The 57,671-nt window shown below is 37.6% G+C and carries 53 protein-coding genes (2 of these 53 cut by a window edge); 12 read left to right on the top strand and 41 right to left on the bottom strand.

Annotated features, from left to right (window positions below; translation table 11 throughout):
* The 5 genes in view from sufC to sufU are tightly spaced (at most 13 nt apart) and all read left to right on the top strand, a layout consistent with a single transcriptional unit that may run on beyond the window.
* On the top strand, positions 1-751 hold the 3' portion of the coding sequence (gene sufC, locus NSA47_RS10165) for a Fe-S cluster assembly ATPase SufC (RefSeq protein ID WP_257531593.1). 2 nt of this gene lie to the left of the window's left edge; 751 of the gene's 753 nt are visible here — the last part of the coding sequence; the start codon is cut by the window's left edge — 1 of its three bases falls inside, at position 1; it ends in the stop codon at positions 749-751.
* A gap of 1 nt (position 752) precedes the next feature.
* On the top strand, positions 753-2,162 hold the full coding sequence (gene sufB, locus NSA47_RS10160; RefSeq protein WP_257531591.1) for a Fe-S cluster assembly protein SufB: 1,410 nt from the start codon (positions 753-755) through the stop codon (positions 2,160-2,162).
* A 13-nt stretch (positions 2,163-2,175) separates the two neighbouring features.
* Positions 2,176-3,336: a Fe-S cluster assembly protein SufD gene (gene sufD, locus NSA47_RS10155; RefSeq protein ID WP_257531589.1), complete on the top strand. Its 1,161-nt coding sequence runs from the start codon at positions 2,176-2,178 to the stop codon at positions 3,334-3,336.
* Entirely contained in the window at positions 3,333-4,568 is a 1,236-nt protein-coding gene (locus NSA47_RS10150; RefSeq protein WP_257531587.1) for a cysteine desulfurase, read from the top strand. Before sufD ends, NSA47_RS10150 begins: the two co-directional genes overlap by 4 nt.
* Positions 4,558-4,989, top strand: coding sequence for a Fe-S cluster assembly sulfur transfer protein SufU (gene sufU / locus NSA47_RS10145; RefSeq protein ID WP_257531585.1), 432 nt, complete (start codon positions 4,558-4,560; stop codon positions 4,987-4,989). The genes NSA47_RS10150 and sufU overlap by 11 nt, the downstream gene beginning before the upstream one ends.
* A 109-nt stretch (positions 4,990-5,098) precedes the next feature.
* On the opposite strand, the gene NSA47_RS10140 is transcribed toward sufU, so the two are convergent.
* The 15 genes from NSA47_RS10140 to NSA47_RS10070 all read right to left on the bottom strand — a co-directional run bounded on the left by NSA47_RS10140 (position 5,099) and on the right by NSA47_RS10070 (position 20,905).
* Positions 5,099-5,668 carry a nitroreductase family protein gene (locus NSA47_RS10140; protein WP_257531583.1) on the bottom strand — a complete coding sequence of 190 codons (570 nt, stop codon included), beginning with the start codon at positions 5,666-5,668 and terminating at the stop codon, positions 5,099-5,101.
* A gap of 17 nt (positions 5,669-5,685) precedes the next feature.
* Positions 5,686-6,900 carry a dipeptidase gene (locus NSA47_RS10135; RefSeq protein WP_257531580.1) on the bottom strand — a complete coding sequence of 405 codons (1,215 nt, stop codon included), beginning with the start codon at positions 6,898-6,900 and terminating at the stop codon, positions 5,686-5,688.
* Complete coding sequence (locus tag NSA47_RS10130; protein WP_257531578.1) at positions 6,900-7,652, bottom strand: aspartate/glutamate racemase family protein; 753 nt, start codon at positions 7,650-7,652, stop codon at positions 6,900-6,902. Before NSA47_RS10130 ends, NSA47_RS10135 begins: the two co-directional genes overlap by 1 nt.
* A gap of 18 nt (positions 7,653-7,670) precedes the next feature.
* The gene (locus NSA47_RS10125; RefSeq protein WP_257531576.1) at positions 7,671-8,879 is read right to left on the bottom strand and encodes a dipeptidase; all 1,209 of its coding nucleotides are present in this window, start codon (positions 8,877-8,879) and stop codon (positions 7,671-7,673) included.
* 69 nt (positions 8,880-8,948) lie between these two features.
* The gene (locus NSA47_RS10120; protein WP_257531573.1) at positions 8,949-10,568 is read right to left on the bottom strand and encodes an ABC transporter substrate-binding protein; all 1,620 of its coding nucleotides are present in this window, start codon (positions 10,566-10,568) and stop codon (positions 8,949-8,951) included.
* A gap of 17 nt (positions 10,569-10,585) precedes the next feature.
* A complete protein-coding gene (locus NSA47_RS10115) occupies positions 10,586-12,205 on the bottom strand; it encodes an N-acyl-D-amino-acid deacylase family protein (RefSeq protein WP_257531571.1) in 1,620 nt (539 codons plus the stop codon).
* A 15-nt stretch (positions 12,206-12,220) separates the two neighbouring features.
* Positions 12,221-13,372, bottom strand: a complete 1,152-nt coding sequence (locus tag NSA47_RS10110) for a M24 family metallopeptidase (RefSeq protein ID WP_257531569.1) — start codon at positions 13,370-13,372, stop codon at positions 12,221-12,223.
* An 11-nt stretch (positions 13,373-13,383) separates the two neighbouring features.
* Positions 13,384-14,280, bottom strand: coding sequence for an ABC transporter permease (locus NSA47_RS15455; protein WP_257531567.1), 897 nt, complete (start codon positions 14,278-14,280; stop codon positions 13,384-13,386).
* Positions 14,281-14,291: 11 nt separating this feature from the next.
* Positions 14,292-15,251, bottom strand: coding sequence for an ABC transporter permease (locus tag NSA47_RS10100; protein WP_257531565.1), 960 nt, complete (start codon positions 15,249-15,251; stop codon positions 14,292-14,294).
* The gene (locus NSA47_RS10095) at positions 15,251-16,231 is read right to left on the bottom strand and encodes an ABC transporter ATP-binding protein (RefSeq protein ID WP_257531563.1); all 981 of its coding nucleotides are present in this window, start codon (positions 16,229-16,231) and stop codon (positions 15,251-15,253) included. Before NSA47_RS10095 ends, NSA47_RS10100 begins: the two co-directional genes overlap by 1 nt.
* The gene (locus NSA47_RS10090; RefSeq protein WP_257531562.1) at positions 16,228-17,217 is read right to left on the bottom strand and encodes an ABC transporter ATP-binding protein; all 990 of its coding nucleotides are present in this window, start codon (positions 17,215-17,217) and stop codon (positions 16,228-16,230) included. The genes NSA47_RS10095 and NSA47_RS10090 overlap by 4 nt, the downstream gene beginning before the upstream one ends.
* A 36-nt stretch (positions 17,218-17,253) precedes the next feature.
* On the bottom strand, positions 17,254-17,496 hold the full coding sequence (locus tag NSA47_RS10085; protein ID WP_257531560.1) for a hypothetical protein: 243 nt from the start codon (positions 17,494-17,496) through the stop codon (positions 17,254-17,256).
* An 83-nt stretch (positions 17,497-17,579) separates the two neighbouring features.
* A complete protein-coding gene (locus NSA47_RS10080) occupies positions 17,580-19,628 on the bottom strand; it encodes a sigma-54 interaction domain-containing protein (protein ID WP_257531557.1) in 2,049 nt (682 codons plus the stop codon).
* Positions 19,629-19,713: 85 nt separating this feature from the next.
* Complete coding sequence (locus tag NSA47_RS10075) at positions 19,714-20,355, bottom strand: lactate utilization protein (protein WP_257531555.1); 642 nt, start codon at positions 20,353-20,355, stop codon at positions 19,714-19,716.
* Positions 20,356-20,518: 163 nt separating this feature from the next.
* Positions 20,519-20,905, bottom strand: a complete 387-nt coding sequence (locus tag NSA47_RS10070) for a helix-turn-helix domain-containing protein (RefSeq protein WP_257531553.1) — start codon at positions 20,903-20,905, stop codon at positions 20,519-20,521.
* Positions 20,906-21,083: 178 nt separating this feature from the next.
* Here NSA47_RS10070 and NSA47_RS10065 point away from each other — a divergent pair, with 178 nt between their 5' ends.
* Together NSA47_RS10065 and NSA47_RS10060 are read left to right on the top strand one after the other, a co-directional pair.
* Entirely contained in the window at positions 21,084-21,290 is a 207-nt protein-coding gene (locus NSA47_RS10065; RefSeq protein ID WP_257531551.1) for a helix-turn-helix domain-containing protein, read from the top strand.
* A gap of 101 nt (positions 21,291-21,391) precedes the next feature.
* Positions 21,392-21,562 carry a Spo0E family sporulation regulatory protein-aspartic acid phosphatase gene (locus NSA47_RS10060; protein ID WP_257531549.1) on the top strand — a complete coding sequence of 57 codons (171 nt, stop codon included), beginning with the start codon at positions 21,392-21,394 and terminating at the stop codon, positions 21,560-21,562.
* Between the two features lie 47 nt (positions 21,563-21,609).
* Here the strand turns inward: NSA47_RS10060 and NSA47_RS10055 are convergent, their stop codons facing one another.
* Entirely contained in the window at positions 21,610-21,912 is a 303-nt protein-coding gene (locus tag NSA47_RS10055) for an AzlD domain-containing protein (protein WP_257531546.1), read from the bottom strand.
* Positions 21,905-22,615 carry an AzlC family ABC transporter permease gene (locus NSA47_RS10050; protein ID WP_257531544.1) on the bottom strand — a complete coding sequence of 237 codons (711 nt, stop codon included), beginning with the start codon at positions 22,613-22,615 and terminating at the stop codon, positions 21,905-21,907. Before NSA47_RS10050 ends, NSA47_RS10055 begins: the two co-directional genes overlap by 8 nt.
* 306 nt (positions 22,616-22,921) lie before the next feature.
* Between NSA47_RS10050 and NSA47_RS10045 the strand changes: the two genes are divergently transcribed.
* Complete coding sequence (locus tag NSA47_RS10045) at positions 22,922-23,518, top strand: DUF4230 domain-containing protein (protein WP_257531541.1); 597 nt, start codon at positions 22,922-22,924, stop codon at positions 23,516-23,518.
* A gap of 129 nt (positions 23,519-23,647) precedes the next feature.
* On the opposite strand, the gene NSA47_RS10040 is transcribed toward NSA47_RS10045, so the two are convergent.
* The 3 genes from NSA47_RS10040 to NSA47_RS10030 form a co-directional block, all read right to left on the bottom strand.
* A complete protein-coding gene (locus NSA47_RS10040; protein ID WP_257531539.1) occupies positions 23,648-24,877 on the bottom strand; it encodes an aminopeptidase in 1,230 nt (409 codons plus the stop codon).
* Positions 24,878-24,966: 89 nt separating this feature from the next.
* Entirely contained in the window at positions 24,967-26,076 is a 1,110-nt protein-coding gene (locus NSA47_RS10035; protein WP_257531537.1) for a M20/M25/M40 family metallo-hydrolase, read from the bottom strand.
* 278 nt (positions 26,077-26,354) lie between these two features.
* Positions 26,355-27,902, bottom strand: coding sequence for an AbgT family transporter (locus NSA47_RS10030; RefSeq protein ID WP_257531535.1), 1,548 nt, complete (start codon positions 27,900-27,902; stop codon positions 26,355-26,357).
* 217 nt (positions 27,903-28,119) lie between these two features.
* On the opposite strand from NSA47_RS10030, the gene NSA47_RS10025 reads away from it, so the two are divergent.
* On the top strand, positions 28,120-28,503 hold the full coding sequence (locus tag NSA47_RS10025; protein ID WP_257531533.1) for a S1 RNA-binding domain-containing protein: 384 nt from the start codon (positions 28,120-28,122) through the stop codon (positions 28,501-28,503).
* Positions 28,504-28,786: 283 nt separating this feature from the next.
* On the opposite strand, the gene NSA47_RS10020 is transcribed toward NSA47_RS10025, so the two are convergent.
* The 11 genes from NSA47_RS10020 to NSA47_RS09970 all read right to left on the bottom strand — a co-directional run bounded on the left by NSA47_RS10020 (position 28,787) and on the right by NSA47_RS09970 (position 42,565).
* Complete coding sequence (locus NSA47_RS10020) at positions 28,787-29,362, bottom strand: TetR/AcrR family transcriptional regulator (protein WP_257531531.1); 576 nt, start codon at positions 29,360-29,362, stop codon at positions 28,787-28,789.
* 10 nt (positions 29,363-29,372) lie between these two features.
* Entirely contained in the window at positions 29,373-32,744 is a 3,372-nt protein-coding gene (locus NSA47_RS10015) for an FtsX-like permease family protein (RefSeq protein WP_257531529.1), read from the bottom strand.
* The gene (locus NSA47_RS10010) at positions 32,744-33,463 is read right to left on the bottom strand and encodes an ABC transporter ATP-binding protein (RefSeq protein ID WP_306811149.1); all 720 of its coding nucleotides are present in this window, start codon (positions 33,461-33,463) and stop codon (positions 32,744-32,746) included. Before NSA47_RS10010 ends, NSA47_RS10015 begins: the two co-directional genes overlap by 1 nt.
* 176 nt (positions 33,464-33,639) lie before the next feature.
* A complete protein-coding gene (locus NSA47_RS10005) occupies positions 33,640-34,290 on the bottom strand; it encodes an LPXTG cell wall anchor domain-containing protein (RefSeq protein ID WP_257531526.1) in 651 nt (216 codons plus the stop codon).
* A gap of 55 nt (positions 34,291-34,345) precedes the next feature.
* On the bottom strand, positions 34,346-34,894 hold the full coding sequence (locus NSA47_RS10000) for a TasA family protein (RefSeq protein ID WP_257531524.1): 549 nt from the start codon (positions 34,892-34,894) through the stop codon (positions 34,346-34,348).
* Between the two features lie 23 nt (positions 34,895-34,917).
* Complete coding sequence (locus tag NSA47_RS09995; RefSeq protein ID WP_257531522.1) at positions 34,918-35,457, bottom strand: signal peptidase I; 540 nt, start codon at positions 35,455-35,457, stop codon at positions 34,918-34,920.
* Between the two features lie 45 nt (positions 35,458-35,502).
* Complete coding sequence (locus tag NSA47_RS09990) at positions 35,503-36,126, bottom strand: SipW-dependent-type signal peptide-containing protein (protein WP_257531521.1); 624 nt, start codon at positions 36,124-36,126, stop codon at positions 35,503-35,505.
* Between the two features lie 41 nt (positions 36,127-36,167).
* Positions 36,168-36,776 (bottom strand): hypothetical protein, encoded by a 609-nt coding sequence (locus NSA47_RS09985; protein WP_257531518.1) that lies wholly within the window; start codon positions 36,774-36,776, stop codon positions 36,168-36,170.
* Positions 36,776-39,538, bottom strand: coding sequence for a VWA domain-containing protein (locus tag NSA47_RS09980; protein WP_257531516.1), 2,763 nt, complete (start codon positions 39,536-39,538; stop codon positions 36,776-36,778). Before NSA47_RS09980 ends, NSA47_RS09985 begins: the two co-directional genes overlap by 1 nt.
* 518 nt (positions 39,539-40,056) lie before the next feature.
* The gene (htpG, locus tag NSA47_RS09975; protein WP_257531514.1) at positions 40,057-41,940 is read right to left on the bottom strand and encodes a molecular chaperone HtpG; all 1,884 of its coding nucleotides are present in this window, start codon (positions 41,938-41,940) and stop codon (positions 40,057-40,059) included.
* Positions 41,941-42,295: 355 nt separating this feature from the next.
* Positions 42,296-42,565: a hypothetical protein gene (locus tag NSA47_RS09970; RefSeq protein ID WP_257531512.1), complete on the bottom strand. Its 270-nt coding sequence runs from the start codon at positions 42,563-42,565 to the stop codon at positions 42,296-42,298.
* Positions 42,566-42,919: 354 nt separating this feature from the next.
* Here NSA47_RS09970 and NSA47_RS09965 point away from each other — a divergent pair, with 354 nt between their 5' ends.
* Genes NSA47_RS09965 through cuyB form a run of 3 tightly spaced genes read left to right on the top strand, consistent with a single transcriptional unit; the run spans position 42,920 to position 46,411 of the window.
* Positions 42,920-44,110: a carboxylate--amine ligase gene (locus NSA47_RS09965; protein WP_257531509.1), complete on the top strand. Its 1,191-nt coding sequence runs from the start codon at positions 42,920-42,922 to the stop codon at positions 44,108-44,110.
* Between the two features lie 29 nt (positions 44,111-44,139).
* Positions 44,140-45,681, top strand: coding sequence for a Mur ligase family protein (locus tag NSA47_RS09960; protein WP_257531507.1), 1,542 nt, complete (start codon positions 44,140-44,142; stop codon positions 45,679-45,681).
* Between the two features lie 40 nt (positions 45,682-45,721).
* Positions 45,722-46,411 (top strand): cysteate racemase, encoded by a 690-nt coding sequence (gene cuyB / locus NSA47_RS09955; protein WP_257531505.1) that lies wholly within the window; start codon positions 45,722-45,724, stop codon positions 46,409-46,411.
* Between the two features lie 28 nt (positions 46,412-46,439).
* Here the strand turns inward: cuyB and rocF are convergent, their stop codons facing one another.
* The 10 genes from rocF to NSA47_RS09905 form a co-directional block, all read right to left on the bottom strand.
* Complete coding sequence (gene rocF, locus NSA47_RS09950) at positions 46,440-47,345, bottom strand: arginase (protein ID WP_257531502.1); 906 nt, start codon at positions 47,343-47,345, stop codon at positions 46,440-46,442.
* Positions 47,346-47,440: 95 nt separating this feature from the next.
* Entirely contained in the window at positions 47,441-48,259 is an 819-nt protein-coding gene (locus NSA47_RS09945; protein WP_257531500.1) for an undecaprenyl-diphosphate phosphatase, read from the bottom strand.
* Between the two features lie 211 nt (positions 48,260-48,470).
* On the bottom strand, positions 48,471-50,747 hold the full coding sequence (locus NSA47_RS09940) for an ATP-dependent Clp protease ATP-binding subunit (protein WP_257531497.1): 2,277 nt from the start codon (positions 50,745-50,747) through the stop codon (positions 48,471-48,473).
* Positions 50,748-50,893: 146 nt separating this feature from the next.
* Positions 50,894-51,352, bottom strand: a complete 459-nt coding sequence (rlmH, locus tag NSA47_RS09935; RefSeq protein ID WP_257531495.1) for a 23S rRNA (pseudouridine(1915)-N(3))-methyltransferase RlmH — start codon at positions 51,350-51,352, stop codon at positions 50,894-50,896.
* A gap of 99 nt (positions 51,353-51,451) precedes the next feature.
* Positions 51,452-52,597, bottom strand: a complete 1,146-nt coding sequence (locus NSA47_RS09930; RefSeq protein WP_257531493.1) for a S1C family serine protease — start codon at positions 52,595-52,597, stop codon at positions 51,452-51,454.
* 80 nt (positions 52,598-52,677) lie between these two features.
* A complete protein-coding gene (locus NSA47_RS09925; protein ID WP_373370320.1) occupies positions 52,678-53,466 on the bottom strand; it encodes an MBL fold metallo-hydrolase in 789 nt (262 codons plus the stop codon).
* A 97-nt stretch (positions 53,467-53,563) separates the two neighbouring features.
* Positions 53,564-54,820 carry a UDP-N-acetylglucosamine 1-carboxyvinyltransferase gene (gene murA, locus NSA47_RS09920; protein ID WP_257531491.1) on the bottom strand — a complete coding sequence of 419 codons (1,257 nt, stop codon included), beginning with the start codon at positions 54,818-54,820 and terminating at the stop codon, positions 53,564-53,566.
* A 360-nt stretch (positions 54,821-55,180) separates the two neighbouring features.
* A complete protein-coding gene (locus NSA47_RS09915; RefSeq protein WP_257531489.1) occupies positions 55,181-56,005 on the bottom strand; it encodes a peptidase MA family metallohydrolase in 825 nt (274 codons plus the stop codon).
* 225 nt (positions 56,006-56,230) lie between these two features.
* A complete protein-coding gene (locus NSA47_RS09910) occupies positions 56,231-57,037 on the bottom strand; it encodes a cyclase family protein (RefSeq protein ID WP_257531486.1) in 807 nt (268 codons plus the stop codon).
* A 70-nt stretch (positions 57,038-57,107) separates the two neighbouring features.
* On the bottom strand, positions 57,108-57,671 hold the 3' portion of the coding sequence (locus NSA47_RS09905; protein ID WP_257531484.1) for a CaiB/BaiF CoA transferase family protein. It continues 639 nt past the right edge of the window; only the last 564 of its 1,203 coding nucleotides appear in the window; its start codon lies beyond the right edge, outside the window; the stop codon is at positions 57,108-57,110.

The following is a 57,671-nucleotide window of genomic DNA, read 5'->3' as shown; positions in this document are numbered from 1 at the left end:
GAAAGACACTCTATTGAAAATCCAAAATATAAAGGCAAGTGTTGAAGATAAAGAAATCCTTAAAGGAATCAACCTTACTATAAATAAAGGAGAGGTCCATGTCATCATGGGGCCCAACGGCGCGGGTAAATCTACCCTGGCCAATGTTTTAATGAACCATCCCAATTATAAAGTCGGACAGGGGGAAATTTTCTTTAAGGGGGAGGACATCACCCATTTACAAACGGATGAAAGAGCTAGAAGGGGAATGTTTTTATCCTTTCAATATCCAGAAGAAGTGCCCGGTATCACCGTAGAGAATTTCTTGCGGACCGCTAAGGCCTCCATCTCCGGTAAGCCAGTAAGGCTACTGGCTTTTAAAAAAGCCCTACAAGAAAAAATGGAGCTTTTAGATATGAAACCAGAATATGCCCAAAGGTATCTCAATGAGGGGTTTTCCGGAGGGGAAAAAAAGAAAAATGAAATCCTCCAAATGACTATCTTAGAGCCTGATTTGGCTATTTTAGATGAGACAGACTCTGGTTTAGATGTGGACGCAGTAAAAGTAGTATCCCAAGGAATACAAATGTATTCTAAAGAGGATAATGCCGTTCTCATCATCACCCATCATAAAAAATTATTGGAACATATTAAACCAGATTTCGTCCATATCCTATTGGATGGAAAAATCTCCATGACCTCTGATTCTTCTCTTGTAGATAAAATTGAAGCCCAAGGCTACCAATGGGTTAGAGAAGGTCGAGGTGAGTAATATGGCAAAGGAAAACAAAACCTATGTCCACGATATTGATCGGGGAATTTATGATATAAAAAATGAAGTCCGCTACACTTACAAGAGTGAAAAGGGTCTTACCCCAGACATCATCAGAGAAATATCCAAAGAAAAAAATGAACCCCAATGGATGACAGACTTTCGATTGGCCTCCTTGGAAACCTATCATCAATCTGAGCTTCCTCCTTGGGGACCGGATATTTCAGAACTGAACATGGATGAAATTGTTACCTATATCAGGCCTGATACCCAAATGCATAGCTCTTGGGATCAAGTGCCTGAAGATATCAAGGAAACCTTTGACCGGTTGGGTATTCCCGAAGCTGAAAAGGAATCCTTGGCAGGGGTCGGTGCTCAATATGATTCTGAGGTGGTCTATCACAATATTAAGAAGGAATTAACTGATCAAGGAGTAATCTATACCGATATGGAAACCGCTGTAAAGGAATATGGGGACATTGTAAAACCTCATTTCATGAAGTTGGTTCCTCCCCAGGACCACAAATTTGCAGCCCTTCATGGCGCGGTATGGTCTGGAGGGTCCTTTGTATATGTTCCTAAAGGAGTTCATGTGGATATCCCTCTACAGTCCTATTTTCGTCTAAACTCTCCAGGTACAGGACAGTTTGAACATACCTTAATTATTGTGGAAAAAGGCGCCTATCTCCATTTTATTGAAGGTTGTTCTGCGCCCAAACATTCAGTTATCAATCTTCACGCTGGTTGTGTAGAACTTTTTGTAAAGGAAGAGGCTGGCCTTCGCTATAGTACCATAGAAAACTGGTCTCGAAACATGCTAAACCTCAATACCAAGCGAGCTGCAGTAGACAAAAATGGTAGCATTGAATGGGTTTCTGGTTCCTTTGGTTCCAAAGTTTCCATGCTTTATCCCATGAGCATCTTAAAAGGCCAAGGTGCTAAAGCAGAATTTACCGGTATTACCTTTGCCGCTAAGGGACAATGTCTGGATACGGGGACTAAAGTGGTGCACGCTGCCCCCTATACTTCTTCTACTATTAACTCCAAATCTATTTCTAAAGATGGTGGAGAAGCCATCTATAGGGGCTCTGTAAGTATTGCTCCCAATGCTCATCATTCTAAGTCCACAGTTTCCTGTGAGTCTTTAATGCTGGATAACCAGTCTAAATCTGACACCATTCCAGTCATTGATGTCAAAAATGATCAAGTAGATTTGGGACACGAAGCAAAGATTGGGAGAATTAGTGAGGAAGCTATCTTTTATCTCATGACTCGAGGCATAAATGAAGAGGATGCTAAGGCTATGATTGTTCGAGGTTTCGTGGAACCCATTACCAAAGAACTTCCCTTAGAATATGCCGTAGAGATGAACAATCTCATTAATCTAGAACTTGAAGGCAGTATAGGGTAAAGGAGGTAAGTAAATGAAAACGGATATTTTACAAGAAATTAATAGAAAAGAAACCCTTCATCTAAATAGATTACCTGCCATTACATGGAGATGGTTAAAGGTAAATGATTTCCCCCTAAAGGGATTAAAAATAGACAAAATTCAACCTTTTATTGAAAATGATATTCAATCCTCTGCCCAAGAAGGGGTGGAAATAAAATATATTTCAGAAAATGTTTATAATTACGAGGTAGAGAAATACTTTATGTCCCTAAAATCCCCAGGTATATCTGAGGAAATAACACAACTCGCCCATCAACAGTATAATACCGGATCTTTCATTAAGATTTTAGAAAACCAAAGGATAGCTTCTTCCCTTTGGCTATCCTATAAATCCAGCAAAGAAAGTCCTACCATCATAGATAAACATTTGATTATCGCCGAAGAAAATAGTGAATGTACCATTATCATGGATTATTCTTCTGAAGATCTTAGCCCTGCTTTTCACAACGGTCTGACTAGGATATATGCCAAAGATGGTTCTAAAATAAAACTTGTTAAAATACAGACTTTAAACGATAAATCCCTCAATATGGATGCCCATATCGCCTTTGTGGGCTATGGTGCCCAAGTGGATTACGTGTCCATTGAACTAGGAGCTGAGAAAAGCTTTACCAGTTATACCTCCAATTTAGAGAGAGAAACGGCCACCTCTCACTTAGATTCGCTATATTTAACGGACAAAAAAAGAGTACTGGATATGAACTACATCATGAATCATATTGGTCGAAGAACCCTCAGCGATATTCAGGTCCGGGGCGCTTTAAAGGATGAATCGAAAAAGACCTTTAAAGGGACCCTAGATTTTAAAAGAGGGGCCCGTCTTTCCCGTGGAGGGGAAGAAGAATATGCCATCTTACTGGATCCTAAAGTACACAATAACGCCATCCCTCTTTTACTCTGTGAGGAGGATGATGTCCAAGGTCAGCACGCCGCCAGTGCAGGGCGTATTGATGAAAACAAGCTCTTTTATTTAATGTCTAGAGGTTTTTCCCAAAAAGAGGCCAAGAAAATCATTATTGAATCCTCTTTCCGCCCCATTATTGATAAAGTCCCAGTGGAAGAATTGAAGAAAAAAATTCAAGACAATATTGAAAGTCGTTTGATGAAAGATGAAGGAGGGAAATCTCTATGAGCTTAAACATAAATGAAATAAGAAAGGATTTTCCCATTCTGGGAAAAAAGGTAGGAGAGAAAAATCTTATCTATTTGGACAATGCTGCCACCACCCAAAAACCAGCCCGAGTCATAGAAGCCCTTACCTCCTATTATCATCATGCCAATGCAAATCCCCATAGAGGGGCTCATTATTTAGGGGTTTCCGCTACCAAATTATATGATGATTCTAAAGATGTGGTCAAAGAGTTTATCCACGCCAAAAGTCATCGGGAGATCATATACACTAAAAATGCTTCAGAAGCCCTTAATCTGTTAGCCTACACCTATGGCATGACTTTTATTGAGGAGGGAGATGAAATCCTCATCTCTATTTTAGAACATCATAGTAACCTCATCCCCTGGCAACAGGTAGCCAAAGCCAAAGGAGCGATTTTAAAATATCTTTATGTCAATGAAGAAGGGATTATTCCTTCCTCCGAAATCAAGGAAAAGATTACCCAAAGGACCAAGTTGGTAAGCGTCACTCATGTTTCCAACGCTCTAGGCACCATTAATCCTGTAAAAGAGATTATTGATCAGGCCCATAAAATGGGGGCTAAAGTTATTCTAGATGGTTCCCAAAGTATTCCCCATATGGCAGTGGATGTACAGGAATTGGATGCGGATTTTGTGGTATTTTCCGGTCATAAAATGTTAGCTCCCATGGGCATTGGGGTCCTCTATGGAAAAGAAGAGTTATTAGAAAAACTCCCCCCCTTTTTATATGGGGGAGATATGATTGAATATGTCCATGAACAGGAAAGCACTTTCGCAGAGCTTCCCGAGCGTTTGGAGGCTGGCACTCAAAACGTTCCTGGGGCCTTGGGGCTTATGGAAGCTATTGGCTATCTTGAGAATATCGGTATGGATGAGATTGAAAAAGTAGAAAGGGAGCTTACTGCCTATGCTATGGATAAAATGGAGAAACTGGATTTTCTAGAAATCTATGGCCCTAGAGACATCAAAAAAAGAGCAGGAATCATCTCCTTTAATATTAAGGATGTTCACCCCCATGATGCAGCCACTATTTTGGATTCCTATGGAGTAGCTGTACGGGCCGGTCATCATTGTGCCCAACCCTTAATGCGATATATGGGGATCAATGCCACTACAAGGGCTAGTTTTTACTTCTATAATACCAAGGAAGAAATCGATGTCTTTGTGGAGAGTCTGAAAAATGTAAGGAAGTGGTTAGGATATGGATCTTAATTCTATTTATACAGAATTGATTATGGAACACAGCCAAAGTGGACACAACGAAAAAAAGTTAGGTCAATGTACCCATTGCAAAAGAGGACATAATCCTAGCTGTGGAGATGAGATCACTTTAGAGTTAATTATAGAGGAAGACATGATTAAGGATGCCGCCTTTCATGGAATGGGCTGCGCTATTTCCAAGGCTTCTACCTCCATGATGATTGATCTGATCAAAGGGAAAACTAAAGAGGAAGCTCTCTCTTTGGTAGACACCTTTATTGGTATGATTAAAAAGGATATTACCGATGATGAAGAATTAGAACAATTAGAAGATGCTATGGTATTAAAAAACATTTCCAATCTTCCTGCCAGGGTAAAATGTGCAGTATTGGCATGGCATACTTTAAAAGAATCCTTACAAGTAAGCAGCTAAGGTCGCTCTAATGAAATAACAGAGAAAAAGTCCAAAGAGGATAACCATAGGTTATCCTCTTTGTTATTGAAACAGAAGGGGGTGTAGGGGGCAAATACCCCCTATCCAATTATTCTGAAATTTTCTTCTTGGAAAACGTCTCAAAATGGATAATATTTTGAATATCAATTTTAGGACGCTTAAAACAGACTTCTCCTGTATATCCTATAGGCAAAATGGCTATTGGCTCATAATATTCTGGTAAATGGAGTACCTCGGAAAGTTCTTCTTTTTTAAACCCGCTAACATAACAGCTTGCCAATCCTAAATACACTGCTCCTAAAAGCATATTTTCAACACATGCAGAAGTATCAAGATAGATCAAAGATTCCAGGGAAGTTTCCCCATAACGTTTTTTTACCTTATCCCTATTTCCACAAACCACAATAAATACTGGGGCAGAAAACATCCATTCCTGGGGTTTTCCACTTATCTCATTATTCCCAATAAAGGTAGTATCCACAATCCTTCTTTTTTTTCCTTCATCTCTTATGACGATAAATTCCCATGGCTGAATGTTTCCGGCCGAGGGAGCTGAGTGTCCATAATCTAATATCTTATATATTAACTCTTCAGAAACTCTCTTAGGTAAATAGGTTCTAATGCTCCGTCTTTCACGAATAATCTCATCTAAATTCAACCTAAGTCCCCCTTTGTCTATGATCTCCATACTTTGTCTAATACGCTTAAGATATTTCCACCTAATACCTTTGTGATATCAGAGTCCCTATAATTTTTCTTCACCAGCCATCTCAGAATGTTTTTCGAAGCTTCGGTTGGGTTTTCTAGCCCTTTTACATATTCTACCTTTTCAAATTCTAAACTCCCCTGGGTCTTCTTTGTGGAGAGTTGACTAGCATATAAATTGTGTATGCCTACATGATCTCCATATAGAGCATCTGGTCCAAAGGCTACATGATCTATGCCTACCAAATCCACAATGTACTCAAAATGTTCCATATAAGAATCTATGGAATGTTTTAAATGATTTTTTGTAAGGGTTGTGTGGGGTGCGGCTTCAATACCGATTACCCCTCCCCTTTGGGCGCAAGCCTTTAAAACCTCATCAGGGGACAAGCGTTTACTATCCCATAGAGCTCTGGCTCCCACATGGGTAAGGAAAATAGGGTGCTCACTCTCATGGATGACATCCAATGTGGTTTTATATCCTGTATGGGAGCAATCAATAGCCATTCCTACTTTATTTAGTCTTCTAACAGCTTTCTTTCCAAAGGCCGTCAGACCACCGTCCTTGTCTTCTTTAATGCCTGAGCCAAGATTATTGGATTCACTATAAGTAATGCCCATCATTCTCACCCCAAAGCCATATAGGATATCAATTCTATCTAGCTCATTTTCTATGGGTGCTGCTCCTTCCACACTTGCCACCCAGGCAATTTTTCCTTCCCTATAGGCCTTATGAATATCCTCAACTTTTTTACAGTGAATGAGAAAATCCTGATGGGCCAAATCACAAAGTCTCATTCCCAAGTCATAGAGGATATCCTCCCATTTCCATCCATTGGCTGAAGTAATAGTGGTAGTACCATCTAACATATTATCAAAGACAGCATCGTAATAGGACTTTGAAAGTCCTTTATAGGCACAATGATCCCTGCCCACTCGGGTATATTCAAAAACTTCATCTAAACTCTCTGGAAGACGAGTAGGGTGATCATGGAGAGAAATAAAAATATTATCCCTAGCCAATCTTTCTACCCTCTCCTCCTCTTCCGGTTGAAGAGAAACTAAGTATTCTTCTACTCTTTCAAGTTCCTTAGCCATTTTAAAACGCTTAAAGTCCTTTTCATCTAAATAGCCATAGGCTTGGTATCCATCATATCTTTTATTTAAACCCATAACATCACCCATTACTTTCTTAGATATAAGTCATCTAGATTTTTTACTCTGCCACTACTGATTTTTGTCGGTGTAGCAAAGGCAGTTTTTGAATGCATTAATCCGCTACTTACCAATGCCTCAGCTATTTTAAGGGCTGCCTTGGAGGGATTTACTACAGGAACTCCAACAGCTTTTTCTATTTCTTCAGCTACATTTAAGAAGCCCATAGACATGCAACCAAGGGCCAAGGCATCTGCTCGGTCTTCCTTTACTGCCTTTTTCCCAGCAGCAATAATCTTTTGCATAGACTCTTCTCTATTGGTCATTAATTCCAGTACAGGAATATTTACCGCTACAACTGAAGCCAGTTTTTCTAGCACTCCAGCTTTAAAGGCTAATTCATGGCTGCTGGGAATTAAGGTTTCCTCTGGCGTAATTACTGAAAATTTATGCCCCAACATAGCCGATACAATCATACTGGTTTGCCCAGGACCTACAACCAGCATTTTGTCGGTTAATTCCCTTATGGCATCCAATCCAGGGTCGCCTGCACAGCCCAAAATGGCAGCATCATATCCCTCTTCTTGCATTGCATAAGTAAGTTTTGCCGCAGCGGGAATACTGAGATACTCTTCATACATACTTTCTATGGATGCTGGCCCTTCTGTTACACACACAAGGTCCACTTCTGTACCGGGAAATGCCCATTCTCTGAGCAGTGCTTCTCTTCTTTTTTGCTCCTGCTCCTCCATCAAACCAGGGACTACGTATACAATCTTCATCTTCTCACCTCTTTCATTTTAAACCCAAACTTCTTTTAAAAGCCTTAGGACATTGCCCCCCATTACTTTCTGAATATCTTCATCGGAATACCCGGCTTTTACCAGATAGCGAAGAATATTTTTAGAGCCCTCTGTTGGATTTTCTATGCCCTTTACATATTCCACTTCCTCAAATTCATTGGTATTTCCTTGGGTACTCTTTGTAGATAGATGAGCGGCAAAGGCATGGTGCAGACCTACATGGTCTCCATACAAGGTATCTGGTCCAAAGGCAACGTGGTCTATGCCCACTAAGTCCTTAACGTACTCAAAATGTTCCATATAGGAATAAATGGTATGGGTAGTATTGTCTTTGGTGATGGTTGTATGGGGAGCAGCTTCTATACCAATGACTCCACCCTTTTCTGCACAGGCCTTTAACACATCGTCAGGAGTAAGCCTTTTGCTATCCCATAATGCCTTAGCTCCTACATGGCTCATAAAGATTGGTTTCGTACTATGGGCAATAACATCCTTTGTGGTTTCTATTCCCACATGGGAGCAGTCAATAGCCATTCCTACCTTATTCATTCTCTCTACTGCTTTATGACCAAAGGCAGTAAGTCCACCATCTTTATCTTCCTTTAATCCAGAACCCAACTGATTGGATTCACTATAGGTAATCCCCAATACTCGAACTCCAAATCCATATAGAATATCAATTCTATCCAATTCATTTTCAATGGGTGCGGCTCCTTCTATTACAGGCACAAGGGCGATTTTCCCTTCCTTATGGGCTCTATAGATATCTTCAACCCTCTCACATCTGATGATAAAATCCTGTTGGGCCAAATCACATAGACGAATCCCTAAATCATGCAATACTTCGCTCCATTTCCAGCCAGCCTTAGAATGAATAGTACAGGTCCCATCCATTAGATTATCAAATACGCAGTCCCAGTAACTTCTTGATAGTTCCTCATAGGCACAGGATTGCCTTCCCTCTCTATTAAACTCAAAGACATCCCTCATAAGATTCTTAGGAAATAGGACTGGATGTTCATGTATAGAAATACAAATGGTATCCCTTGCCAGTCTGGCTAGCCTTTCTTCTTGTTCTTCTTTTAGGGGTATTAAATACTCTGGGAAAATTTTATCTCCATCGCAAAGTTCAAAACTTCTATAATCTACTCCTGCTTCTAAATATTCATAGGCTTTATATCCCTTATATTGTTTATTGGTTCCCATAATCTAAATCCTCCTTTTCATTTTCATACTGCTCCCCTTCTAGAAGGGGAGCAGTATGAATTTGCTTCATTATTTTACCTGATGCACCTGCTGTAATGATTGTGGATCCACTAAACCCTTTAAGTTAGAGGGCAATAATCTAAATCCATCAAAATTATTTCTATAGGCAAAGTTTAGTTTCTTTACAAATACAGGAATATCTGGAACTTCCTTTACAATTTCTTTTTGGAATACATCCATATCTTTCATAGTCTCTTCTTCTGATATGGAAGACTTCATATTCATCATGGCTTCATCAGCAACTGGGTTGCTCCATCCCATAAAGTTTAGAGCGGCAGTAGAGTGGAACAAAGTAGACAGGGATGACTCCATATCATCTAGGATTCCCCATGTGCCAAGGCTAAGTTCCCATTCATGAGTATTGTATAGTTTATCTGATTGAAGAGATTTATCCATTGGTTCTGGTATGATTTCTATTCCGATATCTTTCATTTGATCTACCAATATTCTCGCCATCTTCTCATGTTCAGTTACAGTGCTTGCAAACATTACTTTAAAACTTAATTTTTCACCACTGGGGGCATTGAGTACACCGTCATTATCGGTATCTTTATATCCCGCATCGGCTAGTACCTTCTTTGCCCCTTCTACATCGTAGTCTGGTAAATCATTTCCTATTTGAAACTTTTCATACACTGGAGATACATATCCAGTCATTTCTACGCCTTCGCCATCAAATGAAAAATCTATGACTTTTTTTCTATCTACAGCCATTGCCATTGCTGTTCTTAAAGCGTTATCCTGCAACAATTTATTACTGTGTAAATTTATTGCCATATGCTCATATCCTAAGGACATATTTTGTACTACAGTAAATTGATCATCCCCCTGTATTTCCTTTGCTGCTGCAGCAGGAATTTCCTTTGCTGTTAAATCAATGTCTCCTGATTTTAAAGCTAAAACCATGGTGTTTACATCTGGATAAGGCTTGAAGATCACTTTATCCAAGTAAGGTCTTCCCTCAGGGGACAATGGCCACTGCTCAACACTTTCTAATACATAGTACTGACCTCTTTCATAGTCGGTAAGCTTAAAAGGCCCAAGGCCAACAGGTTTGTCATTGGTAAAGTTTTTTACATCTTCAACTTCTGACCAAATATGGGCAGGTACAATTCTTTGCCAGAATCCAATCGTCGTAATAAAGGTTGGGAAGGGTGTAGATAAAGTAAATACAACCGTTTTGTCATCGGGTGCTTCCATAGTTACCCCTTCAAGAACCTCATATTGCCATTGAAGTTTTTCCTTTTCTAAAATCTCATAGGTATAGATAATGTCTGCAGAAGTAAGAGCTGTCCCATCTTGCCACTTTAATCCATCTTTAAGAGTAATGGTGACGGTTAAGCCATCCTCTGATATTTCTGGTTCCTCAATAATATAAGGTACCTTATTTCCCTCTTCATCCAACACCATTAGCGTTGGATAGATATTGTTTAAGATCCAGGAACCTGCCATATCATTTCCAACTAAAGGATTCAATGTATCTGGATCGGCAAAGGTTCCTATATTTAATGTCCCACCAAACTTATCCCCCTTCTCATCTGGTGCATCGCTTGATGATTTCTTGGCACAGCCAGCAAATATTCCCGCAAGGAACATTACGGTTAAAAGCAAAGCCATTATTTTCTTCATTTCAATTTCCCCCTTTTTTATTTTTGGTTTACTATCACTTCTCCGGCATAGGTTTTTAATACATTGCCTTCTTCTAAGGCTATCTTGCCATTTACTAAAACATATTCTACTCCCTCTGCATTCACTTCGGGATTGGTATAATCTATCTCGGTAGGTGAAGGATAATGATATTTATCTAAATGAATAATTGCTATATCTGCTTTCATCCCTTCCTGGAGTATACCTCGATCTTTGATTCTAAACTGCTGGGCTGCCAGGGAAGTATTTCTCCTTACAATTTCTTCTACAGCCACACCTCCTTCTCGATACATATTCATGAATATTGGAAAACCACCTCGTCTTTGCAACTCATACCAAGAACCTACATCCCAAGGCTCCCCAAATATAATATCTGTTCCTACCATAACAAGAGGGTTATCTTGAATGTTCTTAGGATGGGGTCCAATGGGGAAATCCTTTCTGCTGGGTCCACCTAGCCAGAAGGTATACTGATCATTGTCATCCGCCAATAAATCTAACAATACCTGTTGGGGATCTTCAATCCCCTGCTCATTGGCAATCTCTTGGATAGATTTATATTCAATCTCCGCATTGCCAGTATTGATAACAAAAACCTGATTCATATCGTTCCCGAAAATATAGGCATCTTCCAATACCAGTTTTCGACCTTCTGGTGTTCTTAAAGCCGCTTTTACTCCCTCTACTCCTTGATCAAAAAGCTCAGAGGAAACCGCCATAATAAACTGAATTAATCTATCCTTACGTGTACAATGACCAGTACTTCTGGGAATGGTATCAATAACAATTTCCAGACCTTTCTTGCTGGCTTCCAATACTGCATCAAAGGATTCAGGAGAAGTAGCCGTCAGATGGGATACCTGTACCCTAGCCCCTGATTTTTCCCCAATCTCAATGGCCTCTAAAGTGGATTCTAAATAGCCCTCATAATATCTTGCATGGGTGGCATATACCCCCTCATGCTTTGCCACTACCTTAGCGCATTTAATAATCTCTTCTGTATTGGCGTATCGGCTAGGGATATAGGATAGACCGGTGGAAATACCCAAAGCCCCTTGCTCCATACCTTCCTCAATATATCTTAAAATATCCTGTTCCTCCTCAGGTGTTGGAGGCCTATCCTTTGATCCGCCCATAGCCGTCCATCGAATGGTGCCATGGCCTAGTAAAAGCCCTAGATTAATATTGATTCCTTTTTCCCTGATAATGTTGCAATACCCCTCAAAAGTATTCCAACTAGGCTGTTCTTTTTTATATTTTTCCTTAGCCTCTTCTGTAATCAAACCATTTAAATAGTAATACTCATAAACATTTGCAGAATCCAAGGGTGTCACTGAATGCCCACAATTTCCATTAATGGTTGTCGTAACCCCTTGTTTTAGAAAAACTTCAAAACTACCATCATGTAGTGCAGTGGTTTCAAAGTGTACATGGGGATCAATAAATCCTGGGGATACCATTTCCCCCTGGGCATTAATAACCTTTTCTGCCTCTCCCTGAATTTCCGGGGATATCTTTACAATTTTATCTTCCTTTATCCCAATATCCCCAATAAATCCGGGTTTGCCTGTACCATCTACAATAAATCCCTTTTTAATCAGTACATCATATTTTCCCATTCTTTTTACTCCCTTCTATAACCTAATGATCATGCTATCTAAATCCTTTGGATATTGGGTTAGAACTTCACATCCATCCTCTGTAATCACAATGGTATCTGAATGTCTAAATCCTGAAAATCCTTCCATATAAATCCCTGGCTCACTGGAAAACACCATCCCGGGCCTCATTATGGTACCATCTCCCGCTGCCACATAGGGGGGTTCATGTTCTTCTAAGCCCTTTCCATGACCTGTTCTATGCCTAATATACTCTCCATAGCCCCCATCGGTAATGAACTTAATGACTTTTCTTTCTACTTCTTCACAAATTGCACCGGGCTTCATCAATTGAATGCCTAATTCTTGAGCTTCTTTCATTACCTGGAAGGCCTTTATTTTTTTATTATCTGGCTCTCCCGCAAAAAAGGTTCTCTCACATTCTGTTCGATATCCCCATACATTGGTGCCGCAGGATAAAATCATAGTATCTCCCCCCTCCACCATCTTTCCACTGGGTAGAGCATGGGGCATTGCGGTTCTGATTCCACTAGGGACTAGAGCCCCAGCAGGGCCACCGGGGACATAGATGACCTCTCCCAACTCTTCAATCATCTTATCTACCGTTTTGGTAATCATACGGTTAAGGAGGCCCAACTCGGTTACTCCAGGTTTTAACATTTCTTTTCCTACTTGCACAATATAATCAGAATAAAGGGCAGATTTTCTTAACATGTCAACCTCTTCTTGGGACTTTATCTGCCTTATGGTCATCATTTGATCTCTAATAACCACATAATCAAATATTTCCTCCAACCTCTGATACCCGTGAATATCTACCTCATCCACTGCAATTCTTTTTTTATTTGAAAGCTTTGTCTGAATATTTTTATTGATAAAATCATATAAATCGGCTTTAGCATGAAAATCATCGTCATAGGCAAATACCTGGGTAAATTGTTTTAACTTTTTCGCCCCATGATATTCCATTTTTGGAGTGAAGGCGTAAACTTCACCTGTTTTATGGATATAAATCACTACCGGTCTTTTGCCTGGATAGTAATAAAGTCCTAAATAAAAGATATTATAAGGATTAAAGCTTAGATAGCCATCTAGTCCTTCTTCATGAATAAATTTTACGACTTCATTGATTCTTCTTTGGTATTCCTCTAAGGTAAATCCACTCAATACTCTTCCTCCTATTCTCTACTTATTCTTGGATTAAGGGCATCCCGCACCCCCATACTTAGGAAGTTAAAGGAAATTACGAAAAACATAATGGCCATACTTGGGAAAAGGGAATACCACCATGCTGTTCCAAAGGCCCCGCTTAAATGGGCATTATTTAGTATCTTTCCCCAGCTATAGGCTAAGGGATCTCCTAAACCTAAAAAACTAATAGAAGATTCTGTAATGATAGATGTTGCCATAACAATGGTTAGATTGACAAAAATAGGTGTACTGGCATTGACAAAAACATGTTTATATATAATGCTCCTTGTACTAATCCCAAGGCTTTTCGCGGCCTCAATATATTGCATCCCACATACCTTTAAGGTAGAAGCTCTAGTAATCCTTGCTATACTGGGCCAGGAAAAAACACCGATAATAAAGGCCACCGTATTAATGCTTGTGGTTTCCAAAACCGCTGCCGTGATAATCATTAAGGGAAGCATGGGAATGGTCAGAAATACCTCTGTCAGTCCCATACCCAAGGTATCAAAAATTCCTCCATAGTATCCCGAAAGAAGTCCTATAGGAACACCGATAATCATGGCCACCAGTACAGCAATAACTCCTACTTTGATAGAAGACCGTGTACCCCACACCACCTGAGAAAACAAATCTAACCCCATATCATCCGTTCCAAATAGGTGGGTAGCTGAGGGAGCAAGTAATTTATCTTCATAAACTCCATATCCACTAACCGGTTCTGCAATTAGAGGGGCCAATAGAGCTACAAGAATAATAAGGGCCACACCTACTAATCCAATCATCCCTAATTTATGTTTTAGAAAAATCTTTATTTCCTTTTCCCATCTCTTTTCCTTGGCTGTTAGCTTACTGGGTTTTTTTATGACTGCTTCGCTGCTCACATTTTTCACCTCTAATCTAATTTAATTCTTGGGTCAAGATAGGCACAAAGTAAATCTGTAATAATATTCATAAGGATTACACTTAAAGCCAATATAATAAAAGAACCCTGGAGTACAGGAAAGTCCTGTTGGCTTACTGCCTGATAAACCATTCTTCCCACTCCTGGGTAGGCAAAAACCGTCTCAGTCAAAACGGCTCCCCCTACCATGGCCCCAAGCATTAAACCTGCTGAGGTTACGGTAGGAATCATGGCATTTTTGGTGGCATGCTTCCAAATTACTTTGCTCTCTTTCATTCCCTTGGATCTGGCTGTTCGAATATAGTCCTCAGATAAAACATCAATTACGCTGCCCCTGGTGTATAAAACATAGTTGGCCAGATAGATGAAAATTAGAGTGATCACCGGCAAAATCAAATGTTTGGCTACATCAATAACAAAGGCTATTCCTGAATCTACTCCCGGAGTATAGGCTCCTCCAATGGGTAAGACCCCCATTTTATAGCCAAAGAAATAGAGAAGGGTAAATCCTAACCAGGGAACAAAAATAGATATTCCAAAAATGGAAACCCCATTAATACAATGATCTAGAGCACTTCCTCTTTTATACCCTGAATATATACCTAGAGGAATGCCTAAAAATAAGGTAATCACCTGAGTAACAGTCATTAACAATAATGTCCAGGGCAGCCTCTCTAAGATCATCTCCATGACTGGCCTTTTCTGCATAAAGGATAAACCTAAATCCCCCTGTAATAGATTTTTAATATAGGAGAAATATTGAAAGATCAAGGATTTATCTAATCCAAAGTCCGCCAACATCTGATTTTTTTGTGCTTCTGTCATCCTAGCGTCCATTAACATGGTGGTCGGATCTGCGGGCATAAGCCTTACAATGAGAAATGTTAGGGTAATGGTAATAAAAAAAGTAATTAGGCCTTTAACCATTCTTTTCTGAAGATATTTTCCCACTAGTTTCCCTCCTTTTCTGTATATAGGTGGCATCTTATCCCATGGCCCCCTACCTCTATCATTTCAGGATGCACCTTGGTGCATATATCCATTCTTTTAAAACAGCGATTGCTGAATTTACATCCCTTTGGCGGGTCAGATGGGCTAGGAATATCTCCCTGCAAAATTATTCTTTTCTCCTTCTTCCTTGGATTAGGCTCTGGTATAGCAGAAATCAATGCCTGGGTATAAGGGTGTAGAGGTCTTTCAAATAACTTTTCCTTATCACAGATTTCTACAATTTCCCCTAGATACATCACCGCGATTCGAGTACTTAAATACTTCACCACACTTAAATCATGGGCAATAAAAAGATAGGTGAAACCAAATTCCTCCTGTAAATCCTTAAATAGGTTGATGATCTGGGCCTGCACCGAAACATCCAGGGCAGATACGGGTTCATCAGCAACAATCACTTTAGGGTTTAAGGCTAATGCTCTAGCGATACCGATTCTTTGCCTCTGGCCTCCACTAAACTGATGGGGAAAGCGATGATAATAATCCGGATTTAGTCCAACCCGTTCAAGAAGCTCCATAGTTGTTTCCACCGCATTCTTTTTCGACATCAAACCATGGGAAAGTATAGGCTCTACAATAGCCTCTCCCACCGTCATCCTTGGGTTTAAAGAAGCATAGGGATCTTGAAAAATCATTTGGGCATTTTTTCGAAAGCTCCTAAGGTCTTTTCTTTTCATCTTGCTAATGCTCTTCCCCTCATAAGTGATTTCCCCTTGAGTAGGCTCCAATAGTCTTAGAATGGTTCTTCCTGTTGTGGATTTTCCGGAACCACTTTCTCCAACTAATCCCAGGGTTTCTCCCTTATACAAATCAAAGCTTACATCTTCCACAGCCCTTATTTGCACTTTGCTTTTTTGCAGAACACCTCCCTTTAGGGGGAAATATTTTTTTAAATTTTTTACTTCTAATACCTTTTCCATCATTCAACACCTCCTTGACTCTCGGCACTAAAGCAGCTGACAAGATGTCCCTCCCCTATTTGTACCAGATTAGGATTTTCATGATAACACCGATCTTTGGCCTTTTCACATCTTGGAGCAAATCGACAACCCTCTGGGAAGTCCTTTGGAGGAGGGACAGTTCCCCTGATGGTGTGCAAACGGCTCCTCATATCATTTAAAGCCGGCAGGGATTGTAATAAGCCTACAGTATAGGGATGTTGGGGATTGTCATATAAGCTATAGACATCTGCCTTTTCCACAACACGACCTGCGTACATCACAATCACGCGATCACACATCTCAGCCACCACCCCTAAATCATGGGTAATCAAAAGGATAGAGGCATCGCTTTTATCCCTTAGTTCTTTGATTAAATCAAGAATCTGAGCCTGAATGGTCACATCCAAGGCGGTGGTAGGTTCATCAGCAATCAAAAGCTTTGGGTTGCAGGCCATGGCCATAGCAATCATTACCCTCTGTCTCATCCCTCCAGAAAGCTCATGGGGATATTGCTTAATCACTTTCTCTGGGGAAGGGATAGAAACCAGTTTTAATTTTTCTATAGTAGCTTCCATAGCTTCTTTTTTCGTCCTATTGCTATGCAAAAGCAGCATTTCAGAAATCTGGTCACCAATGGTAAAAACAGGATTAAGGGAGGTCATGGGTTCTTGAAAAATCATGCCAATTTCGCTACCCCGTATCTTAGCCATTGTTCCTTCAGGAATTTTTAACAAATCCTCATCCTTAAATAAAATCTCTCCCTCTGATACCACAGCAGTTTTAGGCAATAATCCCATTACTGAAAGGGACGTGATACTTTTTCCACAGCCTGATTCCCCTACTAGCCCCACAATCTCACCTTTATTTATAGAAAAGCTGATATGATCAATGACATTCACCAATTCATTTTCAACCTTAAAGTTTAATGCAAAATTCTTTACCTGTAGTAATTGATTTTCTTCCTTCACTCTTTAACACCTCTCTTATAAATTAATTAAAACCCTCTATCCAAGAGCCAAAGGAAAATTAGCGATCAGATAAATATGCATTTTCCCTATTGGGGCTTTTAATGAGCAATTCCCGTGCCAAGATGTCCAAAATCTTATTTTTTTGCCTAATAAAAATAAAATTCCAAATAAAAAAAACACCAAACTCCTTATTTTAAAAGGGTTTAGGTGTTTATAATCTTTTATATTTATTTTTTCTTTAGAAATGATGAAAACGAAATGCATTTTTTGAATTTTCATTTATTTATATTTATTCAATAAGTTTTATTTTTATTAGGTTCTTTTTAGTTGTTTATCCAATCAAATATCGTCCAATTAACAACCTAATTCTTGTTGTCCCAATCCGTTAAAAAATGTCTCCCCTTTTCAGTAATCATGCTTCCTTGTTTCGTACTTCTTACTTTCACAAAGCCTATTTTTTCTAAATCCTTTAATCTAAGCCTTACCTGCTGAGGGGATAAATCTATTCTAATGCTTTTTAAAATCTCGGATATTTTATTCCTTCCTAATTTCATTCCCAATTCTTTGGTATTATCCAACACCTTTAACACGGCTATATAGTCTTTCATATCCTCTAAGGGCAATAAATTAAAATCAATTTCTCCTGGGGGAGAGCCCTCTCCCTTGCTGTATTGATCAATCCCATCGATAAAATCTCCGGGGAGATCCTCCTTACTTACCCATTCACTTTCCACAATATTGTCAATAAAATAAATTAGATTTTCCAATTCCCGAATATTTCCCGGCCATGAATATTTCAAAAATATTTCTTCTACTTCTTTCGTTAACTTTTTATTGCTTCCCAAATTTTTAAAAAAGTATTTTGCCAATAGGGAAATATCCTCTTTTCTTTCCTGAAGGGTGGGGACATTTAGATACAGGACCTTTAATCTATAATATAAATCCTTTCTGAATTTTTGCTGTTCTACAAGTTCTAATAGATTTTTATTTGTAGCAGCAATTACCCTGACATCTATGGGGATAATCTTAGAACCTCCTACCCTCATAATTTCTTTTTCCTGTAACACACGCAAAAGTCGTATTTGTATCTGCGGTGAAGTATCTCCTATTTCATCAATAAAAATTGTCCCCTTGTCAGCCTGTTCAAATAAACCTGCTCTTCCTCCCTTAGAGGCTCCCGTAAAAGCTCCTTCTTCATAGCCAAATAATTGGCTCTCCAGTAAGCTCTCTGAAATAGCTGCAAAGTTTACAGCTACAAAGGGTTCATTTTTCCTCATAGAATTTTTATGAATAGCCTGGGCAAAAATTTCTTTACCCGTACCATCCTGTCCTTGAATGAGTACCGTCAGGTCGCTTTTAGCCACTTTTTTAGCAATATTAATTTGTTCAATTAATTTTTTACTTACTCCTACTAGATCATTGAAATTATATTTTGCCACAAAACCTTTTTTAAATAGCTTCTGTCTTACCTCTTTTTCAAGATTTTGAATATGCACAATCTCTTGAAGACCTAGGACATATCCCTTTAGGATACTTCCCTGATACAATAGGGTCTTATTTAACATAAACTTCTTGTTATTTATATCAACAATCTCATGATCTATATATTCTAAACTCAATATACTATCGATTATCTTTTTGTTTGAAATAATTTCTACAATATTTCTTGAAAGCATTTTTGTTTGTTCATACCCTAAAAGCTTGGCAAATTTTTCATTCACAAAGAAGAGATTTCCACTTACATCTAAGGCCGCTATCCCATCATTGGTTACCTCAAAGGTTGCCTTCAATATTTTATTAGTTTCAATATTATACCGATTTGCCTGGACCATTTCCTTAGAATACCTCTCGGATAATATCTGAATATCCTTCAAGGGTAGATTTAATTGAAGGAATATTTCGATAATTGAAGATATATCAATAATTCTTACTCCGATATCAATAATTCTCTTTACTCCAGGGGGAACTAGGTGAGTGCCTCCTGGAGTAACTGCTATATCTACGATTTCTGCGTCGCATCCTGGATAGTAGGGGATAAAATTGATATGATCAATGCCTACTTTTTTCAATTCATGGATGGTTTCCTTGGCAGTAAAAAGTTGATTGTTGACTAAGAATACCCTTTGTCCTGTATTGATGCTAATGACCTCAGTAATGTTCTTTAGATTAATAGTTCTCCTGACAGGAATAATAGGAATTGTCTTGGTGATTTTTTCTTTAATGGTTTGTACGAGGTGTCTACTTGTGCAAACCATAAGGTCTAATCCTTCGGTGGGAATGACTTCCTTTTCATCTAAAAGAATAGGAACAACTTCCACTTCTTTTTGGAAAACTTCATTTAATTGCTCTGTTAAAGCGATATTTACACTATAATCCATAGAAATCATGGCAATTTTTTTCCTATTCTCCATCATTCTCCCCCCTCTTTATTAACTTATATTTTTGTATATCCTTATAATACAACATCTCTTTTCCCATGGATTTGCTTTATTTTCATCAATATCCCAGTTCTTGATTGACAAGAATGACATGAATTCTATCGGCTTCCAATTGTCTTTTAATCAATACATATTCATTACAAATCCGATCTGCACTATGACAATCTCCACAATAGCCAGTCTTGGTACAAGGGGTGGTTTTATTTAGTCTCTTGTTGTTGGCGGGACCAGAAATAGATTTATTTCTTTCAACAGCTTCCTCTACATTCTTTACAATTTTATTTATCCCCGCTACTACAATGACCTTATCTGGACCGTAGATCATAGCAGCTACCCTATTGCCTCTTCCATCTACATTATAAAGTTCTCCTTGTTCTGTAATGGCATTACTGCTGGTGAGATAGGCATCGGCAAAAAAGCTTTTGCGATAGATGTCTTTGATCTCCTTAGGGGTTAACTCTGGTGCATATCTATCTAGATATTCATACTCTCCCTTTTTTAGGATATCCAGGGCACCTATTTCAGATAAAGTAGCAGAGCCCCCTACCGAAACGACATCCCCTTCCTTTAAAAGAGATCTTATTTTTTCTAAGGCCTCCTTCTCATCCTGTACGTAGTACCCCTTCATATTATTTTTTTCAAGGTTTTTTAGGGTTCTTTCCACTTTTTTACTTCTAACAAATTGCAAATTGCTATCCATGTACAATCCCTCCTAATCAATCTCACTCTATTCATAGATCTATTATAATATATAAAAAGAAAAATAGTAGGTGGGTCTTTGATCTCCCGATGTTTTTTCTTTATTTAATTCCCATCAAATGATTAAAATTTAATCATTTTAAGCTAAAAATAAAACCTGAATCTTATTTATTGTTGTTTTCTTGAGGACAAAGTTTTTGTTGGGTAGCTACATTGATATAGCCTTGTATATCTCGTCTCTTTTCCCTATCTAATATTCTATAAGCCTGGAGAAGATATTCCTCTTCATTATTAAATAGCAATGGTGGAGAGGTTTCTTTAACCACCTCATCCATATATGTTGTTATAGGTGGTTCACCAGTAAGAAGCCAGTCAATAGATACATTAAACAATTTTTTAAAGGCAATAAGAGAATGGGCAGATGGTGCAAATTTATCATTTTCCAATTCACTTAAATTTCCTGTAGATATTCCGGTTTTTTCTTTTACATTCATTAAAGACAATTTATTCATTTTTCTAGCATAGCGAATCCTTTTCCCTATGGTATCCAAAATGTTCACCTCCGAATTCTCTGAAAAAAGAGATCTTGTCAAGAATAGGTTGACTTTCTCTGATATCCGATATAATATAGTGGTACAGATTAATTATTAAGCATTTATTAATGTTGATATTGTACCATAAATTTCGGATAAAAGAGAATAAATATTTATCAAAGGTGGATGAATGGGGATGAGAAAAAGAAAACTTACTCCTTTTGGATTACGAGTAAAAAATAGGCTAGCGGACTTAAACATGTCTCAGAAAGTACTGGCAGAAAAATTAGGTACTTCTGATGTTTACCTAAGTATGATTTTATATGGAGAGCGATCAGGGGATATGTATATTGAAAATATTAAGCTTTTTTTAAATATTGAAGACGATTGTTTTAAAGCCTAAGCACAATAAATAAAGTCTTCTTTTCGCTCTAATGATATTCTGGACTATTCTAGAGATATAATAGCTAGTCCACTCTACTATTTTTTAGGAGGCTAGTATGAATGAATAACGCTAAAGCAATAACCTTAAAACATCAATTAGATACAATCCGCTGTAAATTAGAAAATATTCTCTGTGAAGGAGAAATAAGCTCAGAAGAAGTTTGCAATATGAGTAGAACTCTTGATCAATTTATTGTAATTTATCAAAGACTAATGCTTGAAAAGAAATAAGTGCTATTATTGAGGATAAAAGCTCCCTGATGGGAGCTTTTTCTATATCAAAGAGACAGTAGGATAAAGGCTACCAATATAGAACCCAACACCGATACGATTATTCCCCCCTTATACCAACCATAGATAAAGGCAAAGGCTATTCCTCCTAGGGAAGCCATAGGTATTTTGGGGGTGGCTGTAAAAACTCCTGGGATAATGAGCGCCCCCAAAGCCGTACAGGGGATATATTTTAAAAACTCATGTAATCTAGGAGGCAACTCCCTTTTGGATATCATGGCAAGGGGCAAGTATCTAGGTATATAGGTAACTAAGGCCATAGCTAAAATAAGAAATAAATAATTACTCATAGGATGCCTCCTTTCTTTCAAATAAATATACTCCTATAAGGGAAACCAATAGAATAGATAAAACAATATTCCATCCTTGAGGTAAGATTTCCAAATAGGAAAGCAAGGTATTTACCATACCTGAAAGAATAGCTAAAAAAGCAATCTTTTTAGACTTTTTCGCTTCAGGGATTAAAATAGCTACAAACATGGCATATAAGCCCACTCCCATACTAGCTTGAATGGTCTCCGGCAATACTGCTCCAAGAAGATACCCCAATACCGTTCCCCCTACCCATGATAGATAAGAGATCATCTGCAGAGTGAGTATATATTCTCGACTAAGTTCTCCCTCTTTAAAGGAAATCACTGAAAAGGCTTCATCGGTTATCCCAAAGGCCAATAAGGGGAGCCATTTTTTCCCACACTTTGGTATTCTCCCCGCTAGAGAAGCACTCATGAGAAAATGTCTAAAATTAACCAATAGAGTGGTTAAGATAATTTCTCCTAAGCCCACTCCTGCATTTAATAAATTCAGTGCCATGAACTGACTGGCTCCCGCAAAAACCATGACTGAAAATAAAAAGCTATCCAAAAACCCTATACCGGACGTCTTAGATAATATGCCAAAGGCCATAGCTATAGGGATATAACCAATAACGATAGGCAATCCATCCACCAATCCTTTTTTTATTTCTTCCTTTTGTGCTAATTTCCTTGCCATAATCTGTCTCTCCATTCTTTCTTGTGTATACTGTATCTTGCTCTTGAATATTAGTAGCTATTATAGTGCTTCAGTCTTTGATTGTCAATATAGTATAAATATTCTGTCACCTTTCTTTATTGGAAAGATACAAAAAACCCCCTTAATCAATAAAAGCTTTTGTAATTATTTCTAATCCAACGAAATAATCTTTATTATATGATCTTTTATTCTAAAATAAGAAAATTGGTCTTGCTGGCAAAAGATCAAGCTTTCCCATTTTGCTGAAGCAGCTTTGCTGCTATTCTCGTGTGAAGGAGATTTAAAATGTTTAAAATAAAATATAGAAAAGAGAGAATCATTCTTCTCTCTCTATTGTTCCTTATAGGTTTATTTATCTTTTTCAGTCTTAAAAGTCCTCCCCAGGAGATCGTAGATTCCCAAATCCTAGAAAAGAAAATATTATCCCTAGGTGAACTAACCACTTTAAAATATCAGTATAAAAATATTATCTCCTATGAAGATTCTAAACAATTAAAGGGATTAGAACTCCCCTTTACCACAAAATCTTTTTTGATTGTTTATGAGGGATATATTAAGGCAGGGGTGGATCTAAAAAATATAGATATTCGCATATCCCAGGAAAATCAGATTGTCTTGACACTCCCCAGCGCCCAATTTACTGATAATGTCATCAACGAAGAAGATGTCGTGGTCTATGATGAAAAGTCAGGATTATTCAATAAGATAAAAATTCAAGAGGTCTTTGAAAGACTCGAAAAAGAAAAGAAAAAAATGGAGGAGGAATTACAGGAAAAAGGATTTTTATTGGAAGCCAATGCACAAGCCGAAAAACTTCTCCTAGCCCTGCTAAAAGAAATGGGATTTAATGATATTGATATGAAATTTAAACCTTCTCATTAAAATCCCAAGAGACTACTGATCAAAATCATCAGTAGTCTCTTGGGATATAGAAAATCTCTTATGGAAAAGAATAAGCACTCATAGTTCTTCTTTTACCGCTCATCATTCATTTAGCCTTTATTCCATCCTCTAAAAAGCAAAATTTCCATTTTTAAAGACTTGTATTTCTTTCCCCTCCTGGGTCACGCCTATAATTTCAAGGTCCTTAGTCCCCACCATAAAGTCTTCATGGGTTAGGGAGTCATTGACCCCCGCTTTTTCCAATTCCTCTGGAGTCATATTTTCCCCATTTTTTACACATACGGGATAGGCTTTTCCAATGGCTAAATGACAAGAAGCATTCTCGTCAAATAGGGTATTATAAAATAAGATGTTAGAATTAGAAATAGGAGAATCATAGGGTACTAGGGCGACTTCCCCAAGATAATGGGAGCCTTGGTCGGTTTCTATTAGGGTCTTTAAGGTTTCATAGCCCTCTTGGGCATCAAATTCTACGATTTTTCCATCTTTAAAAGTTAAGGTAAAGTTCTCGATTAAATTTCCATTATAATTTAGAGGCTTGGAACTAACTACCTTTCCATTTACGCCTGTCTTTTTAGGCAATGTAAATACTTCCTCGGTAGGCATGTTGGCGATAAATTCTACTCCCTTGGGCGTAAATTCTGACCCTCCTAACCATAAATGATTTTCAGGTAGTTCAATGGTCAAATCTGTACCTAAAGAGTTTTTGTAATGAAGAGTCTTAAAGTTGTGCTTATTTAAAATCTCCATATGTCTTTTTAGGCTAGCAAGATGTTCTTCCCAAGCGGCTACTGGATCTTCTTTGTCCACTCGTACAGTTTTAAATATGGTGTCCCATAGTTTTTCTATCGCTTCTTCTCCCTTTAATTCTGGGAAAACTTTTTCTGCCCAAGACTTAGTGGGGATAGAGGCTACACACCAAGTGTTTTTATTGGCCATGAGATTTTCCTGATGCTCTTTTAAAGCTATACTAGCTGTTTTACTTGCTGTGGCCATTCTTTGGGGATCTACATCCTTCATTAGCTCTGGATCAGAGGCGGCAATGCTTAAAAAAGCGGCACCCTGTCTAGAATAGTCCAAGAACATATCCTTTCTCCATTGGGGAAATTCTTCAAATACCTTTTCAGGAGCATGTAAATATTTTACCTTAGAAAACTTTTCATCATTCCAATTGATTACGACATCGTGGGCGCCCTCTTTATAGGCAATCTCTGCTACTACTCTTGTAAAATCAGCACATTCTACTGGGGAGCCAATAACAAGAATTTGATCCTTTTGGAGATTTAGCCCCTTTTTCACTAGCAAGCGGGCATATTTTTTTAATAATTCTTCTTTCAATTTGTTCACTCCTATCTTTGATATTTATTGCCTTATATTATGTATTTTGGGATAAGAGATCTCATCCCTCCTATCCCTTATCCCAGTTTTTAAGCTTCCTTGATAATCTCCAACACCAACTTAGAGATATTCACTAAATCCTCTATACTGATATATTCCTCTAGGGTATGGGGTTTTCTTTCCCCTGTACCTAGATTTACAGCCTTTATTCCCTTGGTATTAATCACATTGGTGTCACTGCCACCCCCTGTTTTTGCAGTGTGGGGTTTGATCTTTAAATTCTCACAGGCTTTCTTTACAAGAGTTACAATTTCATCATTTTCTTCTACTTTAAAAGCCCCATACTGTCTTTCTCTTTTGATTTCTGCCTTTGCACCAAATTCTTTGGCCGTCTCTTCAAAGCACTTCACCATATGGTCAGTTTGTCTGTCTAATTTTTCATCATTTAAACTTCTGGCCTCTGCCTGAAGGATCACCTCAGGAGCTACAACGTTGGTAGCTATTCCCCCTTGGATGGTACCAATATTGGCCGTGGTATCCTCATCTATTCTTAGCAAGTTCATTTTGCTAATCGCATGGGCGGCTACATGAATAGCACTTATCCCCTCCTCTGGGGACACTCCTGCATGGGCAGGCTTTCCTATGATTTTCACCTCAAATTGATCCTGGGCAGGGCCTTGGACAATAATCTCTCCTGGAGATCCTCCACTATCGAGTACAATGGCTCTTTTTGATTGAATTTGACTATAATCTAAGTACTTTGCTCCGTAAAGTCCTCCTTCTTCACTTATGCTCAACAGGATTTCAATGGGGCCATGATCTATATTATTCTCTTTTATGGTTTTTAATGCTTCTACTATTGCCGCTATCCCTGCCTTATCATCAGCACCTAGTATGGTGGTACCATCAGAATAAATAACTCCATCTCTACACACAGGCTTTATACCCTCACCAGGGGAAACGGTATCCATGTGGCAACTAAATAATATAGGCTCTACATCCTTATTGCCAGTCAGTTTTGCAATGACATTGCCGCTATCACTGCCACACTTTTCTCCTACATTATCTATGTAAACCTCAAGTCCCAGGGATCTTAATTCCTTAGTAATAAAATCTGCAAATTGCTTTTCTTTTTTTGTTGGGCTATCAATTTGCACATATTTCATAAACTCTTGTACAATTCTTTCTTCATTTATCATATTCTTCCTCCTTGTTCATAATTTTCCTTCTTAGTATTCTTCTTATTATAATATTTATCACACAAAAAGTAAAAGAAGCAGCAATGCTGCCTCCTCTAGCAAGTCTAGGTTTTCCACCCTTATGACAAAAGACAGGATTCTAGTGCGGTTTCCTAATACGGTAGGGGCAATTCCCCTCCACAGCTCTCTTGTTTTATTCCATAGGAAAGCAGAATTTTTCTATGGAATAAAACAAGGCACCCTAGTATTCTAGGGTGCTTAAAATAATTTTTGAACTTTTATAGATTGATAAAGGCATTGGGTCCTATGGGGAAACCTAGTACATACCAAAGGGCCAGCAAGAATATCCAACCCACTAAAAATATTAATGAGTAAGGTAACATGGTAGAAATCAGTGTGCCTATACCAGAATCTTCATCATATTTTTGGGCAAATACCACAATAACTGCAAAGTAGGACATCAAAGGAGATATAATATTTGTTGTAGAATCCCCTATACGATAGGCCAACTGAGTAAATTCTGGTGTAAAACCTAATTGATATAACATAGGAACAAAAACCGGTGCCATAATGCCCCATTTAGCAGAGGCTGATCCTATAAATAGATTGATAAAGGCGGCTACAAGAATGAAGGCAATAACCAGTGGGAACCCTGTAAAGCCTATCCCCTTTAGAAACTCTGCCCCACTTACTGCCAATACTGTTCCTAAATTGGTATAGGAGAAATATTGAATAAACTGAGCAGCAAAGAAGGATAGTACCAAATACCCTCCCATAGTGGCCATAGATTTTGACATTGCCTGTACCACATCTTTGTCGTTTTTGATGCTTCCTGAAACCACGCCATAAACTAAACCAGGAATGAGGAAAAATAGCATAATCATGGGAACTAACCCATCATGAATAAAGGCATCTAGATTTCCTTCCACCTTTAATATGGCATTTTGAGGAAGGGTTAAAAATAACAATAGAGCAATAAATAGTAAGAGAGAAATACCTGCTGCTACCAGCCCTCTTTTTTCCTCTTTAGTAACTTCCATGGATTCATTAGGGTCTATCCCTCGATATTCTCCTAATCTTGGCTCTACAATCTTTTCAGTAACCAAAGTCCCTAAAATGGTGATGAGGAAAGTTGATACAAATAAAAAGTAAAAATTAGCAGTGGGTAAAATTGTAGCATCTATTCCCCCAGCATTTAAGGCTTCATTTGTTATTCCAGCCAACATAGGATCTAATGTTCCTAATAATAAATTGGCTGAAAATCCTCCTGAAACTCCTGCAAAGGCAGCAGCTAAACCAGCTATGGGATGCCTTTTAAAGCCTAAAAACACAAGGGCTCCTAGGGGAACCAGTACCACATAACCTGCATCAGATGCGATATTGGACATTACCCCAGCAAAAACTACCACTGCTGTAATCAATCCTTTAGGTGTACTGAGTACCAATCTTTTTAATGCAGCATTAATCAGTCCCGTTCCTTCCGCCACTCCTACCCCAAGCATAGCTACCAATACTGTACCCAGTGGTGCAAAACTAGTAAAATTTGAGACCGCAGTATTAATCATATATCTTAAACCTTCAGCATTCATCAAAGATATTGCAGATAGGGTTTGTTCACTTTTGGATTTAGCATCATAAAAACTTACCTTTACTCCTGCTCTGTAGGAAATTTCTGAAATTACAATAACCAAAAGTGCAAAGAGAATAAAAATAGTCACTGGATGGGGTAGTTTATTTCCTGCTGTTTCTACGACGTTTAAAAATCTATTGAATAATCCATTTTTTTTCTTTGTTTGAACCTTTTTCAATTGTCTCTCTCCTTTCATTTTTTGAGTGCTAAAGCAGAGGGGCAAAGCATTAACTTTTTTATTATATCAAATTTTGTCGATTTTTGTCTATCACTTTTCTGATTTACATATTCTTCCTCTTTCTCCCTTATTCTTTCTTAAATTTTTGATTTTGCCAAGGCCTTTGGTTTTACTTTATAGCCCACTTAGCATATAATAGATAGTAATGATAAATACAAGGAGGAAAATTATTTTAATGTCATTAAAAAGTGGAGAAGTTGTAAAAGGTGTAGTTTCTGGAATTACCAAGTATGGAGCTTTTATTAAACTTGCAGAGGACAAAATAGGTTTATGCCATATTTCAGAGATATCAAACGAATATGTAAAAGACGTCAATGATTATTTAAAGGAAGGACAAGAAATCAGCGTAAAAATTCTTAGGGTGAAAGAGGATAATAAAATAGAACTTTCTATTAAGGCCTTGGAAAAAAAGCCTAGCCAACAAAATAGAAGCTTCACTTCAAATAAGCCCAAACCCAAACCTAAGCCTAAAGAGTCCTTCGAAAATATGTTAACTGATTTTCTTAAAAATAGTGACGAAAGAATTAAAAGTTTAAAACAGCGGGAAATGAAATTTTAATTTGTTCATAAACTTTCAAATATAAAAAGCGGCTATGGCCGTTGCAGGTTGTTGAAAAAGTCCAGTTTTGTGTCATTCTGAAGGTAGCGGAGTGAAGAATCTTAAACCAGCTTAAATGCTAGATTCTTCCCTATGCTCACAATGACAAATTCAGGTGTTTTCCTTTATCTATGGTTTTCAACAGTCTCAAAAAAAAGAATGGAGATATCTCCATTCTTTTTTTGAACTTGAGCAGCGTTAGTCGCTTTTTTTGTTTTTCTCTTGTTTTTATCATTTCATGCTTCTACTTCAATTGAAGTTTCCCTTTCCCTAACCCCAATATCTGTTCTATAAGTCTTGCATGTATTTCAGGATTAGTCACTCCTTCAATATATAAATCCCCAAGCCCTCGTATAATAATTTTTAGCATATATTCTGGATAGGAAATATTGATTATGCCATGATTCATACCCAAGGTAATTAAATCCGTGGCATGAATTAATGCTATTTCAGACAATCTATTTCTTATTAAACTGAATATTCCTGGGTTCTCGAGGGATAGAGAAAATATCCCAGGGTGTTTTTGTATAGAGTCAAAATAAAGGTGGAAGATGGCTGTCAGTTTAGAATAAAAGTCCAACTCCTCATTCTTCATGATCTCTTCCAATCCTTCTCCTATTCCTAAAATAAATTGCTCTATGACGCTTTCTACTAGCTGATTCTTGGAGGAAAAATAGTAATAAATCAAGCCCTTAGCAACGCCTACTTCCTTTGCTATTTCGCTTATAGAAGTCTTATGAATGCCTTTCTCCTCAAATAATTTCTTAGCCCTATCAATAATTTCCTGTTTCCGTATTTCAGGATCCTTAGTAATCCGCATGTTTCTCCTCCTATTCAACAGATTTAAGGGATTCTACCATATTCACTTTTTTCAGCTTATCGTACATAAAATAATTGACCAGTATGGAAAACAGCATAGTGAGTATAGCCGCAATTCCATAACTAATCGGATGAATATTTTTCCCAAACATCATGGCATCAACTTCCATGGTGGTCATGACATAGCGGTGAAATAGGAATCCTAAAACCAACCCTACTAAAGTGCCTATAATGGTCAGAATAATATTTTCCCTATAGACATAAGAGGATACTTCCTTATCCCGAAAGCCCAATACTTTGATGGTGGCTATTTCTCTAATTCTTTCGGTGATATTGATATTGGTGAGGTTAAATAATACCACAAAGGCTAGGGCTCCTGCTGAAATGGCTAAGAGCACCACCACGAAATTCAAACTCTTTAGGACTTTCCCAAATTCATCTGCTATTTTTTCGGTAAACACAACCCCTAAAACTTCCCCATGCTCCATGAGACCTTCTTTAAATTGTCCATGGTGTAATTCCTCCATGTCCTGAACATTAAATACAATGGAATTGTATTGGGGGTTTTTCAGGGTAATTTCGTCATAATATTCTGGTGTCATATAGATATAGTGGGATAGATAATTTTCCACGATGGCCCCTACTTCTATTTCATAGGTATTGTTGTGGGCATCTCTATATTTGAAGCTATCTCCTACTTTCACCTTCAAAAGCTCTGAGAGTTTTTCTGTAATGACTGCACTATCTGATTTTAATTCAACCTTTTCCTTAGACACTCTTTCATGGAGATCAAAAAATTCTTCTAGAGCCTTTGGATGTTCTGGGACCAATAAGTTGGCTTCATAGGTTCTGCTGGACCCTGGAGTTAAGGCATTGACACTTTCGGTTAAGGTGCTCATATCCCTTTCTATTTCTTGTCTACTTGAAACAATCGTTTTTAGCCTCTCCTCTGGAAAATCTTTATCCCTATCCAGCATAATTTGACCGTCATAAATAAAGATGTCTTCAAACTGTTTTCCCATAATGGCATTCACGGAATCTCGAATTCCTAAACCTGTCACTAGAAGGGCAGTACAACCAGCAATGCCAATAACGGTCATAAAAAATCTTCTTTTGTACCGAAAAATATTCCTAGCAGTTACCTTATGGGAAAAGGATAGCCTCTTCCACAGAGGAGTTATTCTTTCTAAAAGTATTCTTTTCCCTGGTTTAGGCGCTTTGGGCTGCATAAGTATTGCAGGGGTGGAGCGAAGCTCCTGCAATGTGGCAAGCAACGAAGCCGATACCGTGGTCACTACGGCCATGAGTAGGGAAAGAATAGAATAATTCAAATGGAAAGGGGTTAGCCTTTCCGGAATATTATACATGGTTTTATAGGCAAACATAATGGCATTGGGAAAAAGTCTAAAGCCTATACTCAGGCCCAATAGGGCACCTACTAAACTGGCTAACAAAGCGTAAATTAAATATTTTGAGGATATGGTTAAGGTATTATATCCTAAGGCTTTTAAGATGCCGATTTGTGCTCTTTCCTCTTCAATCATCCTTGTCATGGTGGTCAAACATACCAAAGCCGCCACGAGAAAGAAAAATAAAGGAAATACCTTGGCCAATGCACCAATCCTTTGGGCATCATCACCATAGGTAGAATATCCAGGATTGCCCTCTCGACTGATGACAAACCATTCCTCTGGAATTTCTCCTATTTGTCTTTGGGCGTCCTTTATTTCAATTTCAGCCTCTTTTATTTTTTTTAGGGCATCAGCCTTTTCTTTTTCATAGGTGCTTCTCCCTTTAGCAAGTTCTTTCTTGCCTTGTTGTAATTCCTTTTTCCCCTCTTCTAGGGAGCTTTGCAAGTCCTTCTCTCCCTGAGTAAGAGCTTTTTCCCCATTGCTTATCTCTTTTTCATTGGCTGTTATCTCTGCTTTGGCTTGGTCCAATTGGGCCTTTCCCTGATCTATCTGGATTTTGGCTTCCTCCAACTCCTTTAGACCCTCTTGATACTTTGCCATCCCTACCTGATAGCTTTTCTGACCCCCTTGGTGATTTTCTTTCATTGTTGAAAGGGCATTATCTAGAACTCCCCGGATTTTAAGTCCTAGAAACCTATCTCCAGGGTCAAAATTCTCTTTGATGTACTGGGCAGTATCTGGGGAAAGCACACCAATACTTCCTATGAGATTGGTAAATTCCTCCTCGGTCATTGCTCCCATAGACACATTATCCCTAATATCCTGAAGTCCTTGTATGGCTTCCTGGAGGCTATTTAATTGTTGTTTTGCTCTATCCAATGCTGCCTTCGATTGGGTAAGTTTTTCTTGATTTTCAGTATAAAGACGATGGCCCTCTTCCCATTGATTATAGCTTTCTTGATATTGGGCTTTCCCCTTCTCTAATTCTTTTTTCCCCTTTTCTAATTGGGCTTTTTTCTCCTGCAATTCTTTTTGGTATTTCCCTTCATTTTCTTTAAGCTCTTGTTCTCCCTTGGCAATCTCTTTTTCGGCATCCTGTAGCTTTTTTTCTGCTTTAGCTAGTTCATTTTCTGTTTTTATTTTATTTTCTTCTAATTCTTTTTTCCCTTTATTTAGCTCCTCTTTAAGTTCTTTGGTCTCCTCTTTCATAGAGACCATACCGATATCCTTTAAAGAGTTCTCAATGGGTTTAATATGATGGTCATACTCCTTTGTATAGGCGGAAAGATTTTTAGATTCTTTGGTGGCAATAAAAAGATCTGTTACTTTTTCCATAGTAAAGTCTTCTTGAGGAATATAGGCATAATAATCTATAGAGCCATCTCCCATGTTGGTCTGGCCTCTTTCAAAGTTAATATATAGGGGGGATTGGACAATTCCCACCACCTTATATTTCTCCTTTTTTAGGAAATCTTCTCTTTTCTCTCCCTTGGGTAATGAAGAGGTGATTTCACTCCCCAACTTGATTTCCTCAGGTACATTATGACTATGATCTATAGCAATTTCTCCTGATTTTTCAGGCATTCTACCCTCAATAATCCTAGGGATATTCAGGGCATCATGATTTGTTCCATGATGATAACTCAAGAGCTTTACTGTAGAAGTGTTGCCTTCCTTGGAAGTAAGAAAAAGATCCTTGGTGTACGCTCCTTGTACCTTTTCTATTCCCTCTATTGTTTCTACCTTTTGGATATCTTCCTCCTTAAACCCTGTGGGAGATATCACTTTAAAGTCAGATAATCTATGCTCTTTATAGTATTTATCTGCGGATAAAACCATATCTGGTTCACCAGCATTAATCCCCGCAAAAAAAGCTACTCCTATGGTAATAATAACAAGAATAGATAAAAACCTTGCCTTACTTTTGTATATGGATCTTATTAGGTCCTTGTAAAAGGATTTTTTCTTCATCACCACTCAATCCTTTCCACAGAGACTGGATTTTCATTGACAATAAATTCCGCCACCTTTCCATTTCTCATGCGGATAATCTTATCTGCCATGCCTGTAAGGGCAGAATTGTGGGTAATGACCACTACCGTCATACCCGTAGATCTGCAAGTATCCTGAAGGAGTTTTAAAATAGACTTACCGGTTTGGTCATCCAAAGCTCCTGTAGGTTCATCACAAAGTAATAGTTTTGGGTTTTTTGCCAAAGCCCTAGCAATGGCTACTCTTTGCTGTTCTCCTCCTGAAAGCTGGGAAGGAAAGTTATTCATTCTATCCTTAAGGCCCACCATCTCCATAACTTTCTCCACCTCTAGAGGATCTTTACTGATTTGGGAGGCCAGCTCCACATTTTCTTTGGCTGTAAGGTTTTGCACTAGATTATAAAACTGAAAAACAAATCCAATATCATATCTTCGATATTCTGTTAGCATCTTACTACTATAGCCACTAATATCCCTTCCATCTACTGTAATGATCCCTTCATCTAGGGAATCCATACCTCCAAGGATGTTTAGCACTGTAGTTTTGCCCGCACCCGAAGGCCCTACCACAACAGCAAAGTCTCCTTGTTCAATTTCAAAGTCCACTCCATCCACTGCGGTAATGATGACTTCCCCCATTTTATATCTCTTCTTTACTTTTTCTAATTTTATATAACTCACGATCTTCACCTTTTTCATTATTTTATACCCTTATTTTATCACTGACTGACTGTAAGTCAATAATCTATATTTAAAAGTTTTATGTATCTTATAGGACAATCATCTCCGGTTATCCCTTACAGTATTTTATAGGGCTACAATATATTTCACCAAAAAAATTAAGAGGCTGCTAAAGGGCATCCTCTTAATACAATTTATTTTTTATTCTTAATGACAATTCCCGTTAGGGTAATCAAAGCACCTGTAATATAGAAAAATGCTGTGGGCATTCCACCGGTTTTGGGAAGTTTAGGCCCTGAGGGTGAATCTTCCTCATCAATCATGCCATGGCTTTGGGCTATAAAAGTCCATTGATTCCTATGACTTACTCCCATAAATTCATTGCCAGTATCTGCCCCCGGAAGATGAACGACAGCCTCCATCTCCCGAACCTCTCCAGGTTTAATTTTTCCCAAACTTATATTTTTGCCACTGGCAAAATTCATCATAGGACCAGTATATATCTCTCGATTTCCCAAAGTGATGGTCATGAATAATTTTTTATACAGATCTGCCTCTGCTGGAGAAGGTTTCTTGCCCAACCTTTGAATTTTTACAAACAATTCAAAAGAATCCTTGTCATTATTCTTTATGGTCAAATTACTTTTCCTATAATCCCCTGGGCTTAAATTTAATTCCTTGAAGAGATTCTGATCCTTAGGAATTACTTCCAAACCCCTATGGTTTCCAACAATCTGTAATTGATTGCCTGCATAGGCAGGCTGAATGGTTAAAACCAATAAAAATACCATCATCATCAGAAATGACTTTAAAAAAGTAGTTGATTTTATCCGCTTGAATTTCATTTACAACCCTCCTTTGAAAGGGGTTAATCCTGGAGGCAAAGCCTCCAGGAAATGATTATTTGGATATTGCTGTCCAATTTGTCGTATTTACCTTCCACTCTGCTTCAGCAGCATTATTGGTCGCTTGAATAGCTTCTGCTTCAACTTGGATAGTAAATTCTCCCTCTTGATAACTATTATCCATTGCAGCGCCGTTAAAGGTCACATAATCAAGAAGCTTTGTGGTTTGCCCACCTTTGGTAAGAGCTTCCTTATAGTAATACCAATCACCTATTTTTATCCATTTCGTTGTATCAAGGGTTAGTTTAACTACATTTGTATCAAGACCCTCTTTATCCCATGCTGGAGTAAGTTTTACCCTTACATAGGTATTAATGGAGCCTTCACTGGTAACATATACATCCTTGTTATACTCATCCCCTGGAATTACATTTTTTGCTTCTTCTTTATTGAATTCATCGTGCAAAGTGATGGCCACATCCCCAGTTGCAAATGTATTGGTGACAGGATCTGCTGCGTTAGTAAACCATGCTAGGGTAGCCCCTCCAATGGCTAAAACAAGTGCTAAAGCTGAAACCATAAGCATCATTGATTTTCTTTTCATTATAAATTCTCCTCATTTCTTATTCATATTATTTTTCTTTTTCTTTGAAATGCAAAGTGGATTATTGAAGCTCCTATGATTAGGCTAAAAACCACCACACCATAGGCTGATTTTAAAAATTTTAGAAAATATCCTACATAGGGAAGGTGAAATACTACCTTTCCTACGAGTGTCTCCATGGTGACGGCTATTGGATCATCTATATTGTTGGCATCCCCACGGGTAATGAAACTTTGCCCATTTTCTGAAACTTCCCTTACTCGATGGGTCACTAGAGTATTTCCTAATCCCTTAAAGGTAACAATATCCTTGTTTTCAATATTTATGTAATCTGTGTCCCGCACTGCGATTAAGGAACCTACTGGAATAGTGGGCGTCATACTTCCACTGGCTACATAGTAAAATTGATAGCCAAATATAGTTGGATCCTCCCCCCTTATGTGGGCCTGCATCGTTGTAAAGAGTACAAAGATGATCATCAACATTAGGATTATAAAAATAATATTGTTTATGTTTTTACTTACTTTATTCTTTTTTCTCTTCTCCATGCCATTGTCTAACATCCTATCCTCCAACTATGCAATTTTTTAGGATCCTATTTTTTTATTTTATGGAGTAGCTGCCATTAAAGCATCTAATTCTGTTTTGGCTTGCCCATAGTCAACATTTTCACCTTGTACTGCATAGGCAGTAATCTTAATATCAAATGGTTTTAATGTATTGGCATTGGTATTCGATGAGATTTCAACTTTGCTAAATAGTTCTGAAGTATTGTCTTGGGGTTCTACTTTTGTGTTATAGTAGAAAACCCTTTTATTTGAATTTTCTTTTTCCTCCCAAACCCCTCCAGCAAAATCAATGGTGGCAAAATCATCTAGTTGTGAATAATCTGATGATTCACCCTCTATGGTATAGTCTAGCCTAATGGCCAGCCAGACACTTTCTGAATCACTGGCATTTTTTACACTGGGATTCTTAGGAATAATTCGAGATGGGACGATGTTTTGAGCCTTTGTTATCCCAAGATCTGCTAAAGGAATATTTCCTTCCTTTCCTTCATAATCTCGATTATCCCATTTAGGCTCTGCAAGCTGGATGGATATTCCATCACTTACAGTAAAGGTATTGATTTTTGTATCCGATTTTGCAGTAAAATAAGCATAGGTAACTCCTAGCAATAATGCTACACACAGTACAACAGATAGAGTAAAAAGTAAACTCCTCCTATTCATAGCCAATCCTCCTTTTCTTCTTTATTTTCTGCAATCTCCGGTTAATCCAGCAGCCTTCCTATGGCTTCACCCCAAGCATCCTCTAAAGCTCCACCTTCTGCCTGAATAGCATCGGATAGAACTTCTAGGTGGAAGCTATTCCATAGTGCAGAATCTGTCACCTCCACACTCTCAAGCAAAACAGCGGTTAACTTCCCTGGAAAAACAATTGATCTATGGTAAAAATATCCGTTATCGTATATCCAGTTGTCTTTCCATCCATTAACCAGCTTTAATTTTATGGTACCCCCATTATTTGGAGCAGTTATGGTGAGGATATTGCCACTGGGATGAAGGACGATATTCCCGGGTAGGGTTCCCTCATTTGTTCGGAAGGTAGGCACTAACATGACGCGGATGTAGCCTTCTACGCCATGGACATTTTCATCATTTCGTACCCTTACCTCTTTCCTTGTATTTTTACCCTCTGGCGTAAACTCCTTTGTACTTCCTGGGTCCTCACCATTTTCAATAATGGTGGTGGTCAGTACTCCAGGGGTAAACTGGTTACTCTTGGCTCCAGTTTGGGCGGTGAGTAAGGCTAAGGTGGTGCCTGCTATGATTAGAATAACAGCTAAAGACAAGAAAATAGCCCAGACTTTCTTATTCATTAGTTACCACCTCCTGTAAATTTGTTGATTGCCCAGTCTATGCTGGCAAGCCATTTTATTTCCTTTGATTGATTGACAAAGGAAGTCTTGGCATTCACTTTATTTAGATCTCTATTTCCGTTTTTATCCATACCCAGGGTATCATTCACCTTTGTATTTCCTACTGCATCATATTGCCAAGACCAGTCATCTTTTTCAACAACCTCATAATAGCCCTTTGGTAGGGTAATGATTTTCCCATTATTGGAGCCATTGGTCACTCTAATGGTTTCGTAGAAGGTCTTGGCTAGCTTTGTTTTGCCTATATCTTCATATTGTCTTATTTCAAAAACAAAGCTTTGGTCTGGATTCTCTATCCCTTTAATTGTCTTGCTAATGGTCAGAGTGCCTTTTTTTACCTCTATACTATAGGTACCGGTTTTACTCACCTCTGTTGCCTTGGTGCCAATTGCTGGGTGATAGAAATCCTCATCAGGATTTTGGATATAATCCTTTGGTGTAGCTGTTACGACAAGGGTATAGGTGGTTGTATCCCTTGGCTTGGTATCCTTTGTAAAGTTTTCATTCCAATGGATATTTAGCATTTCACTGGGATATTGGTAAGGAATATTGGTAAGATTTTCTGCTGCCATTTCATCCCTGGCCTCATTTTGACTTTTGGGTATGTTTTCTCCTAAGAATACTGTATCGTTGATATTCTTTATATTTAACCTAAAGGGCACATTTACTAATGGATAGGGGAAGCTACCAATGTTTTGATCTCCGCTATATATTGCGGATAGATTTGGAATGTTCGTGGGTACATTGTTGCCCCCTACAAAATTCTCCTTGGGCTTGAGATATAGAGTCCCTTTAAAGCCCTTCCCCTCCTCTAGGGTGCCTGGTTCAATTTTTGCCTTGATCCATTCTATATAAAGAATATTGTTATCTGATTTTATGGTGCCTGCACCACCATCTACTTTAGCCCCAACCTCTAATCTATTGCCCTCGGCATCAACAACATCAAAGCGTGGGTCTATGTAATCCCTTATGGCTACATCCTCTATGGTTTTTCCTGTTTCCTCGGCTATCCTTTGGAAAATATTATTTAGACTATCATTATCCTCAGCAGTAAAGTAGTATTCATACCCATTGGGATTTGTTGCTGTCTGAGAACTATCATTATCACTGGACACCCATGCCATGTAGCGATGAGCATGATTGCTAACATTTGATGGGAAAATACCAATGGTATATAGGGTTGCTCCGCAACCGGGCTCATTATTAGCTGTCCTCGGTAGATCTACACTATTATTTGGTTTATATCCATTAAAACTTACATCACTGTTTATGGTTCTGCCCCGTTGTCCCTTTAGTGCTGCTGCTTGATTTATAGCAGCAGCTGCATACCTATAGCCATCATTATTGTTAAAGCCTTGATTGCCTGGTTCCCCATCAGTAAACATAATCACTACTCGATTTCTATCGGTAGTATTGTCTCCTTGAAAAATATTCTTAGCTAACCCAAGTCCTTTATTGGAATGGGTTGCACCCTCTGCAGTTAAACCATTAATGGCATTGGTAATTGTGGAGTTTACCGAACCCCCATTTTTCACATTCACCAATCCGCTAGTATGGTTTGTTGTCTCACCGCTAAAGGAAACCACGGCAATCTTACTATCAGGGGATTCCTGGGAAACGGTATGGACAAAATGATTTGCTGCATCCTTTAAAGACTGTAATCTGGTTACTTCGGTTCTTGTATAAAAGGGTTTACCAATTGGATTATCTGGAGCAACCCATCGATCAAGAATAGGCCAAATAATCCATTCCCTTACCCCATCAGATCCTGGCGAACTATCATCTCCGTTTTTATCCCAGCTAACAAACTTTCTATTACTGGAAGAGCCATAATACCAACCACCATAATTATAATTAATGGATTGATAACTACCATTTATCTTTATATAATAAGTTTTACTCGTATCTGGAGCATTGGTTATTTCTGTATATATATTCTCTAGTGTCTCAGTCATACTCCCTGACCTATCCAAAACCAAAACAATATCACTGGGTTTGGTTTTATCTACGATTTTTGATTCTGTGGTTGCGGTTAGATCAAGCTGAAATATTTGTCTACCGTCATGGGTATTCTTAAAAACAGTAGCATTCTTTGTCAGGTTTAAACCTTCTAAGGGCTTTACATAATCTCCTATAATGTCGCTATGTAAACTAGACATTTTTCCACTAGACTTTAGCAAACCAAAGGATTGAATAATAGGTCCTACCCTCAAAGGGGAAGATGCTGGATAGTAGCTTATGGTTTTTTCAGGTTCCTCCTCTAAAACTAGGTCTTCGTCCTGGGGGCTATTTCCTTCTTCCTTGGAAGAATCCTTTGGTTCAATAGATTCTTCTCCTATATGAGAAGTCCCCTCAGATTCTGTATTTTTTCCTTGATCAATAGAGGTTCCCTCTGTTTTTTCCTCTTTTTCCTGTGGGTCTGAAGGATCTTCTTGATTCCTAGGAACTTCCTCTTGCTTTATAGCCGGCTCTGTTTCTTTATCTGAAGCTTTTGATTTGTCTTCAGCTGCTGCATTACTGTCTAGTAGGACTTCCTTGTCATTTTTAACTCCTTCGGGTGTAGCATTGCTTTCAATATTTTGACCTGTAGATTGGGAATGGGTATCCTTTGAACTGGCAAAAATCAATGGGTTCCAGAGGGAAAATATCATAATACAGACTATGAAAAGCGCTACTACACGTACTTTCCTATATCTCTTCATTCTCATGCCTCCTTTCCTTAGCTATATAAAACTCTTTAAACCTAATAGGACATCACCTCATTTATCCATTTTCTCCTGGAATTTTGGTAATAAAATAAGTCCTTTCCTCCTGCAGTGAAATTAAACTCCCCATCTTATAAAAATAAAACTTCCCCATTATTCCTTGAAGCTTGTCTATTATGGTTTATGCCAAGTTTTTCAAAACCATAGATAGATACTATCTTCAATTTCTGACTTTGCCCCTGATCCTTATATAAAGCTCCCTGATCAAATGCCTTGTGCTGTCTATTTTTATAAGATAGCTTTTCCTACCATTTTTTACTATTAGCATTATATACAGTTCTTTTCTTTTTTATTCCTTATAAAAACAGAGATTTAAGACAAATTTTCCTATTCCACAAGAAAAACCACCTTCTCGTTCAAAAAAGGTGGTTTTTCTCTCATTCTCTCTATTATCATTATAGTTTATATTGCAGAAAGGCTTATAGCTCAATGAGCTATAAGCCTTTCTATCTTAATTAGGAAATCATTTGTTTCATCATATCATTACTACGTTTGATAAAGTCTGTCATACGCTCTGGAGAAAGGGGTTGATGACTGAGCATAATTAAATCATATACCTGTTGAGGGATGAGCTTCATTAATTCTGTCTCTTCCTCCCCATGATGAAGCATATATTGAATAAGAGGATGTTTTTTATTTAATACCAATATTTCCTCATTGGGTATCATTCCTGCTTCAAGTCCTCCCATAGCATATCTTTCCATCATTTCCTGCATACGTCTGCTGTCCTCTGATAGGGTGACCATACCTGTTACCTCTTCTGATTTAAGGCTTTCTAATTGTACTTTTATCTCTTCTTTGTTTAATACTTTTTTGAATATATTTGTAAGGGTTTCTGTTTCTTTGGTAATGACTTCTTTATCCTCTGCATCATCCGATTCCTTTAATAAATCTGCTATTTCAGAGTCCACTCTCTTAAAATGAACATGGGTTTTCTTCATCTCCATGTGGGAAATAAAAGCAGCATCAATGGAGTGCTCTAGAGAGAGTACTTCTAGATCATTTTCCCTGAGCATTCTAATGTATTGAGCTTGTTGATTAGAATCATTGGTATAATAAATATTTTTTTCTTCTTGATCTCCCTGTTTTTCTAAATACTCTTCCAGGGTTAAATATTTACCTTCTACCGTTTTATATAGTAGTAGAGATTCTACTCGATCATAAAACTTATCATCCCTTAATACTCCAAATTTAATAAATGGATGAATATCCTCCCAGAACTTCTCAAAGTTTTCTCTTTCTGTTTTAAATAAACTCTTTAATTTATCTGCTACTTTTCTCGTAATATAATCTGATATTTTTCTTGTAAATCCATCATTTTGTAAAAAACTTCTAGATACATTTAAGGGTAAGTCTGGACAATCAATAACACCCTTTAGTAATAATAAAAACTCTGGAATAACTTCTTTAATATTATCGGCCACAAAAACTTGATTATTGTATAATTTAATTTGTCCTTCCATAGGCTCAAATTCCGTATTTAACTTGGGGAAATAAAGAATTCCCTTTAGATTAAAAGGATAATCCATATTGAGATGAATCCAAAATAAAGGCTCTTTAAAGTCCCTAAAGGTATCTCTATAGAAGTTTTTGTAATCTTTCTCGGTACAATCGTTGGGATGCTTTAGATATAGAGGTTGTGTCTCGTTTAGAGCCTTTGGTTCTTCCACAATAATATTGCCTTCTTCATCTTTTTCAGGCTCTTTGCCTACTTCTTCAAAGTAAATAGGATAGGGCATGAAGGAACAATATTTTTCAATGGTGGATTTCACCGTGTATTCATTAAGAAAGTCTTCTCCCTCTTCTCCTAAATGAAGAGTAATTTCCGTACCTCTTTTTCTCCCTTTCCCCTCTTGCATTTCAAATTCAGTACCGCCATCACAATTCCACTTTACTGGTGTAGCCCCTTCTTGATAGGATAGGGTGTAAATTTCCACATGATCAGCTACCATAAAAGCAGAATAAAATCCTAGTCCAAAATGCCCGATGATTTGTTCTTGGTCTCCCTTATCCTTATAGGTCTTTATAAAATCCTCTGCCCCTGAAAAGGCAATTTGATTGATATATTTTTTTACTTCCTCCCCAGTCATTCCAATTCCATTATCAATAAAGGTCAGGGTTTTGGCTTCCTTGTCCAATACTACTTTTATAGAAAAGTTTGTTTCATCCTTTAGATCAATTTCTCCCATGCCATTCAATCTTTTTAACTTAGTAATGGCATCACAGCCATTGGAGATTAGCTCTCGAATAAAAATATCATGGTCGGAATATAACCATTTTTTAATAATAGGAAAAATATTCTCGCTGTGAATAGATAAACTTCCTCTTTCTTTACTCATACAAATATCCTCCTCATTTTTTATAATTTATTATGGGTATGCAATCCTACCTCTTAATAAAAAATACTAAGTATCCTAGGTAGGAGACGCCTCTATGTTTTTACCTAGACCCTATGATCATGAAAGGTAAGTAAAAATCTAGAAGTATTCTCCACCGGTATGATAAGCTACTTCATGATTTAATCTCAAAAGTATTGTAAAATCTCCCTGATTTTAACTTAAGGGAGGGGTATTTTTTATTAAGAGCATTACTCATTCATATGTAGTTTCCTTGGAATTGCCCCTTTTACTCATTTATTCTATAACTTGTACAAAAAATAGTCAATAGAAAATTAGCACTCTCTTTAAGAGAGTGCTAATTTATATAAGCATCTGTTACTTTTGCTACATAGTCATCTAGTCCAGCTTTTGCCAGTATCCTGAGGGACTGTTCTTGATTGTTGGATAATTGAACATGATAACCTTGGGCATCAATACTGTCCAAACTTTCATCCCTTTGTACTGTTATTTCATCCCTCTGTGCAACTTGATAGTCCTCTAAAATGCCAGCTATTCTTTCTTCCACATGTCCTGTAGGACATTCTAGGATTTTAATTCTTTCTATGGCTTGTTCCAATCTATGCATTTTATTTTCCTCCTCAACCCATACTTTCTATTCTATTTTCTCCTTTTATTCATCTTTCATTCCATAAAGGTAAATAATATCCATAAACCCTCTTTCTTAACTCCTGGGCTTATCATCCATATTTATTCTAGTTGTTGATTTTCGTTAGCTCCTTGTTTAGGATTTAGATACATTTGTTACCCTTGATTTATTTCTTTATAGGGGGGTTTATGTTAAAATAGTGTTATTGAAATAATGGACAAGAATGCGGATATTTGATGGGTTTTGACTCATTTACATCTAGTATACTCATTATTTCCATGGAGAATAAAATAATTAAACAGAGTATAGTGAAATAAATAATGGGGTGAAATAATGAAATCTAAAGCAGTAATTCTCGGGGCTAATTATTATATAGGACTTAGTATTATCCGTTGTTTAGGAATTCATGATATACCGGTGGTGGCCGTAGATTATTCTACAAAGGGTAGCTATGCACTACATTCAAAGTATTGCACGGAAACTTTAATCGGTCCTCACTATAAAAAAGATTCTACAGGTTTTTTAAATTTTTTAATTGACTATGGGAAAAAACAAGATAGTCCGCCTGTATTATTCCCCGGCGCCGATCCCTATGTAGAATTTATCGATGAACACTTAAACATTTTAAAAGAATATTACCTAATTCCTCAAACTGAACAAGGCCTATATACAAAGGTAATGAATAAAGAAACTCTTCATGCCCTAGCTGAGAAGCATGGTATGTTGGTACCAGAAACCTTACGACCAAATGAAGAGAATTTCCTACAAAAGGTAGAAGAAATCATTAAGTTTCCCTGCCTAGTAAAACCTACTGACTCACCAGCCTTTGTATCTAAATTTAGAAAGAAACTTTTTAAAGTTTATACTATGGAGGAGTTGCAATCTTCATTACAACTGGCGCAGGATGCCAATCTGGAGGTCATTGTACAACGGATTATTCCTGGCTTTGATGATCATATGTACACCTTTGATGCTTATCTCAATCAAGATGCTAAGGTAACCCATTGGATGACTTGTCAAAAATTTCGCCAGTATCCCATTAATTTTGGTGCCTCTGTCTATACCGGTCAAAGACATGTCCCAGAACTTTATGACATTGGAGCAAAATTCTTAGAAGATATTGGTTTTAAAGGTTTCGCAGAAATAGAATTTAAAAAAGATGCAGAAACAGGAAAGTTTTATCTTATAGAAATTAATGTACGTACTACCAATCTCAATAGCTTATTAGATAAGGCAGGTATAAACATGCCTTATCTGGGCTATAGTGAGTTAACAGGACATCCTGTTAAGCCCTATGCCATTACTCAAGATACAAACCTAGTATTTTGGTATGCCTTTGAAGATTTCTTAGCCGTAAAAAATTATTTAGAAACAGGCCAGTTAAAATTTGGACAAGTCCTAAAATCCTATTTTCAACCTAAGGCCTATGCTATTTGGGATTGGAAGGATCCTAAGCCGGGATTTGTGTTTTTAGGGGACTTATTCGGTAGAGGCTTTAGAAAGATATTCAAGACCAAGGGCTAATCCTGAATAATAGAAAGGAGAGACCAATGATGAAATTATATAAATTGTTAGAATCTATTCAAGTGATCAAATCCTGGAATGAAAAGGATATGGATATTCATGAAATAGCTTATCACTCTAAAAAAGTAAATACTGGAGATTTATTTGTCTGCATAAAAGGCTATCAAACCGATGGTCATCAATATATACTGCAAGCAATTGCCAATGGGGCTGTTGCCATTATTGTAGAGGAGTATCAAGAGGGTTGGAATATCCCTCAATTTCAGGTAAAAGACAGTAGACAAGCTCTGGCTGCTCTTAGTGATTTTTATTATAATCATCCTTCCCAAAAAATGAAGATGATCGGAATTACGGCAACCAATGGAAAAACCTCTACTTCCTTTATGACCAATGTCATATTGGAATCCTGTGGATTGAAAACAGGATTGGTGGGCACGGTTATGGTGAAGTTTGGGGACTATATGGAGCCCTCTGTCTTGACTACACCAGAATCCTTAGACCTTCATCATTATTTTGCCCAAATGCGAGATGAAAATGTGACCCATACAGTAATGGAAGTATCTTCTTCCGCTTTAGAGCTAAATAGGGTTGGAAACGTAGATTTTGATATTGTTACCTTAAATAATATTAGTAGAGAACATATCGATTTACATGGTTCCTTTGAGGAATATTTTCATATCAAATCCAGTTTAATCAGAAATGCTAAAGCACACCAATGGGCTATTTTAAACCTAGATTGCCCTTATTCTGCCTCTTTAGTAGACAAAACTGAGGCTCAAGTGCTTACCTTCGGCGTAGAGAATAAGGAGGGGCATTTATGTTGTACCGATTTGGATTTATCTACTGGTAGAGCTCAGTTTACCGTAGAGATTAGAAAGCCTTTTACAGTAGGAGATATAGAATATAAACCTAAGAAATTTAAAATAAGGTTAGCGGTACCCGGTTATCACTCTGTGTATAATTCTATGGTGGCCATAGCCATTGGATTGCTAAATGGTATTCCTATTCCTAATATGCGAAGAGCTCTTAGTACCTTCAAGGGAGTAGAACGTCGCTTCCAATTTATTTTTGATGAAGACATCAAGATTATTGATGACCATTTTGCCAATACAGGAAATATTGATGTCACCTTAGAAACCTTAAATTTCATGGATTATAATAAATTAAACCTTGTCTATGCCCTCCGAGGAAAACGTGGAGTAACTACCAATAGGGAAAATGCAGAAGCCATTGTGAATTGGGCTGATAAACTAGGCATAAAAGAAGTTATTGCTACCTTGAGTCAATCCCATGTTTCTGAAAAGGATAAGGTAACAAAGGAAGAGTTGGCCATCTTCCAAGAGACCATGAAGAAGGCCGGCATTACCGTTCATTTATATGAGGAATTACCCGAGGCTATAAATTATTCCCTTGCCCACGTGTCTCCTGGAGATGTAGTTCTTTTAGCTGGGTGTCAAGGTATGGACTGCGGTGCCCAATTGGCCTTAGAGCAATTATATAAAAATCGTCCTGACCTTGATCGCGACTTATTATTTGAGCCTTTAGAAAATAGAGTAGCAGGCATTGTCTAATCAATATCCTTTCAGATCTTCAATCACAGGAGGAAATTTTATGAATGATAAGATAATAGGTATTATTGGAGGTATGGGCCCCGAGGCCACAGCAGACTTATATATGAAGATTATTAAAGCAACTAAGGTGAAAAAAGATCAAGATCACTTTCGAGTGATTATCGATAGCAATGCCAAAATCCCTGATCGGACAAAGGCCATTTTAGGCATTGGCCAAAGTCCCGTGGATGCTTTAGTAGAAACGGGAAAAAATTTAGAAAAATCAGATGTAGACATAGCCTGTCTTCCCTGTATAACCTCCCATTATTTCATAGATGAAATACAAGAAAAGCTATCCTATCCTATTATGAATGCCTTGGTAGAGGTAGGAAAATATATCGAGCATGACTATCCCCATGTGAAAAATGTGGGAATATTGGCCACATCCGGCACAGTAAAGACAGGACTATTTTCAAAATATCTGCCGAATATGAATGTCCTTTATCCAGATTCTACTACTCAAGTCCAGAAAGTAATGGAAGCCATATATGGTGATGAGGGGATAAAGAACGGCAATACTGGTGATAAGCCCCTAAATCTTCTAAAGGAAGCCAGTATGGAGCTTATGGATAAAGGGGCGGAACTTATTATATCGGGGTGCACTGAAATTGCCCTAGCACTAAAACCCCATCATTTATCTAGGCCTCTTATTGACCCTATGATGGTGGTGGCCAATGCCATTACAAAATAAAAAAACAGGAGAGCTCTCTCCTGTTTTTTTATTGCTTTTCCTTCATTGTTTTCACCACATAGTCTATTAATTCTATGGATAAATCGGCAGTGGTATCCCCTTTATCTAGAACTGGGTTTAATTCTACCAGATCCATAGAACTCACAAGTCCGGTATCTAAAAGAGATTTAAATATATCTTTCACTTGATCTTCTGTAAAACCATCAGGTATAGGTAATCCTGTCCCGGGAACAAGTTCTCCATCCATGGCATCTAGGTCAAAGCTCATATGTACAGCATCTACATGACTGCCTTTTATCTTCCTGATCATCTTGTCCAACACAGCGGAAAGTCCTTTTTCCTTAATTTCTTCCATGGTGTATAGATTAATATTTTCTTCTTTGGCGAGCATAACTTCTCCCTCATCCAAGTCCCTAACCCCAATAATATGGACATTTTCTGGTTTTACCTTCCTACCTTCAAAATATAAATTCCTGAGGGTAGAATATCCTACGCCCATCGCAGCAGATAAGGGCATTCCATGGACATTTCCCGATGGTGAGGTCTCGGGAGTATTGATATCCCCATGGGCATCTATCCATACTACAGCTATGTTGTCAAAATGTTTACTAACTCCTGATATACTTCCCAATCCTAGGGCATGATCTCCACCAATAACTAATGGAAAATTTCCAGCATGTAAAGAAAGATATACTTGGTGAGCCAAGTTGGTATTGATATCCGCAATTTCCTGTAAATACTTCATTTTACTATGACATATGAACTTGTCCTCATCACAAGCATCAGGAGCATAAATATTCCCTAAATCATAAACCTCCATATGATTCCTAATCACTTCAATTGCGCTCTTTTCTCGTAATTTATCTGGTCCTTTTTCCACACCTTTTCTGTCACAACCGTAAAACAAGGGAACGCCTATAAAATCTATGTTCATTTTTACTCCTCCTCGCATCGCTGATTTTTTTAATAAAACCTCCCATAGGGATGAAAACTTTCATCCCTATGGGAGGTTTTTGCTATTTATTTTATTTATACCATAAAATAGAAATATGCTAATACTATTATTCCAAGGAAAATCCTATAATATCCAAAGGCTTTGAAATCATTTCTTTTGATGTAGCTCAGAAGAAATTTAATCGCTACTATAGATACTAAAAATGCCACTAAAGAGCCTACACCTAAAACAATCCATTCCAGCCCTGTAAAAGCCATGCCTGCCTTTAATAACTTATATCCACTGGCACCAATCATTACTGGTACAGCTAAGAAAAAGGAAAACTCTGCTGCGATTGTTCTAGATGTACCCAATAAAACGGCTCCTAAAATAGTAGCTCCAGAACGGGAAGTTCCTGGGATTAGTGCCAACACTTGAAATAAACCAATACCTATGGCAGTAACATAACTTAATTCATTAAGATCTGTTACATAGGGTCTTTTCCGTCTGTTTTCTACAATGATGAATAATACACCGTATACAATCAGCATCAAAGCAACTGTAGTCGGATTATACAAGGCCTCTTCTATGATATCATCAAATAAAAATCCAATAATACCTGCCGGTATAGTTGCCACCGCAATTTTCATCCATAGACTTATAGTTTCTCGTCTTTCTCTCATTACTTTATGTCTGTCAAAGGGATTTAGTTTTCTAAAAAATAATACAATGACGGCCAATATAGAACCAAATTGAATGACCACAAAAAAAGTACTAATAAATGCAGGGGATAGCTTAAATTTGGCAAACTCCTCTACCAATATCAGATGTCCCGTACTACTCACTGGTAGCCATTCGGTAATCCCTTGTACAATACCAAGGATAATCGCCTTTATAATTTCCATTAATTCCATGTAAGTTCCCTCCTGTTTTGAGTCCTGGAGATATCCTATGTCCTCTAGCATTTTACCTCAAATAGTAAAATATAGACCTACCCCCTATTTTCCTTCACAATTTCATGATGAAACATTCCTTATCTATTTTATAACAAATTAAAGGTTGCTTCCACCTTAATCAATAAAAAAGGTGAGCAAAGAATATTCTAGAATACTCTTTGCTTTTTTCCTATTGTAATTCAATTTTACCTTCTCTCAATGTCACTCGAATATTATCTCCTGCTTGAAATCTTTTTTGTAGGAAGGCTTCTGCGACTTCATCTTCGATATATTCTTGTATGGCTCTTCTCAAGGGACGGGCCCCATATCTTTCATCATAGCCCTTTTTCAATATAAAATCCTTCACATCTTCTGCTACTTCTATGGTCATTTCTTGTTCCTTGGCAGAGTCTAATACTTCCTGCAACATAAGATCGATAATTTGTCGTAATTCTTCTTTAGTAAGTTTGGAAAATACAATGACATTATCCACTCTGTTTAAAAATTCTGGGCGGAAGGTCTCCCTTAGCACTTCTTTCACCCGATTTTCCATGTGCTCATAGCCTTCTTTGTTGAATCCAAAACCACCAGATTTTAAGTGACTACCTGCATTAGAGGTCATGACAATAATGGTATTTTCAAAGAAAGTGATTCTGCCCTGACTGTCAGTAAGTCTTCCATCTTCTAATATTTGTAATAACATATTAAATACATCGGGATGGGCCTTTTCAATCTCATCTAATAGAATGACTGAATAAGGCTTTCTTCTGACTTTCTCTGTGAGTTGCCCTCCATCATCATAGCCTACATACCCTGGAGGAGAACCAATTAATTTGGATACCGTATGCTTTTCCATATACTCTGACATATCAATACGAATCATAGCCTCTTCACTACCAAAGAGTTCTGTGGATAAGGCTCTCACCACTTCGGTTTTCCCCACTCCTGTAGGTCCTACAAAGATAAAAGATGCGGGTTTCTTTTTCTTTCTAAATCCAGAACGATTTCTTCTAATGGAACGGGCCAAATGTTTTACTGCCTCTTCCTGCCCGATAATTCTTTCATGTAGTCTACTTTCTAAATCTAATAATTTCCTGGCTTCTTCCTCTGTAATTTTTTGTACTGGGATATTGGTCCAGGCCTCGATGACATGAGCAATATCCTCTGTGGTAATTTCTCTTTGGCTATTTTCCTCTGTTTCTTGAATTTTATTTTGGATACTAATCTCATCTACTTTGCATTGTGCTGCCTTTTCAAAATCATTATCCAAAGCTGCTTTTTCCTTTTCCTCTTGAATGCTTACCAATTGTTGTCTAAGGGATTCTAATTCTATTAGGCCTTTATTTTTTAGATTAACCCTGGACCCTGCCTCATCGATTACATCAATAGCCTTGTCAGGCAAATACCGATCAGTAATATATCTTTCTGAGAGTTTTACCGCCGTTTCTAAAACTGGATCAGATAATTTTACATGATGATAGTTCTCATAATAATGTCTTATTCCCTTTAATATTTCAATGGTTTCTTCTATAGTAGGCTCTTCCACCAATACAGGTTGAAATCTTCTTTCTAAAGCCGAATCCTTTTCGATATGCTTTCTATATTCCTCCAAGGTGGTAGCTCCCATGATTTGAATGTCGCCCCGGGCTAAAGCAGGTTTTAAGATATTGGCAGCATTCATTACCCCACCATGTACCTCTCCTGCCCCCATAATATTGTGTATCTCATCAATAATCAAAATAATATTCCCACATTCCTGAGCTTCTTTAATAATAGCCTTCATACGCCCTTCAAATTGTCCCCTAAATTGGGTACCGGCCACGATGGCCGTCATATCTAAAAGATAAACCTCTGCATGATAAAGTTTTGCTGGCACTTGTTTTTCTATAATTCTAACGGCCAATCCTTCTGCAATGGCGGTTTTCCCTACGCCAGGCTCTCCAATAAGGATGGGATTATTTTTGCTTCTCCGGTTTAAGATCTGTACGACACGATCAATTTCCTTATTTCTCCCAATGATCCGATCAATCTCACCCTTCTCTGCTCGATCAATAAGATTAATCCCATATTGGTCTAGATGTTTCTTTTTCTTTTTAAATTTTCTACTCTTAGAGGGATTTTCTTGTTTTTCTCTTGTATGGGCATCTGTATTTTTTTGGTTGCTCGTCTCTTGGGCATTTTCCTTATTTAAAAAAGGAAAAGAGTTTTTGATCATGTTCATCAGAGGTAAATTCTCTTCTGAATCTTCTTCCTTATCTACGTCTTCAAACATATTGCCCATTTCTTCAGTTAGCACTTCTAAGTCTTCCTCTGACATTCCTGTTTGTTGCATAAGCTGGTCCATAACGGGTAGGCCCATCTTCTTGGCACATTGCATGCATAAACCCTTCATTTCAGTTTTATCTTTATCCATTTGGGTGGCGAAGATAATCGCCATATTTTTCTTACAAACTGAGCATTTTTTCATCATTTATCCACTCCAAATTTCTATAAATTAAACATCACTATTATCTTATTTATTCTTACTAGTCTATTGTACTACAAATTGTAGTCATTCCAAAAAATCCTGTCTTCTATACTACTTATATCTATTTCCAACATTTTCACAGTCAATCATCTTTTCATCCTATTTCTAGCTAATTGTTCTAAAAGAATAATTCTCATGAGTTGATGAGGAAAAGTCATGGGGGAAAAGGATATTTTTTCATTGGCTTTATTGAGTACTTGAGGTGATAATCCATTAGATCCCCCTATAATAAAAACTATTCCCCCATACCCTTGTTTAGAGATAAAAGATATTCTTTCCTGAAATTTATGAGTGGTATATGTTTTCCCCTTTATATCTAAAGCAATAATATAATCTCTATCTTGAATATGGTCTACTATGTTTTGGCCCTCTTTTTCCTTTACCTTTTCAATTTGGCTTTGGCTATAGTTCTCCGGAGCCTTTTCATCATTAATCTCTAACTCCTCTAATACATGTTGTTTTCTAACCAACTTTTTATAATACTCTACAGCTTCTCTTAAATAATCTTCCTTTAATTTTCCCACCGATATTATTTTTATTTTCATTATGGACAATCCCTTCAAAAGAAAAATAGCAAAGCTACTTCCCTATTATACAAGAAAGAAAAGAAACTCCTTATATAAGGGGTTTCTTTCTCCGGCATGCTATTCACCTTGCTGTAGTGTGATCTTAGCCTCTTTTTCGCTATTGTTCCTAAGATATTTAATACTTACTTCTTCTCCAGGAAGATGTTCATACAGGGCTGTTCGCAATTGTATCATGGTATTTACTTCTTTTCCATCAATGTGGGTAATGATGTCACCTTGCCTAAGGCCTGCCTTATAAACACCACTCTCCCTTTCTATATCCATGATCAAAATACCCTTATCTATTTCAATCTCTTCTTCAACATAGCTGGCGATTTCTCTATCTAGACCTTGTATTCCTAAAATAGAGGGTTTAAACTCACCATATTTTATCACTTGATCAATAATGGGTTTGGCTACATTGATGGGAATGGCAAATCCTAATCCTTCCCCTGTCTGTATCTTAAAGGTATTAATCCCCACGACTTGCCCCTTGTCATTTAATAGGGGACCACCACTATTCCCTGGGTTAATAGAGGCATCCGTTTGAATGAGGTCCTCGACTATATTGCTCTCGGTCATAATACTTCTATTTAATGCACTAATAATTCCCGAAGTGACCGTCCTTTCAAATCTCATCCCTAGGGGGTTTCCAATGGCCAATGCCATTTGTCCTACCTTAATTTGATCAGAATCTCCCAACTCAGCTACTGGTAAATTATTGGCATCAATCTTAATGACACCCAAATCTAGGGTGGCATTAGACCATATTTCTTCAGCCTTTAACTCTCTACCATCCTTTAATTGTACAGTAATTTCCTTGGGATTATCTGTGATGACATGATGGTTGGTTAAGATCAACCCATCGGGGCTAACAATAACCCCCGTTCCAATACCTCCAGTCTCTTTTGATCCCATAAAGATATCCCTTGTAACTTTTATGGCCTGTATGCCCACAACAGCCGGCATGACCTTATCTGCTACTGCTTGGGCCACAGTGATATTTTCTCCCTCTGGATATACAATCTGTTGTTGTCCCGATTGTCCTACCTGATTCGGTAAAACCCCATCTTTGGTAAGCTGGGTGATCCTATGATTCAGATAGAAGGAGGATACAAAGGCCACAATGATCCCCCCAATAATTGCCCCTAGCATGGCTATAGATAGATACTTTAATGTGGAATTTTTCTTCCTTGGTGGCCTATAATCAGGATATTGTTCCATAAATAACACCCCCAAAATAAAAAATTAAATATCAACCCAAACAAAATCATTAGATAATGACTTCCTTTGGGCTGTAGTATTTATAGACAATAAAGAGCACTAATTTGCTCTCTACTGGCAATATCTAATGCGATATCTTTATTTATATTTATTTTGTTTTCCTGCAAAATATTATATACGGTCTGGTAGGCTAGCTCAGGAAAGTTGTTTTCCTTACTTAAATGGGCTAGTAATACCTTTTTTAGTCCTTTTTCTACTAGCTTTACCAAAGCATTGCCTGCACTTTCATTCGAGAGGTGGCCTTGCTCCCCTAGGATTCGTTTTTTTAAATACCACGGATAGGGTCCTACCTTTAACATTTCTTCATCATGATTGGCTTCTAAAATCACCATATCGGATCCCGTAAGCTCCTCTAGAATATCTTTACTAATATACCCCAAATCCGTTGCTATACTTATTTTTTTATTATTTCCATAGAGACAAAATCCTACAGAGTCACAGGCATCATGAGAGGTAGGAAAGGGTTTTATGTGAAAGTCCTTAATATCAAAGGATTTATTGCTTTGAAAATGTTGAATATGTTCTGGGTTTATTTTACCCATTTTTTGCTTTATTTCTTCCCATGTGGATACATTTGAATAAATTGGAATATTATATTTTCGAGATAGGATGCCCACTCCCTTAACATGATCACTATGATCATGGGTAATCAATATCCCATCTAAATCTTCACCATCCACTCCTATTTGTCCCAATCCCTGGGTAATCCTTTTTCCACTTAAACCCGCATCAATTAATACCTTAGTTTTTCCTGATTCTACATATATACAATTGCCACTGCTACCACTGGCAATACTACAGATTTTCATGGTCATAACATCCCCTTTTTTCAAGGTAATTCTTTCTAGGCAAAAAAGAGGCGCGCATTTAATGCACCTCAATGACAAGATTTCATATTTCTTTCTTTTAGGCTTGTATTCTTTTTATATTGCCTCCTAGACTTAGCATTTTCTCTTCTAAGCCTTCATATCCTCGATCGATATGAATCAGGTTACTAATTAGGGTCTCGCCCTCTCCTATCAAGCCTGCAATGACCATAGCTGCACCTGCTCTTAAATCGGTAGCTTGTACCTCTGCACCTGAAAGTTTTTCTACTCCTTCTATAACAGCAACTCTACCTTCTACTTTAATATTGGCTCCCATTCTTTTTAGCTCTCCCACATGACGGAAACGATTTTCCCATATGCTTTCGGTAACAACACTTGTTCCCTCTGCTATGGTTAATAAAACACTCATGGGCTGTTGCAAATCTGTAGGAAAACCAGGATAGGGTAAAGTTTTTAGGTCCACTGACTTTAGACGTTCTTTTCCAATGACCTGTACACTATCATCATATTCTTTTATCACTACACCCATTTCCATAAGCTTAGCGGAAATGGACTCTAAATGATAAGGAATCACATTTTCAATAGTGACATTGCCCTGGGTAGCTGCTGCTGCGATCATATAGGTACCTGCCTCTATTTGATCAGGGATAACCATGTGATCACACCCATGCAATTCCTCTACACCGTTTATTTTTATTACATCTGTGCCTGCCCCTTTAATATCGGCTCCCATAGCATTTAAGAAGTTAGCCACATCAACCACATGGGGTTCTTTGGCGGCATTTTCTATGGTGGTTACTCCCTTGGCCTTTACCGCTGCCAGCATAATATTGATGGTAGCCCCCACACTTATAACATCTAAATAAATCGATGCACCGATTAGCTCCTTAGCTTCTGCCCTTACTACTCCATGTTCAATAGTCACCTTAGCTCCTAGGGCCTCAAAACCTTTAATATGCTGATCAATAGGACGTACGCCAATATTACATCCCCCTGGCAGAGATACCGCTGCCTTTCCAAATCTACCTAACATCGCTCCTAAAAAATAATAAGATGCCCTCATACTACGGGCACTATCTCCCAAAGCTTCATAATTGTTTATGGTACTGGCATTGATCTTCATCTTAGAAAAATGATTATGTTCTACTTCTGCTCCCAATTGTAAAAGGATTTGTTCCAACTGTCTTACATCATTGATCTTGGGTAAGTTTTCGATAAAACAAATATCTCCTGATAAAATTGCAGCGGGTATAATAGCTACCGCGGCATTCTTTGCTCCACTAATTCTTATTTTTCCCTGTAGTTTATTTCCACTCTTTATGAGTAACTTTTCCATTTGTATTCCCTAAAATATATCTAGATATATTTTAAGTACTCACCATCCCTTCGTATGCATATACTTTTTTACTGTAGAATTTTTTCCTTAAATAACTTGTTCATCCTGTCATAAAATCATTTGTTGTGCTAGTTGATCTTGTTTTCCCAAAATCTAAAATATTAGATTTCTCTATTGAAAATCTTTTATTTTCTAACACAGCAGGTTTACATCCTAGTTTTTTATGGTCTCTTTTATCCTCTATTACAATTTTTGTGAATTTTTGCGTCTATTTCCCCTATTGCCCTAATTATAGTGTAAAAATAGGGGATTTCCTTTTTTTATTCTATTTATAATTTTCTATTAAAGTTTACCATAAATTTAACCATGATACCATAGCATAAACTCATTTTCCAATTGATTTTTGCTTTTGCCCAAGATGCTTTGTACAGCTTCATCATAGCTTTTATTTTCTCCCATTTTATCCATAATATTTAAAAGAGCATCCTTTCCATATCTTTCGCTTAAATACTGTATTCTTAAAAATGAAGCTCTATAAGCTGCAAAAGTATCTACTTCATTAAAATGCCTTTCCAGCTGTTCTAAATATAGAGGGGTATCCATGGGGAAACGATATCCTTTCCCCCACTCATAGCCGGTAATACTGTACTCTTGGTATAGAGCTATGCCTTCTGTAAACCATATAGGATGATTTCCTTTGGTTTTTTCTTCTACTAAAAGGTGAGTATATTCATGAAGAATGATGTTTTCTATTTTGTTATTTTCTAGATTTAATTGCCTAGGAGATAGTAAAAATATATTGCCTCCATAATATGCACCTAGAGTTTCTTCTCCTGAAGGCAATCTTAATCCTTTATTCATTTCCATGGAATCTGGATAGATCACCATATTAAACTTTACGGGAGTATCTTGTTTCATATTTTTATTTACGCTTTTTATCATATCCTGGGATGTTTTGATTATATTCTGCATATATTGTCTATCATTCTCTTTATAATAGAAGCTAAATTCATCTGATTGTTCTATTTCATAATCCTCTAATCTATAAATAAGGACATTACTTTGTACCTTCTCTATATGGGTAATCAACCTATTGAGGTTAAAATAGGCCAGTAATAGGGCACTGATTAGAAATAAAAACAAGATGGATTTTTTTCTCCTGTTTATCCTTCCTATTCTTTTCATGTTACTCTTCCCCCTTTTCTATTAGAGTAACTGCCAGCATATATTATACTAAAATATTATGTAAACTTCACTGGTAAAATGAGGGAAATGTGGGAAAATGGATAAAGCAAAGGGGGAGGGTCCCTGCCTAGTAAGACTAACTTTTCTATATCACCTTTTCTATATCACAATAAAAAAATCAGATGGTATAAATACCATCTGATCTCTAATTCGTTATTTGTATTCTTACTTATTGTCAAATCCAACAATACGAGCGATACAGGATTCTCCGCCTTCCCATCTCCATGGGAAAACTCCAATAACCATTCTTCTGCTGGTTAAATCTACAAGATCTCCACCCATACACTCAGCATGGATGATTTCTCCATACTTTTTAGGGAACATTTGAAGGTGCATTGCTTGGTATTGCTCTGGCCATGGATACACTTCATTTAATGTTTTACCATATTTCTTTTGCATATAAGCATCACATGCTGCTGCTTCTTGTGGTTCCCAGTCACGGATTTTAGTATTCATTGGGTGGTCAGCGGATCCACAGTCAACACCAATCCATTTAAGTTCCATTTCATGAGCCCAGTCCATGAAATCTAGAGATGGACCAGGATGTCTTACCATATATCTTTTTTCATCAGCTTCTGGCTCATCCCATGCATATTTACAGTATCCAGTTTTAATGATAAGGATATCTCCTTTTTTCACTTCAACTCTATCCATAATGTCTTGTGGAGTATAGATACCAAAATCTTCAGCCATATCAGATAAGTCTGCAATAGCAGCTGGTCCAACTAATTTTTCTAGTTCTATGGAAGCTAGATCTCTTCCTGCTGTATCAAAATGTAATGGGCCATCTAGGTGAGTACCAACATGGTTTGAATGGGTAACTAACATACCATTAGCTCCATTTGGGGATAATCTCTTGAAGAATTTAACCTGTAATGGCTCATAAGTAGGCCATGGTGGAGTTAAATGACTTAATTTTTGTGATAAATCATACATCTTAACATTTTCGTTCCAAAAACTTTCAATGTTCATATTGAAAATCTCCTTTCAAATTTTAAATATTTATTGATTCCCGGGATAAATCTCCAGGGTTATCACAAGATTATTCTATTACTTTTGTGTCCATTAGTTTTTTTACCCCATCTTCATCCATTCCTAACAGAGATTTTAAAATTTCCTCTGTATGTTGACCAATAGATGGAGCAGGATCCATTGGAACCTCTTGTTCTGCTGGTATAGTAGATAACTTAATTGGGTTACCTGCTACCTTAATTTTTCCAACCTTAGGTTGCTCAACCTCTACTAACATATGTCTTGCCTCAACCTGTGGATCTTTAAATAAATCTTCTACTGTATTGATTGGGCTAGCTGGCACTCCAACCTTGTTTAGAAGTTCCATCCACTCTGCTGTAGTCTTTTGGACAAATATTTCATCGAGTATTGGTTTTAGTATATCATGATTCTTGGTTCTATCGCCATTATTTGCAAATCGAGCATCATCAATTAATTCTTCTCTGCCTACAGCCTTACAAAACTTAGCCCATAGAGCATTGTTTCCTGCAGCTAAAATAGCCCAGGTATCTTTTGTTTTAAAGGTTTCAAAGGGTGTAATAGATGGATGTCTTCCTCCTAGAGGACCTGGTACTTCTTGGGTAGAAGTATAACG

Source organism: Irregularibacter muris, from assembly GCF_024622505.1.
GTDB classification, from domain to species: Bacteria; Bacillota; Clostridia; order Eubacteriales; family Garciellaceae; genus Irregularibacter; species Irregularibacter muris.
The sequence above is the reverse complement of the archived record's forward strand: the minus strand, read 5'-3'. Positions and strand labels throughout refer to the sequence as shown.

Bases quoted from the DNA above. Each gene is read 5' to 3' on its own strand.
- sufB (WP_257531591.1), top strand. From the start codon at position 753: ATGGCAAAGGAAAACAAAACCTATGTCCACGATATTGATCGGGGAATT.
- sufD (WP_257531589.1), top strand. From the start codon at position 2,176: ATGAAAACGGATATTTTACAAGAAATTAATAGAAAAGAAACCCTTCAT.
- NSA47_RS10150 (WP_257531587.1), top strand. From the start codon at position 3,333: ATGAGCTTAAACATAAATGAAATAAGAAAGGATTTTCCCATTCTGGGA.
- sufU (WP_257531585.1), top strand. From the start codon at position 4,558: ATGGATCTTAATTCTATTTATACAGAATTGATTATGGAACACAGCCAA.
- NSA47_RS10135 (WP_257531580.1), bottom strand. From the start codon at position 6,900: ATGGGTGATGTTATGGGTTTAAATAAAAGATATGATGGATACCAAGCC.
- NSA47_RS10130 (WP_257531578.1), bottom strand. From the start codon at position 7,652: ATGAAGATTGTATACGTAGTCCCTGGTTTGATGGAGGAGCAGGAGCAA.
- NSA47_RS10125 (WP_257531576.1), bottom strand. From the start codon at position 8,879: ATGGGAACCAATAAACAATATAAGGGATATAAAGCCTATGAATATTTA.
- NSA47_RS10120 (WP_257531573.1), bottom strand. From the start codon at position 10,568: ATGAAGAAAATAATGGCTTTGCTTTTAACCGTAATGTTCCTTGCGGGA.
- NSA47_RS10115 (WP_257531571.1), bottom strand. From the start codon at position 12,205: ATGGGAAAATATGATGTACTGATTAAAAAGGGATTTATTGTAGATGGT.
- NSA47_RS10095 (WP_257531563.1), bottom strand. From the start codon at position 16,231: ATGATGGAAAAGGTATTAGAAGTAAAAAATTTAAAAAAATATTTCCCC.
- NSA47_RS10085 (WP_257531560.1), bottom strand. From the start codon at position 17,496: ATGAAAATTCAAAAAATGCATTTCGTTTTCATCATTTCTAAAGAAAAA.
- NSA47_RS10080 (WP_257531557.1), bottom strand. From the start codon at position 19,628: ATGGAGAATAGGAAAAAAATTGCCATGATTTCTATGGATTATAGTGTA.
- NSA47_RS10075 (WP_257531555.1), bottom strand. From the start codon at position 20,355: ATGGATAGCAATTTGCAATTTGTTAGAAGTAAAAAAGTGGAAAGAACC.
- NSA47_RS10065 (WP_257531551.1), top strand. From the start codon at position 21,084: ATGAGAAAAAGAAAACTTACTCCTTTTGGATTACGAGTAAAAAATAGG.
- NSA47_RS10060 (WP_257531549.1), top strand. From the start codon at position 21,392: ATGAATAACGCTAAAGCAATAACCTTAAAACATCAATTAGATACAATC.
- NSA47_RS10055 (WP_257531546.1), bottom strand. From the start codon at position 21,912: ATGAGTAATTATTTATTTCTTATTTTAGCTATGGCCTTAGTTACCTAT.
- NSA47_RS10050 (WP_257531544.1), bottom strand. From the start codon at position 22,615: ATGGCAAGGAAATTAGCACAAAAGGAAGAAATAAAAAAAGGATTGGTG.
- NSA47_RS10045 (WP_257531541.1), top strand. From the start codon at position 22,922: ATGTTTAAAATAAAATATAGAAAAGAGAGAATCATTCTTCTCTCTCTA.
- NSA47_RS10035 (WP_257531537.1), bottom strand. From the start codon at position 26,076: ATGATAAATGAAGAAAGAATTGTACAAGAGTTTATGAAATATGTGCAA.
- NSA47_RS10030 (WP_257531535.1), bottom strand. From the start codon at position 27,902: ATGAAAGGAGAGAGACAATTGAAAAAGGTTCAAACAAAGAAAAAAAAT.
- NSA47_RS10025 (WP_257531533.1), top strand. From the start codon at position 28,120: ATGTCATTAAAAAGTGGAGAAGTTGTAAAAGGTGTAGTTTCTGGAATT.
- NSA47_RS10020 (WP_257531531.1), bottom strand. From the start codon at position 29,362: ATGCGGATTACTAAGGATCCTGAAATACGGAAACAGGAAATTATTGAT.
- NSA47_RS10015 (WP_257531529.1), bottom strand. From the start codon at position 32,744: ATGAAGAAAAAATCCTTTTACAAGGACCTAATAAGATCCATATACAAA.
- NSA47_RS10010 (WP_306811149.1), bottom strand. From the start codon at position 33,463: ATGAAAAAGGTGAAGATCGTGAGTTATATAAAATTAGAAAAAGTAAAG.
- NSA47_RS10005 (WP_257531526.1), bottom strand. From the start codon at position 34,290: ATGAAATTCAAGCGGATAAAATCAACTACTTTTTTAAAGTCATTTCTG.
- NSA47_RS10000 (WP_257531524.1), bottom strand. From the start codon at position 34,894: ATGAAAAGAAAATCAATGATGCTTATGGTTTCAGCTTTAGCACTTGTT.
- NSA47_RS09995 (WP_257531522.1), bottom strand. From the start codon at position 35,457: ATGTTAGACAATGGCATGGAGAAGAGAAAAAAGAATAAAGTAAGTAAA.
- NSA47_RS09990 (WP_257531521.1), bottom strand. From the start codon at position 36,126: ATGAATAGGAGGAGTTTACTTTTTACTCTATCTGTTGTACTGTGTGTA.
- NSA47_RS09985 (WP_257531518.1), bottom strand. From the start codon at position 36,776: ATGAATAAGAAAGTCTGGGCTATTTTCTTGTCTTTAGCTGTTATTCTA.
- NSA47_RS09980 (WP_257531516.1), bottom strand. From the start codon at position 39,538: ATGAAGAGATATAGGAAAGTACGTGTAGTAGCGCTTTTCATAGTCTGT.
- htpG (WP_257531514.1), bottom strand. From the start codon at position 41,940: ATGAGTAAAGAAAGAGGAAGTTTATCTATTCACAGCGAGAATATTTTT.
- NSA47_RS09970 (WP_257531512.1), bottom strand. From the start codon at position 42,565: ATGCATAGATTGGAACAAGCCATAGAAAGAATTAAAATCCTAGAATGT.
- NSA47_RS09965 (WP_257531509.1), top strand. From the start codon at position 42,920: ATGAAATCTAAAGCAGTAATTCTCGGGGCTAATTATTATATAGGACTT.
- NSA47_RS09960 (WP_257531507.1), top strand. From the start codon at position 44,140: ATGAAATTATATAAATTGTTAGAATCTATTCAAGTGATCAAATCCTGG.
- cuyB (WP_257531505.1), top strand. From the start codon at position 45,722: ATGAATGATAAGATAATAGGTATTATTGGAGGTATGGGCCCCGAGGCC.
- rocF (WP_257531502.1), bottom strand. From the start codon at position 47,345: ATGAACATAGATTTTATAGGCGTTCCCTTGTTTTACGGTTGTGACAGA.
- NSA47_RS09945 (WP_257531500.1), bottom strand. From the start codon at position 48,259: ATGGAATTAATGGAAATTATAAAGGCGATTATCCTTGGTATTGTACAA.
- NSA47_RS09940 (WP_257531497.1), bottom strand. From the start codon at position 50,747: ATGAAAAAATGCTCAGTTTGTAAGAAAAATATGGCGATTATCTTCGCC.
- rlmH (WP_257531495.1), bottom strand. From the start codon at position 51,352: ATGAAAATAAAAATAATATCGGTGGGAAAATTAAAGGAAGATTATTTA.
- NSA47_RS09930 (WP_257531493.1), bottom strand. From the start codon at position 52,597: ATGGAACAATATCCTGATTATAGGCCACCAAGGAAGAAAAATTCCACA.
- NSA47_RS09925 (WP_373370320.1), bottom strand. From the start codon at position 53,466: ATGAAAATCTGTAGTATTGCCAGTGGTAGCAGTGGCAATTGTATATAT.
- murA (WP_257531491.1), bottom strand. From the start codon at position 54,820: ATGGAAAAGTTACTCATAAAGAGTGGAAATAAACTACAGGGAAAAATA.
- NSA47_RS09915 (WP_257531489.1), bottom strand. From the start codon at position 56,005: ATGAAAAGAATAGGAAGGATAAACAGGAGAAAAAAATCCATCTTGTTT.
- NSA47_RS09910 (WP_257531486.1), bottom strand. From the start codon at position 57,037: ATGAACATTGAAAGTTTTTGGAACGAAAATGTTAAGATGTATGATTTA.